The following is a 57,671-nucleotide window of genomic DNA, read 5'->3' as shown; positions in this document are numbered from 1 at the left end:
ATGGCACCCTGCTCAATGCCGCGCGCAGCCTGGTGGATCATGGTGTACCCCTGCTCGGCATCAACCTGGGACGCCTGGGCTTTCTGACCGACATCACCCCCGCCGCGCTCATCGACACCCTGGATCAGATCTTCGCCGGCAACTATCAGGAAGAAAAGCGCGACATGCTGCAGGCCCGGGTGATGCGTGGCGGTCAGCCGCTCAATGAAAGTGCCGCCTTTAATGACGTGGTGGTACACACCTGTAGCGTGGCGCGAATGATCGAATACGATGTCCACATCGGTGGCAAACACGTCAACACCGCGCGCTCGGACGGCATGATCGTCTCCACGCCAACCGGTTCCACGGCTTACGCCCTATCGGGGGGCGGCCCCATCCTGCACCCCTCGCTCAGCGCCCTGGTGCTGGTGCCGATCTGTCCGCACACCATGAGTTATCGCCCCATCGTGGTGGACGCCAGCAATACCATCGAGATTATCGTCAGCGAAAACAATCAGGCCCGTGCCCAGTGCACCTGTGATGGCCAGATCGATCTGGGGCTGGAAAATGGTGACCGGGTGGTGATCGAACGCAAGGCAAACCAGATCCGGCTGATCCATCCTGCGGATTACAACTATTACGGTATCCTGCGGGCCAAACTGCACTGGGGAAAACGGCTCTAGCACGGGCACTGCACAACAACACCTATCGATTTAATAACAGCCAGTTAGCGAACACAGTTAATCCATTATGTTGCACCACATTCATATTCGTCACTTCGCCATCGTCGATGAGCTGGCCCTCGAATTTGGCACCGGGATGACCGTTCTCACCGGCGAAACCGGCGCCGGAAAATCCATTCTGCTGGACGCCCTGGGACTGGCGCTGGGTGACCGCGCCGAGTCCGGCATCATTCGCGCCGGCGCCGACCGGGCGGAGGTCAGCGCCGAATTCGATATCGCCCCGTTGACGAACGTGCAGCACTGGCTGAGCGAACACGAGCTGGACGATGATGGCCAATGCCTGATCCGGCGCACGGTCAGTACCGAGGGTCGCTCCAAGGGCTATATCAACGGCCGGCCCGTGCCCATGCAGTCACTGCGCGAGCTTGGCGAGCAGCTGGTGGATATCCACGGCCAGCATGCCCATCAATCACTGCTGAAACGCGACGTGCAACGACAGGTACTGGATGATCTGGCCAGCAACGCCAACAAAGCCCATCAGACACTGCTAAGCGATACCGCCGAACATTTTCGCCACTGGCAACGGCTCACACAGACACTGGCACAACTGCATGCCAGCAAAACCCAGCGCGAAGACCGGCTGGAACTGCTGCGCTATCAGGTGGAGGAGTTACAGCTGCTGGCGCTGAGCGACGAGTCCCTGGCCGAGCTAGAGGCCGAACACAGCCGCCTCGCCAACCTCAACCAGCTGCGCGAGGGTGTGGAACAGATTCAGGCCAGCCTCGACGGCGACAGCCAGTATTCCATCAGCAGCGGGCTCGACCACGCCAGCAGCGAATTGGCCCGCCTAGGCCGGCTGGATGCCGATCTGGCCAATGCCTGCGAGGCACTGCAAGGCGCCGCCATCCAGGCCAGCGAGGCCAGCAACGAATTACGCAACTACCTCGACGGCCTGTCGATGGACCCCGAACGCCTGCAGGTGGTGGACGAACGCATCGGCCTCATCCACGACCTCGCGCGCAAACATCACTGCAGCCCCAAGGCCCTGCCCGCCCTGCAGGTCAGTCTGGAAGACGAGCTGCAGGCGCTGGAACAGGCCGATGTGCAACTGGGTACGGTGAGCGAGGCCGTGAGCGCCGCGCAGGCGCAGTATCACGCGGTCGCCAGGAAGCTCAGCGCCAGCCGCCAAAAGGCCGCCAAACAGCTGGCCGGCAAGGTGACCGCGAACCTGCATCAACTTGGCATGCCCCACGGCCAATTTGAAATCGCCCTGGAGGCCACCGAGACACCCGGCATCAATGGCCTGGAACGTGTCGAATTCCGGGTGAGCGCCAATCCCGGGCAACCCGTGCAGCCCATGGCCAAGGTGGCTTCCGGTGGTGAGCTGGCCCGCATCAGTCTCGCAGTGCAGGTGATTGCGGCCGGCACCGGGCGTATCCCGACCCTGATCTTCGACGAGGTGGATGTGGGGATCGGCGGTGGCATTGCGGAAGTGGTGGGCCGCCTGTTGCGCAACCTCAGCGCCGATCGCCAGGTGCTGTGTGTGACCCATCAACCGCAGGTCGCCTCGCTGGCCCATCACCATTTGCAGGTCAGCAAACAGGTCAGCAAACAGGCCAGCAAACAGAAAGGCAAAACGCACACGGTCACCGATGTGTCGGCCATCACCAAGCAGAACCGGGTGGCCGAGATCGCCCGCATGCTGGGCGGGCTGGAGATCACCGAACAGACCCTCTCCCACGCGCGGGAGATGATCGAACGAGGCCAGCAGGAATCAGGGCAAAGATAAAACCGACAAGGGCAAAAGGAATGTTATGCCGGCAATGTTTTATCTTTCCCCTTTTCTCTGCCTTTCCCTGACCTTCCCTGACAAGAGGCTAGAAGCAAGGATTTGTTACCCTTCCTCTTTACCCTTTTCCCTTTTCTCTGATGTTCCATGACACTCCGCGCAGAGGCCGTAGATATACAGACAGTGGCCGGTCATGGAAAAACCGGCCCTGGCCGCAATGGCACGCTGGCGCTCCTCGATGACATCGTCCACAAATTCATCCACCTTGCCGCACTTCACGCACAGAATGTGGTCATGGTGCTCGCCCTGATTGAGTTCATAAACCGAATGCCCGCCCTCAAAGTTGTGTTTTGAGACCAGCCCGGCGGCCTCAAACTGCGTCAACACGCGATACACCGTCGCCAGCCCCACATCCTCACCCACACTCAGTAAATGGCGGTAGATATCCTCCGCACTCATGTGTCGCGACTGCTGGGATTCCATCACCTCCAGAATCTTGCGACGAGGCAGTGTCGATTTGAGCCCTGCGGCCCGCAATTCATTGCTGGTGAATGTCATCTATTTACTACCTGCTGAACTATCTACTGAGTAACACAGGGTACCGACACGCGTCGCACTACCCTGGCGTTACTACTACCCCTGTGGAAATTCGGTTAAGATGCAGCGTATTGCCGGTCGATTGCCTTTCTTGACAAGCGATGGCTAACGGCGCACTCATAACCATAACTTTTCAGACAGACGGCCCACAAACACATGATGACCCACTTGCTCAACACCTGCCATTGTCCGGCACGCACACCCGTCCGCTTCGCCCTGGCGCTGTGCGCCGTGCTGCTGATATCCGCCTGCTCCGTGCACAAAATAGACGTGCAGCAGGGCAATGTTATCACTCAGGAGATGTTTGAAATACTTAAAATTGGTATGAGAAAACAACAGGTCGAACGTGTGTTGGGCACACCGCTGGTGGTGGATCCTTTTCACCGTGACCGCTGGGATTACCTTTATTATTTCAGGGCGGGCAATACGGATGAAACACAGTCCGCCCATCTGTCCCTGTATTTTGAGGGCGATCAGCTGAGCAGGATCGACGTGCATTCCCCGCTGCCGAAAGAGGCCGAGGTCAAAAAACCTGGCATGGCGCTGCGGCGTTAACCGCGAGCGGCCCTACTGATCGCCGCCGCCCTTGCGCATCTTCTTGCCCTCGGCAGCGCGCCGTTTACGCACCTCTTTGGGGTCAGCGATCAGCGGACGATAGATCTCGACACGATCCTTCTCCCGCAGGCCCGTGTCCAGTTTCGCCAGCTTACCGAATATCCCGACCTTGTGGACCGCGAGATCGATGCCGGGAAAGGTCTCCAACACCCCCGACTGCCGAATCGCCTGTTCAATGGTCGTCCCCCGCGGCACGCTCAGGGGAATGATCACCTGGGTCTCCGGCTCGGCATAGGCCACCTCGACGTGTATCCGCTCGTCGCCCCCATCCATCACTACATCGGCCTCAGCGGCCATAGATCACCTCTGCCCGCTGGCAAAATGAATCCACCAGAGTATTGGCGATCTGATTGAAAACCGGCCCCACCACCATGCCGATCAGGCGGTTGGAGAATTCATATTCCAGATCCAGCGACACCTTGCAGGCATTGTCCGCCAGGGACTCAAAGCGCCAGAACCCGTGCAGATGCTTGAACGGGCCATTGACCAGGCTCACCTCGATCATCTTGCCCCGTTGCAGCCGATTTTTGGTCGTGAAGGCCTTGTTCAGGCCACTGTGGGCAATCACCACGGTCGCATTGACCTCATCATCGCTGCGCGAGAGTTCCTCGGAACCGCCGCACCAGGGCAAAAAATCCGCATACGCGGACACATCATCCACCAGCGCAAACATTTCTGCCGCACTATGCTGAACCAGGGCACTCTTTGAGATCACGGCCACTGCTAGACAACTCCGATAGCGTTAAGAAAGACAATAGTCACTGCGATAGGGGTGACAAAACGCACCAGGATTCGCCACAGAATATAACCTAGGCTCTTCGCTGCGAGCGCCAGCTCGTCGGCAGTGGATTTCGATTTCATCACCCAGGCGGTGAAAACCGCAATAAACAGGCCGCCCAACGGCAACATAATGTTAGAGGTCAGGAAATCGAGCAGATCAAAGAAGGTCTTGCCCCACAGGGTCAACTCGGCCCACCGATTAAAGGATAGCACCGTACCCAGCCCCACCAGCCAGGTGGCCAGACCGGACACGACGCTGGCCTTCACTCGCGTCCAGCCCCTGTTTTCCACCAGCCAGGCGACCGCCGGTTCGATCAGGGAAATGGCCGAAGACCAGGCCGCAAATACCAGCAACACAAAAAACACCGTTCCAAAAAAGCCCCCGCCGGGCATGTGCCCAAAGGCGATGGGCAGGGTTTGAAAGATCAATCCGGGGCCTGCGCCGGGTTCCAGGCCATTGGCAAAGACGATAGGAAAGATCGCCATGCCGGCCAACAAGGCGACCACGGTATCCGCCAGCGCCACAATGATCGAGGTTTTGGCAATGGAGGCATTGTGCGGCATATACGATCCATAAATCATGATCGCGCCCATCCCCAGGCTAAGCGTGAAAAAGGCATGCCCCATGGCGATCAACACCCCCTCTGCCGTGAGCTTGCCGAAATTAGGGGTAAACAGGAAGTCCAGACCACGGGTAAATTCGCCGCTGCTGATGGCATAACCTACCATGATCAGCAACAGCACAAACAACGCGGGCATCAAAAACCGGATCGCGACCTCCAGCCCCTTTTTCACCCCCCGCGCGACCACCAGCATGGTCATTAGCATAAACAGGCTGTGCCAGAAAATCAGTTCGCCCGGGTTTGAGACCAGTTCGGAAAAGACCGCGGTAATCTCTTCGGCCGGGGCGCCCGTAAAAATGCCGGATGCCGAATTCAGCACATAGGCCAGCGCCCAGCCGGCAATCACGCTGTAATAAGAAAGAATCAGAAATCCGGCAAGCACGCCGCTCCAGCCCAGCAATGACCAGGCCGGCGAACGGCCCTCCTCCCTGGCGAGTTCACGCATCGTATTGATCGGGCTGCGCCGGCCGCGCCGGCCAAGCAATACCTCGCTCATCATGATCGGAATACCAATCGCCGCAATACACAGCAGATAGACCAGCACAAAGGCGCCACCGCCGTTTTCGCCGGCAATGTACGGGAATTTCCAGATATTACCCAGGCCAACCGCAGACCCCGTTGCCGCCAGGATGAATATCCAGCGGTTAGACCACTGGCCATGGATGGATTCTCGTTGTGTGGACATCAGTTACTCCCCAGTTATCCGCCATTTGAGTTAACCACCATTGTCAATGAAATCACTAAGTGTCTCAACCGCTTGCGCGCACTGATTGTGCCGATATCGCCGGTTTTACATTGCTGATACAGCCATCGCCTCCGTATAATGCACTGCATGTCCAAAAACAAGAAAACCGCCAGCGGCAACACCATTGCCCTCAACAAGAAAGCCCGCCACGACTTTTTCATTGAGGATCGCTACGAGGCAGGCATCGCATTACAGGGCTGGGAGGTCAAAAGCCTGCGTGCCGGGCGTGTGCAAATCGTCGACGCCCATGTGTTCCTAAAAAATGGCGAGGCCTTCATCAGCAACCTGCTGATTACCCCCTTGCTCACCGCCTCCACCCATATCCACCCCGAGGCCACCCGGGTACGAAAACTGCTGATGCACCGCTCCGAGATCAACAAACTCATCGGCGCGGTGGAACGCAAGGGCTATACGATGATTCCAATGGCCCTGTACTGGAAACACGGTCACGTCAAAGTGGAAGTCGGTCTCGCCAAAGGCAAACAGCAACACGACAAACGGGCCGCCGAAAAGGATCGGGACTGGCAGCGGGACAAGGCGCGGGGCCTGAAAACAGGCTAAGGCCCGCAAATGGGCGACAATAATATGCCTGGTCGTGAACTTTCGAATCAACTACACTGTCTATGGTTTCAACATCAATGGGGCTGACCTGGTTTCGACGTGGGTCACAAAACCTGAGGTGCATGCCGAGGTGCAGATCTCCTCGTAAATCCAACTGCAAAACTTATAGTTGCCAACGACGACAACTACGCACTAGCTGCTTAAACACCAGTCTTAGTGCCCTCGGCCTGACGTGTGCTTGTGCACTCAGATCACCGGGGTCGACTCTCACAAGATCGCGATGAGGTATGTTCAGGGCCAATTCGCTAAAACCTAACTGGGCTCGTTGTACGTCTTCCCTGCCAGTCGGGTAGCGTGCAATTAAACTCAAAGACTTGGCTAAGCATGTAGATCCAAAGGCGGAGGTCTTGCGGACGCGGGTTCGACTCCCGCCAGCTCCACCATCTTGTATATAGCCCTAATGAGCCCACCGGCCATTAGGGCTTTTTTTTATCCCGATGTTTTACCGCAGGCGGTTTATTCATGCCGTTTTTCCCGCAGGTGCTGAGCGAGGCAATGCCACCGATAGCACCAGAGAGCCTTTACGGCGCGTCTAACACACTAGAAAAAGAATATGCAGCAGTCACCCATGCATGGGAATTTCTCATGTTTGATGACGAGGTACAGCGAGGTACAGGAAGTGATACGGCCGACGCTATGTCGATAAGATGGGGAAATTGGTCGGGGCGAGAGGATTTGAACCTCCGACCACCTGCACCCCATGCAGGTGCGCTACCAGGCTGCGCTACGCCCCGAAATCTGACTAACCTTAATCGGACTAACTTAAGATTTAATGCTTTTGGAATGTGTGGTCAGGCCACAACAGAGCGGCGTATTCTACTCCAGGAACCGGGTGATAGGAAGAGCTTACGGGGTTCGCTTTTGCAGTGATTAGCGTTTGAGAATATCGAGAACTTCTTCCAGTTCACTGATCATCTGACGAATGATCTGGCGGCTATGGGTCACATCCTCTTTTGCCTCACCACCCGCGAGCTTTTGGCGCGCACCACCGATCGTGAAGCCATGTTCATACAGCAGGCTGCGGATCTGTCGAATCATGATGACATCATGACGTTGATAGTAGCGTCGGTTACCGCGCCGCTTTACCGGCTTCAGCTGCGGGAATTCCTGCTCCCAATAGCGCAGCACATGCGGTTTTACGCCACATAGATCGCTGACTTCGCCAATGGTGAAGTAACGCTTGCCGGGTATGGCCGGGAGTTCGTTATTGTTGGCTGCTTCCAGCATAGGCCTCGACTCGTGCTTTTAGTTTCTGGCCTGGGCGGAATGTCACCACGCGGCGCGCTGAAATTGGGATTTCTTCACCGGTTTTAGGATTTCGACCCGGGCGTTCATTTTTAGTCCGTAGGTCGAAGTTTCCGAAACCTGATAGTTTCACCTGCGTTCCTGCCTCAAGTGCATCACAAATTTCGGCAAAGAAAAGCTCAACGATTTCCTTTGCTTCACGCTTATTAAGTCCAAGCTCTTCATACAGCTTGTCTGCCATTTCAGCTTTGGTTAACGCCATACTTTTTTCTCACTATTCTCGTAGCGTTGCGCCTAGTTGTTCGGTCAATGCCTTCAGGATGGGGGCCATGGCCTCCTCCACATCAACCTCCTCAAGTGTGCGTGAGCGCTCCTGGAAGGTCAAGCCAAACGCGACACTTTTTCTACCGGAATCAATGCCTTTGCCCTGATATACGTCAAATAACTGTAAGTTATCCAGTAAGCCTGTAGCGGCATTTTTGACCACTTCTTTAAGTTGATTCAGGGTTATTTTTTCATCCATGACCACCGCAAGGTCGCGGCGGATGGATGGATATTTGGATAACGGCGCAAACTGTGGAACTTCTGCATTTTCGAAGCATTTTATTGCAAGTTCGAACACGAACACGCGTTGCGACAGACCCAGCTGATCCTCGATCTGGGGGTGCAAGGCCCCCAGACAACCTATCTTTTCACCCTGTTCATCATAGATCACAGCGGACTGACCGGGGTGCAAGGCCGGCAGCGGCTGTGCCGTGAAGGTGTATTGCGCCGTGTCGGCCAGGGTTGCGAGCAGTGCTTCAACATCGCCTTTCAGGTCAAAAAAATCGACAGGGCGTGATTTTTCGCCCCACTGTTCAGGAATATGGCGACCGGTTATCAGGCCAGATAAATATTTTTCCTGTTTATATTCATTATCTTGTTTTATAAACTTGAGTCCTGACTCGAAAAATCTGACCGTTTCCTGTTGGCGATTCAGGTTATGCACCGCCGCCTGCACCAGGCTCGGCCAGTGACTGGTACGCATCACCGACATGTCCGCCGAAATGGGGTTGGTGAGGGGAATGGCCACCGCCTCGGGATCGAACATTTTTTGCATGACAGGATCGATGAAACTGTAGGTGATGGCCTCCTGATAGCCGCGCGCAACCAGGATTTGTCGCAACAGGGATAGCGCGACCCGCCTCTCCGAACACGGCAGAATCTGTGCCCCGGCACGTGGCAAGGTGGCCGGCAAGTTGCTGTAGCCGTAGACGCGTGCGATCTCCTCGATCAAGTCCTCTTCGATGTCGATATCAAAGCGAAAACTGGGCGCCACAACCCGCCAATTCTCATCCTCCGCGGTGACGTCCATCCCCAGGCGTTGCAGGATATCCTCCACCTCGGCCGGTGGAACGGCATGCCCCAGAACCCGTTGGATGCGGGCGCTACGTAGCAGGATTGCCTGTCGTTGCGGCAGGCTGGCCTCGCTGGCAACCTCCACAACGGGGCCGGCCACGCCGCCAACTGCCTTGATGAGCAGATCGGTGGCACGATTAAGCGCACGTCGCTGCAATTGCGGGTCAACACCGCGTTCAAAACGGTGTGAAGAATCCGTGTGCAGACCATAGCGACGCGCACGGCCAGCGATGCTGAGCGGACTAAAAAAGGCGCTCTCGAGGACAATACTGCGCGTCGAGTCTGATACGGCCGATGCGGATCCGCCCATAATACCGGCCAGCGCCAGCGGTGCCGCCGCATCGGCGATCACCAGCGTGCCGGCATCCAGCGACAGCGTCTGTCCATCCAATAGGGTCAATGACTCACCCTGCCGAGCATGGCGCACACAGATGCCGCCACTCAAGCCTTCAAGATCGAAGGCATGCATAGGCTGCCCGAGTTCCAGCAGGACAAAATTGGTGATATCAACCACCGGACCCAGACTCCGCAAACCACTGCGGCGCAGCGCCTCCTGTATCCACATGGGGGTCTCTGCCTGGGCGTCCACATTCTCAATCACCTGGCACACATACCGAGGACAATCCTCCGCGGCATCGACCGTGACGGACACTTGTCGGTCCGAACCTGGCGCCACCACGCTGCCATCATTTTGTATCACCTCGGTCTTGCACAGCGCACCCACCTCGCGCGCAACACCGGCAATGCCAAGACAGTCGCCTCGATTGGGCGTTAGCCCCAGCTCAATGGATTGATCATCCAGCCAAAAATACTCCCGAAGATTCTTGCCGATAGGTGCATCCGCCGACAATGGCATCAGGCCATCCGCCTGCTCTGCCATGCCCAGCTCTTTGGCGGAACACAGCATCCCATGCGATGGCACACCCCGCAGCTTCGCCTTTTTGATTTTCATGCCGCCGGGCAAAACCGCACCCACCATGGCGACGGGCACTTTCATATCCACCGCGACATTTGCTGCGCCACACACAATCTGCAGCAGCTCACCACCTCCTGCATTTACCTGACAGACCTGTAGTTTTTCGGCATCAGGATGTGGCCCGATACTTATCACCTGTCCAACGACGACATGTGTAAACTCGCTCGCAACGGGCTCAATGGATTCGACTTCCAGACCCGCCATCGTCAGCACCTCGGCCAGGGCGTCGGTGGAGATATCAGGGTTTACCCATTCACGTAACCAGTGTTCACTAAACTTCATTTTTTGTTCACCATTCTTTTCTCAATGTTTACTTGTTTTTTACGGCTTAGGCTTAGCGAAACTGTCGCAAAAAACGTAAATCATTTTCAAAAAACAAACGCAAATCGTTGACGCCGTAACGCAGCATCGCCAGGCGCTCAATGCCCATACCAAATGCAAATCCGGTAAAGGCTTCGGGATCGATGTTAACGTGCTCCAGCACCTTGGGATGCACCATGCCGCAACCCAGCACTTCCAGCCAGCCGGTGTGACTACACACACGACAACCATCGCCGCCACACATCACGCATTGAATATCCACTTCGGCGGACGGCTCCGTAAAAGGAAAATAGGAGGGACGAAAACGTACCGGCAAATCCTTTTCAAAAAACTGTCGCAGAAATTCATCAATGATGCCTTTCAGGTCGGCAAAGGTGGCGCTGTCATCCACCAGCAGGCCTTCAATCTGATGAAACATTGGGGTGTGCGTTAAATCGGAGTCACAGCGATACACACGACCCGGGGCGATAATGCGTAGCGGCGGTTTGCGCGCTGCCATCACCCGCACTTGCACCGGCGAAGTGTGTGTGCGTAACACGGTATGCTCGTCTACATAAAAGGTATCGTGCATGGCGCGCGCGGGATGTGACTCGGGAATATTCAGCGCCTCGAAGTTGTGGTAATCATCCTCGATCTCAGGACCTTCTGCGATTTCAAAACCCAGCTGCGTAAACAGCTCCTCAATACGTTGTAGCGTACGCGTCACCGGGTGTAAGCCACCATTCTGCTGACCACGTCCCGGCAGGCTGACATCAATCGCCTCGGAGGATAGCTTGCTGTTCAGCAAGTCGACCTGCATGGTAGAACGACGCTGTTCAATCGTGGCCTGCACAGCCTGCTTTGCATCATTGATCACCTTGCCAGCATCACGCCGTTCCTCGGCCGGGAGCTTGCCGAGGTTTTGCATCTGTATTGTCAGCTCGCCTTTTTTACCCAGGTACTGAACCCGGACCTTATCCAGCTCTGTCAGGTCATTTGCGGCATCGACAGCGTGTTGCGCCTCTTTAACAAGCTTATCCAATTCCTGCTGCACGGTTTTCCCCAATCTATTGTCACCTTACCTTTCTGCGACAGCGTTTGCCGAACCACAAGAAGGCAGATTTAAAATTTGTTCGTAAATATTTCCGTAAAGACAAAAAAAGGGAAAGGTGTTGGCCTTTCCCTTTTATTTGCTCAGCTTATGCTCAGTGCTCAATAACCTGTCTGCCCCTGCATGGGGCAGACAGTAAAACCGTTATTAAGCCTCGAGATTTGCTTTGGCTTTTTCCGCCAATTCAGCAAAGGCCTTCATATCATACACCGCGATATCAGCCAGCATCTTGCGATCAACTTCAATCTCGGCGTTTTTCAGACCATTAATAAATCGGCTGTACGACAATCCACACTCGCGAGCTGCCGCATTGATACGGGCAATCCACAATGCGCGGAACTGACGCTTGCGCTGACGCCGGTCACGATAGGCATATTGACCGGCTTTGGTTACCGCTTGTACGGCAACACGATAGACATTTTTGCGGCGGCCACTATAACCCTTGGCCTTGGCAATAACTTTTTTGTGTTTGGCGCGTGCTTGTACGCCGCGTTTTACTCGTGCCATCTTTCTTCTCTCCTAATTACTTACAATTACACGAACGGCTTATACGTACGGCAACAAACGGTTCAACATGCGTACATCGGATGCATGAACCATTTCGCCAGAACGCAAATGACGTTTCCGTTTCGTGCTCTTCTTGGTGAGAATATGACGACGGTGTGACTGGGCGCGTTTTAAGCCCCCGGATGCTGTACGCTTAAAACGCTTGGCAGCACCACGATTGGTTTTCATCTTTGGCATAACTACAACTCCGCATTTGTGCTAACAAATATTAAAACTACTATTAATATTGTTAATTAAAAATAACAGCGCATTTTCGACTGGCGGTCTAGTTGCCACACTTAACCGACAGCAGCGCCTTCGTGCTAGCGCAATCACTCTTTTATAAAAAAAGGATTACCTAGCTTTTTTTCGGTGCGATAACCATGACCATCAAACGACCTTCCATTCTGGAACGCTGTTCAACAACGCCATGACCTTCTGACTCAACATCATGTGCCACTCGATCCAATAACTGTGCACCGAGTTCCTGATGAGCCATTTCGCGCCCACGGAAACGTAAAGTAATTTTTACTCTGTCTCCGTTGTGGAGGAACTTGATAAGGTTGCGTAGTTTTACCTTATAGTCCCCAATGTCCGTTCCTGGACGAAACTTCACTTCCTTGACTTGCGTCTGTTTCTGCTTCTTCTTTGCTGCGTGTTTCTTTTTATTTTCTTCAAAAATAAACTTTCCGTAGTCCATTACGCGACAGACAGGCGGTTCCGCATTCGGCGATATCTCTACCAGATCCATGTCGGCATCCAGTGCCGCCTGTTGTGCAGCATCAATCGGTACAACCCCAACCTGCTCACCCTCCGGCCCGATTAATCGTACTTCCGGGTTAGTGATGTCTTCGTTCAGGCGAACCTTTTTTTCTTGAGCGATGCTTCAATCCTCCAAAGTAGTGCGACCGCGACTCGCAACTTCCGCGGCAAGGCCCTGGGTAAACTGCGAAAGCGTCATGCTTCCAAGGTCATTGCCACTGCGCGTACGTACGGCCACAGTGTTGTTTTCGACTTCCTTATCACCCACGACGAGCAGGTAAGGAATCCGTTGTAATGTGTGCTCGCGGATTTTAAAGCCGATCTTCTCATTTCTCAAGTCCGATTTTGCCCGGAAGCCCTCGGCTCGTAAGGCATTTTCGACATTTTGCACATAATCGTTATGCCGGTCGGTGATCGGCATGACCATGACCTGGCTCGGTGCCAGCCAGGCCGGAAAGGCCCCGGCGAATTCCTCGATGAGAATTCCGATGAAACGCTCCAGCGAACCGAGGATGGCGCGATGCAGCATCACGGGTATCTGTTTGGAGCCGTCTTCGGCAATATAGTGGGCATCCAGGCGCCCCGGCATGGAGAAATCCACCTGGATCGTGCCGCATTGCCAGACCCGACCAATGCAGTCTTTCAGCGAAAATTCGATTTTGGGGCCATAAAAGGCGCCCTCACCCGGCTGCAAATCCCACGCCAAGCCTTTGTTATTCAATGCCTTTTCAAGCGCGTGCTCGGCCTTGTCCCAGTCGGCATCCGCACCCACCCGCTTCTCGGGACGGGTCGACAGCTTGATGATGACCTCGTTAAAGCCAAAATCCTGGTACACGCGGTACAACAGATCGATAAACTCAGACACCTCGCCCTGAATCTGGCCTTCGGTACAGAAAATATGCGCATCGTCCTGGGTAAAGGCGCGCACCCGCATCAGGCCGTGCAGGGTGCCGGAGGGCTCATTGCGGTGGCAGGAACCAAATTCCGCCATGCGCAGCGGCAGGTCACGGTAGCTTTTCAGGCCCTGATTAAATATCTGGACGTGACAGGGACAATTCATGGGTTTGATGGCATAGGTGCGTTTTTCGGACTCGGTGACAAACATATCGTCACGGAATTTTTCCCAATGGCCCGATTTTTCCCACAGCACCCGATCCACAACCTGCGGCGTTTTCACCTCGCCATAGCCATTTTCCGTCAATACGCCACGGATGTACTGCTCGACCTGCTGATATAGCGTCCAACCGTTCGGGTGCCAAAACACCATGCCTGGCGCCTCTTCCTGACTATGGAACAGGTCCAGCTGACGGGCCAGACGGCGATGGTCACGCTTTTCCGCCTCTTCCAGGCGGTGCAGATAGTCGTTGAGATCCTTCTTGTTGCTCCAGGCGGTGCCATAAATGCGCTGCAGCATCTCGTTGGCGGAATCACCCCGCCAATAGGCGCCCGCCACCTTCATCAGCTTGAAGGATTTCAGTTTGCCGGTAGAGGGAACATGGGGCCCCCGGCACAGATCGATAAAGTCACCCTGCTGGTAGAGGGAGAGCTCTTCGCCGAGGGGGATGGCCTCAATGAGCTCGGCCTTGTATTTTTCGCCTTTTTCAAGGAAAAAGGGAATCGCCTCTTCCCGCGACATCACGCTGCGCACGATCGGCAAATCCTGCTTGACGATCTCCTGCATGCGCTTTTCGATCGTCACCAGATCATCGGGGCTAAAGCCCGGCGCATAGGCAAAATCGTAATAAAAGCCATTTTCGATCACCGGGCCGATGGTGACCTGGGCCTCTGGAAAAAGCTGCTGCACGGCCTGCGCCAATAGATGCGCGCTGGTATGGCGGATGATCTCCAGGCCTTCTTCGTCACGTTCGGTAATGATGGCCAGCTCGCAGTCATCATCGATCATGAACGAGGCATCAACCAGGGCGCCATTGACCCGCCCGGCCAGGGTCGCCTTGGCCAGACCGGGGCCGATATCGGTGGCGACGTCCATAACTGAAACCGGATGATCGAAGTGGCGTTGGGAACCGTCAGGAAGTGTTACAGCAGGCATATTCTTTTCTCCAGTGGTGATCCATACGAGAGACCACGTGATGTTGTTATTATGGATTCACAAATAGTAAAAGCACCGTCGTTGTCGGTGCCTTTGCGGGATATTCCGCTACTCGGGTAGAGCTTAACGGTGATTCTTAATACCGCACAGAGTAACTACCCAACAGCGTATCGCAAAAACCGTATCGATTGACAGTGTAGCCCAATCCGGCCGGGTCCCCCTCAAAACAGCGAGCGCACTTTAACCGCCCTGCCCACGGCTGTCAAAAATGCCCGCCCCGCTCAGGCGACGCTATACGTCGATTCGGGCCGAACAATCGGCAGAGAATGGTGCGCCCAGCCGATCATGCCGGCGCGCAAATTGTAGACATTCTCATAACCCCGCTGCTGCAGGAACATGCAGGCCTGGGCGGAACGCGCCCCGCTACGGCAAATGATCACCAGTTTTTCGTCGGGGCCAAACTTATCCAGCTGCAGTGGCAGGGCTGCCAATGGCAAGGGCTCTGCGCCGGATATAGTGCCTTGCAGGATCTCGCGTATTTCCCGCACATCAATGATGCGCAGGGCCTGGGATCCCTCTTCCATCCAGCCAGCGAGCTCGGGGGCATCAATCTCTTTGATCTGACCAAACATGGGCATACTCCATTCGATTACCATTTCAGCGAGGCGGGCCAATATATTAGTTTTTACTAATATTGTCTACCGGCAACCCTGGGCGTTTTGCGATGAATTTTTGATTTGGTCTAAATTTGCGATGGCCTAAAGTAGAAAACCCCGCCCCGGTGCGGTTGCATCGAGGCGGGGTCTGAAGGCTTCAGGACCATTTACGGCAAGAAGAAGTGTCTACACTCATTCTTAAAAAGTGGTAGGCGCGATTGGATTTGAACCAACGACCCCCACCATGTCAAGGTGGTGCTCTAACCAACTGAGCTACGCGCCTGAAGGCCGCACACTTTACCCAAAGCAGGATCGGGTGACAAGTGGCATTTCTATAATTATTGCCAGAAAGTAATGCCATAAAGGCTAAACGGCCTTGGCTTCCTCCATGCCCAGCGCGCTGGCCTGCACCCTGGCAATCTCATCGCGCATGCTCGCCGCCTCTTCAAATTCCAGATTCTGCGCATGCTGGTACATTTTTTTTTCCAGCTCAGTGAGTGTCTTCGCCAGCTGAGCGGGGGACATCGCGGCGTACCGCATGGCCTCCTCCGCCACCCTGGCGTATTCACCGGGTTTGGTCTTGCCGTGCCCATATCCCGACTCCATCACATCGGCGATATTTTTCTTGATCGTGGTCGGGGTGATGCCATGGGCCGCGTTATAGACCTTCTGCTTCTCACGGCGGGCCTCGGTGACATCAATGGCGGCCTGCATGGAGCGGGTAATCCGGTCGCCATAGAGAATCGCGCGTCCGCTGGCATTGCGGGCGGCACGGCCGATGGTCTGAATCAGCGAGCGCTCGGAACGCAGGAAGCCCTCCTTGTCGGCATCCAGGATGGCCACCAGCGAGACCTCGGGCATATCCAGACCCTCACGCAGCAGGTTGATACCCACCAGCACGTCAAACACGCCGAGGCGCAGGTCGCGGATAATCTCCATGCGCTCGACGGTCTCGATATCCGAATGCATGTAGCGCACCTTTACACCGTGTTCCGCCAGATAGTCCGTGAGATCCTCGGACATGCGCTTGGTCAGCGTGGTTACCAGTACCCGTTCATTGATCGCCACGCGTTTGTGGATCTCGGACAGCAGATCATCCACCTGGCGGCTGGCCGGGCGCACCTCGATCACCGGATCGAGCAATCCGGTGGGCCGTACCACCTGCTCAACAATCGCGCCGGAGTGCTCGGCCTCGTAATGGGACGGCGTGGCGGAGACAAAAATCGCCTGGCGCATCATGCGTTCAAACTCATCGAACCGCAGCGGCCGGTTGTCCAGGGCCGAGGGCAGACGAAAGCCGTATTGCACCAGGTTCTCCTTACGGGAACGATCACCCTTGTACATGCCGCCGATCTGCGGAATGGTGACGTGGGATTCATCCAGGATCATCAGGGCATCGGCCGGCAAATAATCGATCAGCGTGGGTGGCGGCTCTCCGGCCTTACGGCCCGACAGATAACGCGAGTAGTTTTCGATACCCGAGCAATATCCCAGCTCCAGCATCATTTCGATGTCGTATTTGATCCGCTGTTCCAGGCGTTGCGCCTCGACCAGCTTGTCTTCCTTGTAGAAAAAGGCCAGCCGTTCGGGCAATTCCAGTTTGATCTGCTCCACGGCCTCGAGCACGGTGGAGCGCGGTGTGGCGTAATGGGTTTTGGGATGGATCGTCACCCGCGGCAGGCGTTGCAGCACTTCACCGGTGAGCGGGTCGAAATGGGACAGGCCGTCGATCTCGTCATCAAACAATTCAACCCGTACCGCCTCCCGGTCGGAATCGGCAGGAAAGATATCGATCACGTCGCCCCGCACCCGGTAGGTGCCGCGGTGCAGCTCCACGTCATTGCGCTTGTACTGCAGCTCGGCCAGGCGCCGCAGTATCTTGCGCTGATCAATCGTCTCACCACGCGACAGGTGCAGCAGCATCTTCATGTACGACTCGGGGTCGCCCAAACCGTAAATAGCCGACACCGTGGCGACGATAATGACGTCCTTGCGTTCGAGCAGGGCCTTGGTGGCCGACAGGCGCATCTGCTCGATATGCTCATTGACCGAGGCGTCCTTCTCAATGAAGGTGTCTGACGAGGGCACGTAGGCTTCCGGCTGGTAGTAGTCGTAATAGGACACGAAATACTCCACCGCGTTGTGCGGAAAGAATTCTTTCATCTCGCCATACAGCTGGGCCGCCAGGGTCTTGTTGGGCGCCATGATCAGCGCCGGGCGTTGAATTGCCTGTATCACCTTGGCGACGGTGAAGGTCTTACCGGAACCGGTCACCCCCAGCAGCGTCTGTGCGGCCTCACCATTTTTGATGCCTTCGATCAGGGCCTTGATTGCCGCAGGCTGGTCGCCGGCGGGCTCAAAGTCCGAATGCAGTTCAAATCTTTTGCTCATACTCTTTCTTGTCTGAAGTCCAATCGAGTATATTACCGCAATAACCCATAATATGTGCCCGACACTTGAGGACCCCCGTTTGCGCAAATCGTCATTGGAGCAATTGTCTCACCGCGTTCAGAAAATCAAGCCCTCTCCAACACTCGCCATTACCGCCCGCGCCAAGGCACTCAAGGCAGCCGGCGTGGACATTATTGGCCTTGGCGCCGGCGAACCGGACTTTGACACGCCCGAGCACATCAAGCAGGCCGCCATTGCCGCCATTATGGCCGGACAGACCAAATACACCGCCGTCGATGGCACCCCCGAACTCAAGGCCGCCGTGGCCCGCAAATTTGCCCGCGACAACCAGCTTGAATACCAGGCCGGCCAGATTCTGGTCTCCTGCGGAGGCAAGCACAGCTTCTTCAATCTGACGCAGGCCTTACTGAACCCGGGTGATGAGGTGATCATTCCCGCCCCGTACTGGGTGTCCTACACGGACATGGTCATTCTGGCGGAGGGCGTGCCGGTGATCGTGGCAGCCGACATTACCGCCGGCTTCAAGATCACCCCCGAGCAGCTGGAGGCCGCGATCACCCCGCAGACCCGGATGGTGGTCATCAACAGCCCCTCCAACCCCACCGGTGTCACCTACAGCCACGCGGAACTGCGGGCACTCGGCGCCGTGCTGGAGAAGCATGAGCGGGTGATCGTGGTCAGCGACGATATCTACGAACACATTACCTGGCATCACGAGCCCTTTGCCAACATCGTTACCCTGTGTCCCGCCTTATATGAAAGATCCGTGGTACTCAACGGTGTCTCCAAGGCCTATTCCATGACCGGTTGGCGCATCGGCTACGCGGGTGGCCCAGAGTGGTTGATCCGCGCCATGAAAAAGATCCAGTCGCAAAGCACCTCCAACCCGGCATCGATTTCTCAGGCCGCGGCACTGGAGGCGCTGGATGGTGACCAATCCTGCATCCAACCCATGATCACCGCGTTCAAGCAACGGCACGACTACGTCGTCGAACGACTGAACACCATCAAGGGCGTGCAATGCCTGTCATCACAGGGCGCGTTTTACAGCTTTCCCAATTGCCAGGGGGCGATTGAGGCCCTGGGCCTGGCCGATGACATCGCCTTCGCCGAGCATCTCATCACCAATTCCAACGTGGCCTTGATACCCGGCTCCGCCTTTGGCGCACCGGGTTATATGCGCCTGTCTTTCGCCACCAGTATGGAAAATCTGGTCAAGGCACTGGACAGAATCGAGCAGGCAATCAACCAAGCCGAGCGCTAATCACGCCTTGTCCCTTGACCCATCCCAGGCACGCGGTTAACATACGCCCGCTTAAAGAGTACCGTTCCCCAGTAGCTCAGTTGGTAGAGCAGCTGACTGTTAATCAGCCTGTCCCTGGTTCGAGTCCGGGCTGGGGAGCCATATTTACTGTTCCCCCCTATTTAGTACCACTACCCCCCTATTTCGCCAGTACCCCGTATTTTCGTACCCCCCTTTCCGTACCCCGTACCGGAATTTTCCCGCAGTGACTGCCAAAGCAGCGGCCGCCATTTTCGTCGCGTGATCGGCAGAGCGTTCAGCCACACCTCACAGTCAGCCACCGAAGTCAGGCCCAGCCCATTCAGCAATCTCCGCCTGGTGCATCATTAGATGCATTAATGCCCAATAGGATGGATTTGATGATTCAGCAGCCAGGGTGCCTGAGCCACATTTGTACCGGGCGTATAGTATGCTTAAGTCTCTACGCCAACCCAGGAGCGGCCCATGACCCCGAGCAAAATGCAGAGCAGATGGCCTGCGTGATTAAAGATAAGCAGCCTAACCGCCGATCAATACAACGTGTTATTTTCAGCGCCACATAAACTCCAACCTATCTCCCTGGCAATGCCTTTTTTTTCTCGACGCCCTCTGTTTTTCACCGCCTATCTGCTGTTAGGGCTGTTATTGGCCGTTTACCTGACGGGTAATGATAGTTATGCCGATGACACGCCGGAGCCGGTCGACAAGGTCATGCAAAAATTACTCGACGAAGAGTACATTCCCTACGCCGATAATAACTCCTGCGGTGATGAGGACATTGATGAAGACGACCTGCCAGACAATCACACCGAACAGGCCTATGACAATGCGCGTATGGCATTTCTATTCGGCCAGTTTGAGGTTGCCTTTGCAGCCTGGCAGCCGCTGGCAGATGAGGGTTATGCCAAGGCGCAGGCGGCACTGGCCTGGATGTATCACACCGGAAACGGTGTCCCCAAGAATGTCGGCATCGCATTTACGTGGTATTTAAAGGCGGCAAAACAGGGCCATGCCATTGCGCAAAATAATCTGGCGGCGATGTACGAAGATGGTCTGGGTACCGCGGTAAACTATAAGGCAGCGGCCCGCTGGTACCGGGAATCCGCAGACGCCGGCTATTCCTTCGCGCAATACAATCTCGGGCGACTGTATGCGGAAGGTCTGGGACTCAAGCAAGATCTGGATGAGGCCAGGTACTGGTGGCGTATTGCCGCGCGCCAGGGCGTAAAAAAGGCGACAGAGACACTCGCCCTGCTGGAGAACCAATCCATGCCAATGGCCGAAGAATCAAAACCACCCGCCGTCGCCCATGCGCCCTATCATGCAAACCCGGTCGCCAAGGGCCTGGCATGGATTAAGGAACAGCAAAACAGCCACTACACGATTCAGCTCGCCAAAAACAGCGACATGGACGGAATATTAAAGCTCGCCGCTTCTGCCCAGCTGGAGCAATCGATGGTGAAATTCACGGCCACGGACAGCGGCGGCAAAGAGTGGCATTACCTGATTTATGGCAGCTTCCCCAGCTTCCAGAAGGCCGAACAGGCCCGTAGAGTGCTGCCGTCCTCCTTCCGTAAAGGCTCACCCACTCTGCGTCGGTTTAGCGAAATAAAGCAGCTGCTGCAGAAATAGCCCGGTCTGGCGTTTCACCGAAAGCATCACGCACCACCAAACCCCATCAGGAGTTAACCCGGACCGTTCATGAATGTCTGTCTGGCACTGTTTGTGCTTTCTGTCGTTAGACGTGCGAAACACTACAAACTAAGGATAAGGAGAAAAACATGTCGCTCAAACTACAGGAAAGACGCCAAACGTCCGATCGTCGCACCGGAGAGGATCGCCGTAGCTGGGAATGCCAGCTGGATTTCCCCTATGTAGACAGCCACGGCTCACTGGTTATTGAAGATCGGCGCCAGATTGTAGAACGTCGGATCTGCTACCCCGAGCACATTCAGGGCGATCGGCGTAACAGGGTCGCCCCGAAAACGACAATTAATTGACGTCAGAATATCTGCCATGACGGGTTTTGATCGGTTAACGACGGCCTCAAGATAGAATAACACCCGCATATCGGGCCCGAATAGGGCGGGAAGAAAGGCGTTGTCTTTGGGCTTAGCCTTCGATGAATCGCGTTTCGGTCATCTCGCCTTCCGTGTCGACATGCACCTCTTTCACTGACGGCATACGGGTCACGATATAGCCGGCCATCAGTGAGGCCAGCGTGTCATTTTCGACCTCAATGGCATCGGCAATGCGGCTTGCCGCGATCTGACAGCGCTGCTGAACAGTCGGCGCCTCCACCCACTGTCGATCCATCTGCCAGCCCTTACTCATATCTTCATCCATTTTTGCGAAGAACGATGCACCATCCCGGGTGATGGCATCGGGAATGGTGATTGAGTAGGTATTGGTTTCAACAACGACTTTAAGATCCACAATCTAATCCTTGGCTTTGGCGAGAACAGGTATTTTACCGCGATAGAAAATCGATGAACAAGCCGGTATTTCAAGACCACCGATAAGTGGCTGTAACCACATTACCTTTATTTTCATAGGTAATGTCATCGCAAATAGAATGCAGCAGCTGAATACCCCGGCCGGAGTGCCCTAGATTGCTTTCCAGCGAAGGTGTGCCTTTTTCATAATCGAAACCACGACCGCTATCCTCGAAACGGATCGTCAGGACGCCGCCATCTTCATCAGGTTGGTGACTGATATCGACAATAATATTGCCCTCGGAAAGAGTCGCTAATTTTTCCGCGCGCTCCATGTAATATTTTGCAAAACCGTCGGCGGTTTGTTTGAGTTTGGAATCCAGGCCTAAAATCCCGTGATCCAAGGCATTGGAAAACAATTCCGAGAATACCGTATAAAGCTGCTGGCGCTGACCTCGCAAGCCCTGCATATCACAGACCGATTTAATCAATAAGGGTAAGGGATCAAAACTGCTCATCAGTCGCGCGCCCAACTGCATTGAAAGACTCCACGTTGCCGATGGCTGTGCAGGATCTGCTTCGCGTTCACCATTATCCTGGTGAATAGTCGCTTCAAGCTGAGGCTGATCATATTGAATTTCAATCAGCGTCATATCATCATGCTGGTCCGCACCGGCAGTAAAACTGGCCAAAGCTGCACGGACATCGTCAAATAAATCCTCAGACCGGTTACTGTCTACAAAGATCTTTTCCAGTCGCTGGCTGCCAAACATCTCGCCCGCAGGATTGGCGGTCTCCGTAATACCGTCCGAATGAATAAAAATTCGATCATGCTGGCGCATTTCGATCACATCTACCTGGCGATTAAAACTTTCATTACCTATGACGCCTAGTGGCAGGTGCTGCGACGGTACCGTGCGCACAATCTCCTGTTCTTCTTCGCCGTAAATAAATACCGCCGGTATGCCACCGTTCCAGACCGACATGGTATGGCTGCCTGGATTGATATCAACCACACATGCCGCAAGAAACATGTCCGTCGGTAAAATTGTAGTTAGTTTGATGTTGATTTCGGTCACGATCTCGGCAATGGAATATCCTTTTGCCGTCATGCCATAAAACACACTGGAGACCGGCAGCGCGCCTATAGCGGCAGCCAGACCGTGTCCCGTAAAATCCCCCAGCAAAACATGCAGGCCGCCCGATGGCTTTTCTGCCACCATCAGGATATCGCCCGAAAACAATGACATCGGTGACAACATGGATTTTATGTAGGGTAAATCCAGGGCGCCGGTTTCGAGGATATTGTTAAACAGCCGTTTGGCTAACTGCCGCTCGCGATCAAGACGTTTTTGATGTCTAGCCAGCTCATTACGTTGCTGTTGGGTTGTGTTATAGAGTTCGCGTATGCGTAACAGCGCATCAATACGTGCCTGCAATAACACACGGTTATACGGTTTGGTCAGGAAATCATCGCCGCCGGATGCCACACACTTCGCCAGGCCTTCACTGTCAGTGGTCGCGGTTAAAAAAATGACCGGCACAAAAGTGTCACCGCTGATCGACTTGATCTCCTGAGTCGCCTCATAACCATCCAGTTTGGGCATCTTGATATCCATCAGAACCAGATCAGGCTGTTCAGAACGAAAAATGTCGACGGCCTGCTGACCATCGTCGGCGAGCAATACCTGGTAACCCTGTTTTTCAAGAATGGCCTGGAGAATCAGGCGATTTGGTACGTCATCATCCGCAACAAGCACTTTAAGCGCATTGCTGTCTTTGGTGATGGTTTTTTGCTTGCCGGTTACAGCATGAGATGAATTCATAAAGCCACTGGAATGTCATGTAGCTCGCAGCTTACGGCAGACTTTTCAAACACTGGTGTTGTGCCCTGTCGTGTCACGTCAAGCACACAATACTTGCCTGAGTCATTTGGCTCACGCCATCTTAAACAGGCTTTGGAAATTGGCGACCGTTAAGATGTTTTTAATATCCGGCGAGCATTTGATAATGGTGATATCAGCCTCGTTACCGCCAAGGTATTCCCTCATCATCAGCAACATTCCAAGCGCTGAGCTATCCATATAGTTGGCATTACCCATATCGATGACAAAGGCCTTCTTATCTCCTGGGCCTTTATGGTAATAACACTCACGAAACTCATTTTGCACTGCAAAATCAAACCGCCCACTAATCTTGATATTGACTGTTTTAGCGTCGGCTAAAACATCAGATGTAACCGGCATTCGAGCTCTCCATTGATTCGTCGCAGGGCAACACCACCCCGCTATCTCGGTATAGGCTAACACGTATTCGCGCGAAACCTAATGCCCTATCGACCGTTTCTATCCTAACTTTAAGTGCCTCAATGGTGATCCTATATAGCCGAAAAGATGGCCGCTCTGCCTACTATGCTGAATCCAACAAGCTGCGCCACTATCGGCATCCGGAGCCGGCATCAGGAACAGCGAAACGCCCCGCGATCACTGCCGCGGGGCGTTAAACTGACTAATTTTTGACCGCTTCCATTTCAATCGACAGCATTACTTCGTCGCCCACCGCCGGTAGGCCGTATTCAATCCCGAAGTCCGAGCGTTTGAGCTGGGCCGTCGCATTAAAGCCGCAGACCTCTTTCTTGTTGAAGGGATGCACACCGCAATTAATGCTGTCCACATCCAGGGTGACGGGTTTCGTCACGCCTTTGATGGTGAGATCCCCCATCAGGGTTGCGCCTTTTCCTTTAAAGGTCACCTTCGTGGACTTGAAGGTGATTTCCGGGAATTCGACAACATTAAAAAAGTCCGGGGAACGCAGATGATCGTCACGCTTTTTAAAACCGGTATCGATCGAGGCGGCCTCGATCATGATACTTACCTCACCGGTGCCCTTGGCCTGATCCATGCTGAGAGTGCCCGTGGTATTACCAAAGCGGCCATGCAGGGTGGAAAACCCGAGATGGTTGACGGTGAAATTGGGATAGGTGTGGGTTGGATCAATGGTGTAGGACGCCGCCATTCCAGTGACCGGCAACAGCAACGCAACACTCAGTAACAATAGCTTTTTCATTTAGCTCTCCTTGGTTATTACATGGTTATTACATTAGTTTTTACATGGACTCTTTACATTGCTTATAAACAATAAGTAATGGTTATACATCATAAAGACAATGCATAAATAAAATTCGGGCTTCAGAAGCTCACTGGCCCGGCGGCACGCCAGGCCAACCATACGGCGGGTATCACCGGCAGCAGACTTATCAGGCCGGTGACGACCAGTCTCAACCAGGGCCGCTCGACATTGACCGGTGGCCACCAGGCAACCAGGGGTATGATCGCCAGGCATAACAGCACCCAGGCTGAGAGCTGCGCATAAACCGTCGCTGCCGCGCCAATCAATAGCAGGGGTGTCGCGGCGGCAAAAAGACCGAATGCACCCAAGTGACCAAGGCCCGACTTAGGCTCCCACAAGGCCTTTGTGAATAGGCCGATCACCAGCAGGGCGCCCACCGCCGCCGTCACCGAAAAGGCCAATTGGGCGTATAGCGCGGAGGCGGCGATCATGGTCGTCACGGCCGTTCCCACCCCCAGAGCCAGGATGCTTGCCGCCTGCGCGGTCGATCCCTGCACCCCTTTTCTACCGGCCATTGCCAAAAACGCCGCGCCCACCACGCCAACATACAGGCTAACCCGCGCCAACATCGGCCAGGCTTCAGCGATCTCCTGTCGCGCGAAGACCGGCCAGACCACCCAGTCGACAGCGGCCACCAGCAACAAGGCCGGCACCATTATCGTGAGGGTGGTAACGAGGGTGGCCTGTCCGCTGGAGCCCGGTAGCCGTCCGCGCACCCAGTCCAGCAGCAATGCCACAAAGGGCAGGCACAGGCTGCCCAGAATAATCTTTCGGGTCGAAGTCATCGGTTGAAAGGCCAGTCCCGTGGTCAGCATCACGGTGGTGATCAAACCTGCAATGATCGCCAGACCCGCGGCAATCACACCCAGCCGCCGCAACAACAGCCCGATGACCAGGGCCACGATAAAGGGCGCGACCGCCGCCTGCACCCCCGGATTTGCAAGGAAATCGTTCATGGCTAGCCCGTATGGCTTCCGTCGCACCAGGGTTTGTTTGCAGTCTTCCCACAACCACAGATGTAGACCGATTCATCCGTCGCCGCCTTGTACGCCAAAGGTTCCTTACCCGGATACTGGCTATGACTGCCATCGCAATACGGTGCTGTCTTGGTGTGCCCACATTGGCAGATATAGACTGCCTCGCCGGCTTTTAGGCTGGCAACGTAAGGTTTTCCATTGGTGTACATTAATATTTTTCCCCGTATGTCAGCATGATGAACGTATCAGTAGCGCGACACATTCGTAGAGAAACTGAGAATAATCAATCCATTAGCCGGATGAAAGTACAAAGTTTTGAGCAAATCATTCAAATTTGTTGATCAGCACCCAGAATGCAATTCAATTCGCGCGCGCAAGCGGCCGCTAAACCTAGCATTGATCCAGCATTAAACGGAAATCGGATGACCATCACCCACCAATCCCGGCCCTATCGACGCCTCGCCTTGAACCAAGCCTTCGCATTGTCTATCGCAGTGTGTGGTCTCATTCTCGCTGCGCTGCTGCCCGCTGCGGCGTTCGGCATGATAACGACCGGGGATTCGAACCGGAAGCTCACGGCCCCTTCCGACCCCATCCTCATTAAACGGATCGTTGATTTCAACAGCAACACCCTCTCCGAGCAACGCACACGTTTTCTTGAGGCTGAAAAGGCCTTAAGCCTGAATCAGACGGATAAATTCCACAAGCTGCTGCCAACGCTCACCGATTACCCGCTGTACCCCTATCTGCGGTATCTGGACATGAAAGAACGCCTGCAGCACCTCTCGGCCGATGAGATGGCTCACTTCCTCCGCGAGTATGAATCGTTACCGGTCAGTGATTTTCTGCGAAAAAAATGGTTGCGACTCAAAGCCCGACAGGGCGACTGGCAACAATTTCTGGCTTTTTACACCCCACAAAACAATATCCGACTGCAATGCCATTATCTGTACGCGCTCATCCAGACCGGTCAGGCCGAGCAGGCCTATCCCGAGATTGAGGCGCTCTGGCTGACGGGACGTTCCCAGCCGGGTAATTGTGACCGTGTCTTCGACCACTGGCAGGCCGCCGGAAAGCAAACCACAGAACGGATCTGGCAGCGACTGGAACTCGCCCTCCAGGCCGGCCATCGCACCCTGGCACGCTACCTGATTAACGCGCTTCCGGGTCAGGATCAAAAGCTGGCCCGGCTGTGGGTCAAACTTCACCACAAACCCCAGCTGCTCGATAAATATCGGCAACAGATCATCGCCAGCCAGCACGTCATGGTGCCCAACATCTTCACCAACATCATCCGACGCGTGGCGGGCCAATCTCCACAGGCCGCCGCCGATCTCTGGTTTGGCATCGCCACCCAAGTACCCGTCGATGCCGCCAGTCAATATGCCATGCTGCAATCGCTGGCCATCGCCCAGGCGCGCAAACAGCTACCGGGCGCCGAGGACTGGTTTTCACTCGTCCCCGACCAGCATCTCACCGAACTTGCGCGCGAATGGCGTGTCCGCTCCGCCCTGCGCCAATCACAGTGGTCGCTGGCACTCACGGCCCTCAACGCACTCACCCCGGAACAGCAGCGCGATGATCGTTGGCAATACTGGCGTGCACGCACCAACGAAGAACTCAACGATACCGAAACAGCCATGGTGCATTTCCGCGCCCTGGCCCAACAACGCAGTTATTATGGTTTTCTCGCCGCCGACCGGCTCGGTCTGCCCTATGCCCTTGACGGCCAGGTGCAGGAAACCCGTGCTGGCGTGTTATTTGAACTCAGCCAACGCCCCGGCATATTACGCGCCCGTGAATTTTTACAGCTAAAGCGTATGACCTATGCGCGCCGGGAATGGCGCGAGGCCACCCAGACATTGTCAAACCATGAACGCGTGAACGCCGCCAAACTGGCGCAGCACTGGGGCTGGTTTGACCAGTCAATCCTCACCATGGCCAGCACAGACCAGCGTGATGACATCGCCCTCCGCTTCCCCCTGCTGCACCAGGAAAAGGTGCTGAGTCACTCTGAGCAGGCCGACATCAACCCCGCGTGGACCTATGGCGTGATCCGTCGGGAAAGCGCCTTCATGCAGGACGCACGCTCCTCAAAAGGCGCACTGGGCCTGATGCAACTCATGCCTGCCACCGCGCGCGACATCTCCCGCTTCCTGCCGAAAAAATATCGCGGCAAACCACAGCTAACCCATGCGGATACCAATCTCGCCTTTGGCACACACTATTTGCAGAAAATGTTGAAACGCTTCGACGGGCAGACGGTGTTGGCCACTGCGGCCTACAATGCCGGCGCACGACGCATCACAGGATGGCTGCCCACAGAGTCAGCACTGGATGCCCAACGCTGGATAGAAACCATCCCCTTCAAGGAAACACGAGACTACGTCACCAGCGTGCTGGCCTTCACCATCATCTATGCCGATCGACTCGGGATTGAACAAACCCGGCTCTCGCAGAGCATGCCGGCCATCGCGCCGCAAAAGACACTGTAGCTGTCGATAGTCCGACAGCGATAGTCGGCCATCCAAAAAAATACCGCCACTGAATCGATGAACAGAGTGTTCGACGAATCAGCAGCGGCATGTTCAGGCAAATTAGGTATAGCGTCGTCCCGCGTCTTGAACCATGCGTTCAAGTGGAAGCCCAGGTGATGTATCAGGATTTCTGCACGCGGCAGAGATGCGCAACAACATCATTCAAAAGGCCCCAGATTTAGCGAGTTGGGTCAGAAGACGAATCCAGGACGACACTCACTATTAAGACTAGTCAGGATTCTCGAATAGACAAGACCAAAACCCGAACTAATTTCTAAGACCCCAATTCATAACAGAATTTAATTTTTTACAGTGCAACCGCGACTCCACACGCAACATTATTCATCCGCAAATACCCACGACCTGCACCGATCGTAATATTTATTTTCCCTAAGTTTATCCAACATCAAGATAAAATGACGCGCCTCAAGTTGATGCGCCTCAACTTGAGGCATCTCAACTGCAGATCGCAATTTGTTTTTCGATGCGCCTGGCGGAGATCGGCATCGAGGTCTTCAGGGGCTGCGCAAACAGTGATACCCGAAACTCCTCAAGCATCCATTTCAATCGGGATAATTCGGCCTGAAAGGAAACCGCATTGGCTTGACCGCAAAGCCGCAGATAGGCCTCGGCCAGCGGCCGGATCTGTGCCAGCTTCTCCGCATCGCCTGCCGGCGCGGCAGACAGTTTCTGCAGGCGCGCATCCAGGGCCTGTAGATAACGGGGCAGATGCTGCAGCCATTCAACAGGCACCGTGTGTAAAAAATCGGTGGGCATCAGGCCAGCCAACTGCTCGCGCACATCATCTCTGGAATGGACGGGAAATGTGCCGGCCTGTTGTTTGAAGCGTTGAATAACCGTCTGATAGGCGGCCAGAATATCCGCCACCATCTGGCAAAGCTGCTTTGTCTCCGACATCAATGGCTTGCCACGTTTCAGGCAATCGAGAAACTGTTGCTCGGTGCGTACCGAATGTTCCGGCATTTCGGAAAAAAAACTGCGCGTCAGAATCAGGTTGAGCAGCCCCTGTTTCAGATCCTCACATGAACCCAGTGTAGAATAGATCAGACACATCGAATCAATGGCTGGCAGGTTGCGCATGACATATTTCACCTCCTTCGCATGACACAGTGTCACCAAGCGGCGCAAACCTGCACGCTGCGCATCCTGCGCCCGTTGCAGGGAATCCATCAGCTCAACCCCGACCGAATCCTGCTTATCCACTACTGCAGGAAACAGCAAGTAGCGATGTCCACCGCGATCAACTTCGACGGACTCCGGGAGATCACCAAATTGCCAGTCAGTCACTCCCGACTCGGGCCATTTCACATCAACCGCCAGCTGTTTGATTTCACCGGCGGCCCGTGCAGAGAAACGCCGCTGCAAGTCCTTTAGCGAGCGCCCTGCTCCCAATTCTTTCCCGTTGTGATCGAGCACCGAAAAACGCATGCGTAAATGCTCCGGCAACAGCTCAGGACGCCAGTCACTGGCTTTCAGCGGGATCTGCTTTTCGGCCTTGATCAGCTGAGACAGCCTGCCAATAAGGTCGTCACGCTCGGCACAGTCAACACGCTTGAAATCATCCTGCAGCTTGTGGACGACACGTTCACTAAACTCGGGTATGGGCACGAGCTGCTTGCGAACACTTTTCGGCAGACCTTTCAACAGGGCCGTTACTTTCTCGGCGATAAATCCCGGCACCAGCCAGGCAAAGGCGTTTTCATCCAGCTGGTTCAGCGCGCCGAGCGGGATCACGACGGTCACCCCATCGTCCTCTTCACCGGGACTAAAGCAGTAGCGCAGTTTAAACGGCGCATTGTTGACCCGGATTTCCCCGGGATAATCCGCATTGGGCGAGGCACCCCCAGCGGAGAACACATCCTCGCGGGATAGCCTGAGAATATCCGGGCTTTTGCGCTCGATCTTTTTCCGCCACTTCTCAAAAGACGCATGGCTAAATACCGTAGCGGGAATGTGTCGGTCAAAAAATCGAAACAGGGTTTCATCATCGACCAACACATCGGGGCGCCGTGTTTTTGATTCCAACTGGCGCGCCTCATTAAACAGCGCCTGATTATGTGCAAAAAAGGCGGCCTGGGTACGATAGTTTCCCTGCACCAGGGCCTCGCGAATAAACAGCTCCCTCGACACCGGTGGATTTATCGGCCCGTAATGCACGCTACGCCGTGCCTGTAATATCAGCCCATAAAGGCTAACGGTTTCATAGGCCTTCACCGAACCCTGCTTTTCACTCCAGTGCGGCTCACTGTAGTTGCGTTTCACCAGATGCTGGGCAGTGGACTCTATCCATTCCGGTTCGATACGGGCATTGTGCCGTGCAAACAGTCGGCTGGTCTCAACCAGCTCCGCGGACATCACCCAGGTCGGCGACTTTTTTGCCAGACCTGAGCCCGGAAATAGCAGGAATTCCGTATTTCTGGCCCCGAGATAACGGGCAATGTTTTTGCGTTTTTCCGAGGGCTGGCTGTCATCCGGTTCACGCTTCACACCGATATTACCCAGCAGTCCCGACAGCAGCGACTGATGTATCGCCGGATAGGCCGCTGGCGTGGTATTGATCTTCAGCCCCATGCCCTTTACCAGGCTACGCAATTGCAGATAGGTTTCCGACCAGTCACGCAGACGTGTATAAGACAGAAAGTGCTGTTTACAGTATTGCCTCAACTTATTTTGCGTCAGATGTTTGTTGCGATCCGCGTAGTTTTCCCACAGATTCAATAGCGCAACAAAATCCGAGCTCTCATCGAGAAACTGTTTGTGTTGTTCATCGGCCTTTTGCTGCTTGTCAACGGGGCGCTCTCGCGGATCCTGCACACTCAAGGCGCTAACCACCAGTAATACCTCGTTGAGACAATTCAGCTCTTCCGCCGCCAGCACCATGCGCCCCAGTCGCGGGTCAATGGGCAAGCGGGCCAGCTGATTTCCGATCTGCGTCAGTTTGCGTTTTTCATCAATGGCGCCGAGTTCCAGCAACAGCCTGAATCCGTCATTAATGAATCGGGAGTCCGGTGGATCGATAAAGGGATATTGATCCGGATCACCCAGCCGCAACTGACGCATCTGCAATATGACGGCGGCCAGATTGGTGCGTTGAATCTCGGGCTGTGTAAATTCCGGGCGTGTCTTGAAATCCGTCTCGGAATAGAGGCGGATGCAAATGCCATCGCTCAGGCGGCCGCAGCGCCCGGCCCGCTGATTCGCACTGGACTGTGCAATGGGCTCCACCGGCAAGCGCTGTACCTTGCTTCGATAGCTGTAGCGACTGATGCGCGCGGTTCCCGGGTCAACGACATAGCGAATGCCGGGCACGGTTAATGAGGTCTCGGCGACATTGGTCGCCAGGATAATGCGTCGTCGGCCGGTCTGTTTAAACACCCGATTCTGTTCATTGGCGCTCTGCCGGGAGTACAGGGGCAGGATATCCGTGTGCGCAGGATGATGTTTTCTCAGTGCCTCGGCGAGTTCCCGGATCTCTCTTTCGCCGCTGAGAAACACCAGAACATCACCCCTGAGTTGCTGGCTATTGTCGTGCTGCACCAGCTCATCAATGGCGGCGGTTATCCGCTGGTTTAAATCGGCCTCGTCATCCTCGGCGGGCTGATAACGAATCTCCACCGGGTAACTGCGACCGGAAACCGTGATCACCGGCGCATTATCAAAGTGTTTTGAAAACCGTTCGGTATCAATGGTGGCCGATGTGATGATCACCTTTAAGTCGGGGCGCTTTGGCAGCAGCTGTTTCAGATAACCCAGCAGGAAATCGATGTTCAGGCTGCGCTCATGGGCTTCATCAACAATCAGGGTGTCGTACTGGGCGAGATAGCGATCCGTTTGCAGTTCCGCCAGCAACATGCCATCCGTCATCAGCTTGATGAGTGACGAGGCCTGCGTATGATCGGAAAACCGCACCTTAAAACCGACCGCCTCACCGAGCGGGGTATTGAGCTCCTCGGCAATGCGCGCCGCCACACTGCGCGCGGCAATCCGCCGTGGCTGTGTATGACCGATAAACCCCTTGGTGCCACGGCCCAGCTGCAGGCAGATCTTCGGCAGCTGCGTGGTTTTTCCGGAGCCGGTCTCTCCGGCCACAATCACTACCTGATGATGTTCGATGGCCTCGGCAATTTCCTCGCGCCGCTGGGAGACCGGCAATGTGTCGGGAAAATTGAGCGGTGGGATACTGTTCCTGCGCTGCTGGCTGCGGGACTGGGAGGCCTCAATGCTGCTGGTCAACAGTGCCAGCTGCTTCTCGACAGCCTCTGCCGTATTCGACGCCGACGGTTTATCGGCCTGTAACTTCGCGGCCTGCAGCACACGCCGCAACGACTGATGAAACGAGTGCTGATCGCAGCTCATGCAGGCATTGATGGCCGCGGGTAGCTGTTGCAGAATTTTATGCATAAAACCGACGTCTACTTTACGAAATGATTAAATACGGAACTGAATGCTTCGGTGTTTCACCGGCTCTCAGGCCGGTTCCTCGGCTTTGACACGACACCACAAGGCCTCCCAGGCATTGAGATCCTGCCCGGCAATACTGATACCCTGTTGTTGCGCTATTTGTTGCGCTATGGCCTCCATCTGCGCAAAGCGGCATTCGGATTTTCGATTGGCCTGGCGCAGGGCCGTTCCGAGTGGCGCAGGGCGGCCATGATATCGCGTAATGTCTCGATATGACTCAAGCTATAAATCCTTACTTATTGATTCATTGTGTGATTCTTTAGAGGGGGCGTTTTTATATCATTGATGGTGTCCCGATCACCACAAAATTGTATAAAAAATAGCCTTCAGCGGCATCCACAGCGGACGATAGTAACCGGAGAGAGAGGATTTTCTGACCATGCAAGACACGCCGTTCAAACCCTGCCACCCTATCGCCCTGCTCCTGCTGACACTGGCCCTATGGCTGCCATTACAGGCCGTAGCGGAGGAACTGGACGCCCTGCAGGAGGGCCAGCAGGCCTTCAACCGGGGGGATTACATCGCGTCATTTTCACTCTGGTCGACCCTCGCAACCCAGGGACACGCCGATGCCCAGGTATTTGTTGGGCTTTCGTACGAGAATGGCTGGGGCACACCCAAAAGTGTCAGCCTGGCCGAGGTCTGGTATCAGAAGGCGGCCCGCAACAATAATGTCACCGGCCAGTATTTACTGGGTCTGCGCCTGCTCAGCGGCACGGGCCTGGATCGGGCCAGGGGCCTGATGTGGTTGCAACAGGCGGCGGCCAATGGTGATGGTTCGGCGCGGCAATTCCTCGACAAGGGCGAATCACGCGGCTGGTTCACCGGACTCATACCTGACGACACACCCGCCAACGAAGCGGCCATGCTGGCGTCCCCGCCCACCTTACCACCTGTCTCGATGGCAAAACCGGCCGACTCCCAGAGCATTGCATTGATCGATTAAGGTGTTTTCACAGGCCCTTTTCACAAGCCCTGAGACAACCCTTTCGGCAGCGCACTTTCCGACAGTCCCCTTCCCGACCCCTGCCAGTCTCACCGTAATCCACGCGGGTCAACGGCGCATAATCCCGATAGACTATCTCGGTAGACTATCCGGTAGAATAGATGTCGGATTCAGCGTCACGACTGACCGTTGATGCCGCGCGTATCGCCTGTAAACAGCCTCCTAGCCCATAACAAATATACAAAACATCATGATGACTCTCGTACTCGCGTCCACCTCACCCTACCGTAAAACCCTGCTCGAGCGCCTCGGCCTGGACTTTGAAACGGCGGCGCCGCAGACCGATGAAACCGCCCTGGCCGGGGAAACCCCCGAGGCACTGGTGACACGCCTGGCCGAGGCCAAGGCGCGGGCGGTGGCTCCACAGTACCCCGACGCCCTCATTATCGGTTCGGATCAGGTCGCCGTGCTGGATGGCAAGATCCTTGGAAAACCGGGCAACCACGAGGCCGCCACGCAGCAATTGCGCCATGCCAGCGGGCGCAAGGTAAGCTTCCTGACCGGTTTATGTCTACTCAATACCCGCACCCAACAGGCGCAGGTTAGACTGGTGCCCTTTTCCGTCGTGTTCCGCGCATTAAGCGAGTCGCAGATTCAGTATTATCTGCACCAGGAAAAACCCTATGACTGCGCCGGCAGCTTCAAGTCCGAGGGTCTGGGTATCAGTTTATTTGAGCGGCTGCAGGGTGACGATCCCAATGCATTGGTTGGGCTGCCACTCATTGAGTTGATCCGCTGCTTGGCCGCCGAAGATGTGGACGTGCTCTCCTCCCGTGCGGATATCGCAGGTTAGCGCGACTGATTGAAGACCAATTCCTGTATCAGTGGCGTACAAATCACATCCAGGGCCTGTTTCATCTGGCTACCTGAAATCACCATGCTGTTCGGGCGCGACATATAGGCGCCATCAATCCGTTTGAGCAATTCAGGAAAATCGTAACGGCGCGGATCCCGAAAACGGATCACCACCAGACATTCGTGTGCTTCCGGAATTTCCGTGGCGATAAATGGATTCGACGTATCAACAATCGGCACACGCTGAAAATTGATATCCGTCACCGAAAACTGGGGCACGATAAAGTGGATGTAGTCCTGCATCCTTTCGATAATGTGTCTCGAGGTTGCCTCGCTTGAATAGCCTCTGGTGTGTTTGTCATGGATTATTTTCTGCATCCATTCAAGATTCACCACCGGCACGACACCCAGCAACAAATCCACATACTGGGCAACATCAACCCCTTTGTTATATTCCACATTACGGCGTTCATTGATGACCTGCGGATTATGTGAGGCGCTCATGCTACGCCGACTCCATTTATCGGCAACCACACCACCATGCAGCCCTTCATAGAACAACAGGTCTGTGTCTTTTGGCAGTTCCTCCATCTCAGAGAAACATCCCTCCGGCACACCTGAGCCGGCACTGGCCTCACAACTGACATAGCGACGATATTGCCCCGAGCCGGTGCTTGCGTATGACTCAAACAGGGACTCCAGTAAATCAAACCGATTTACCTCTGGCCCATACGGACTTAGCACCTCACCCGCGGCCTGTTTCTGTTCCAGCACAGACTGCATCTCTTCCCGGTCATAGCGACGAAAACATTCGCCGGCGACAAAGGCCACCGTTAATTTTTCACGCAGAAAGATATATTCAAATGCACGCTTAACAACCGTCGTACCCGCCCCAGAGGCCCCCGTGACTGCAATAATAGGATGTTTTTTCGACATGGCCCCTCAACACTTTTTTCGTATTTCGTATAAGGAATAATGCTGGCGCTAACGCATTGGGCTGGTATTATTCTGCAGGCCAATGTTGTTGGATATGACATTCGCCATGGTAACGCCAATGCGATCAGCAAACCGATCCAGATAGTTCGGCCTTGCCGTGAAGTCGACGATGTTTTCTTCGCCGATAATTTCACGCGCCACATAACTGGCGCTACCGAGACCATCCACCAGGCCGAGTTTGACGCTCTCTTCTCCGTTCCAGAACAGACCGGTAAAGATTTGTGGTGAATCAGAAAGACGCTCGCCGCGCCCCGCCTTCACCGACTCAATGAACTGACGATGCACCGTATCCAACAGGCTCTGCACATGTGCCACCTCATCCTTTTTCAACGGTGAGAATGGGTCCAGCACGCCCTTGTGTTTACCGGCGGTCATCAGGCGACGTTCCACCCCGAGCTTTTTGATCGCCTCTTCAAAACCAAAGCCATCCATCAATACACCAATGGAGCCCACGATACTGGCCTTATCCGCATAAATCTCATCCGCCGCCGCCGCAATATAGTAACCGCCCGAGGCGCATATATCCGTTACCACGGCGTAGAGTTTGGTGTCGGGGTACTGTTCCCGTAGCCGGATGATTTCGTCATAGACGTAGCCCGATTGCACCGGGCTACCACCAGGGCTGTTGATACGTAACAATACCGCCGCGGTTTTTTTGTCCTTAAACGCGGCGCGCAGGGCACCGACCAGATTATCGGCACTGGCCTGTGTGTTTGCCGCAATCACGCCTTCCAGATCCACCAGGGCGGTATGTTTTGCCGATTTGAGCGTGCCCTTATTCCAGTCGCTGGGGATGTAAAAAAAGATCACGAACAGATAGATGAAAAACAGGGACTTGAAAAAGATGCTCCAGCGTCGTGCACGGCGCTGCTCGTTAATGGCGGCAAAGGCCAGCCGGTTCAAGGTGTCCTTCTCCCAGCTCCCACTCCGGGCATCGGCTGGCGAGTGCGGATTTTCTGCGTTTTGCGACGGGCTGGATTCCACCTTTTTCCCGGAGGTCCACACATCCTTGTCGCTGCTTCCCGGCGCCACGTTTTCAGCCGCAGCCTGTCTGCCGGTATCCGCTGATTTATCGTTATCTGACATGTTGTACCCTTTTTGCCCGTAGTTAGGCCTTGGTTTAGCGTTGGTTATCCCGTGTTATCCGGCTTTCTGTTTTACGTTATCGCTTTTGTTTTACGTTGTCGCTTTATTGAGGCGTGTTCGAAATGCGTCTTAATAATTTAAGCACAGAGTGTATCCGCCAGTGTGAAGGACTCCGCCTGATTCAGCCATATTTTTCGGTGGTATTTTTGAGCGGCAGAGACTGCGCCGCCAACCATGCCGGTAATTCCGTGATCGCCGACAGACAGGCCAAGGGGCCACAGGCCAACAGTCGATCCCTGGAATGCACGCCGTAATCGACGCCCAGACTGGCCGTGCGAGCCGCATTGGCCATCTCCAGATCATATTCGGTATCACCAATCATTAAGGTCTGGTCGATGTCCACGCCGGTGACCTCCATGATCTCCTGCAACATCTGCGGGTTGGGTTTAGAACAGGTCTCATCGGCACAGCGTGTGGTAATGAAATATTCACCAAATCCGGTACTTTGTAAGACCCGGTCCAGGCCTCGGCGCCCCTTGCCCGTGGCGACCGCCATCAGATAGCCCTGCTCATGCAGCTGTTGCAATACACAGGCAGCGCCTGCAAAAGGTTCGCAGGGGTCATCCGCAAAAAAGTGGTAACGATATCGATCGACTAGGGCCAGGTGTAGCTGCTCCGGCTCATCGGGCAGCAGGCGGTGAATCGCCTCCCGCAGCCCCAGGCCGATGATGTCGCGAATCTTTTCACGCGCCATTTCCGGTAGCCGGGCATCCGCCATGGCGCGCTGCATACTGGTCACGATGTGGGCCTCGGAATCCATCAGGGTGCCGTCCCAGTCAAACACCAACAATTCAAAACGTTTCTGCATTATGGGTTCACAATTCCTCTTTCTGTTCCTGTTCCTAATAACTGCATCAATACCTGCCATACCTGCCATTTGGTCAACATCATGTGCCCAGCACCTCCAGATGTTCCAGTACAGACTCCAGCTCCGCATCTAATGGCACAGAAAAAAGATAGGCCGGTTCGTGGTCCTCGAGGCGAAACCCGAGCGAATGCGCGTGCAAAAACAGGCGCCGCAAGCCTATGGCCTTCATCTGGCGATTAAAGGCCTCATCGCCGTATTTTTCATCACCCGCAATGGGATGGCCAATGGCGGCCGCATGCACACGGATCTGGTGGGTACGCCCCGTCAGCAAACTGACCTCCACCAGCGTAGCATCGGCATAACGGGTCACCGGGCGAAACAGACTCACGGCCTCCTTGCCCTCGGGATCCACCGTCACCACCCGCTCGCCCGAGCGCAGGGTGTTTTTCAACAGCGGTTTATTAACCTTGCGTTCGCCGCCCTGCCAGCGCCCTTTCAGCAGGGCCAGATAACGTTTATCCATGCCCACCGCCTGTGATTTCCCCTGCGATTTTTCGCGCAATAGACGGTGCAGCTCACGCAAGACGCTGCGCCGCGTGGCAATCAGCAGGCAGCCCGAGGTTTCACGGTCCAGGCGATGGACCAGCTCAAGATACGGCGCATCGGGCCGCAACGCACGCAGGGCCTCGATGATCCCGTAATTCAGCCCACTACCCCCGTGGACGGCGATACCGGACGGCTTGTTCAACACCAGAAAACCCTTTTCTTCGGCCAGGATACTGGCCTCGATACGTTCCAGCACGCGCGTCCCCGGGGCGACCGGGGCCTCGGCCTCGGCCTGGCGAATCGGCGGAATACGCACCGTATCACCCTCCTGCAGGCGGTAACTGGCCTTGATGCGTCCCTTGTTCACCCGCACCTCCCCCTTGCGCAGGATGCGATAGATGCGGCTTTTCGGCACGCCCTTGAGGCTGGCCAGCAGAAAATTGTCTATTCTTTGACCGGCACGGTCTTCATCGATGTCAATAAAACAGGCCTTCAGGCCGGATTCAGGGGTTTCGCCCTCGACAAGCGCGATTTTGGGGTCAATTTGGGTCATCGCGCTATGATACCAAATCACGCCGAGATTGATGCTATGGGCGAAGGCTGTTATATTCGACTAGCTTTTTGCGGGATAGTATTGATTCTACGTCCATTTTCCGACATTTTTACCCTTCGTCGGAGTGACAGAGAACGTAACTAAATTTTCGACATCCGTGTCATGACGGGTGTTTTTTACCAAATAGAGTGCGCTCCCATGTTCCCATTGTGTTCATGATGAGCTGACAGATAGCTGTACAACCAAGCTCGCGACGCCGCCACTACTTTCAACCCGGCACGTCAGCGAACGGCTGAATAGTTATCACTAATGTTACCTTGTGCCCGCAGCCACAGGGGAGCAATGGTCGAGCGCATGGACAAATAAAATGAAGAGAATGTTGTTTAATGCAACTCAGCCAGAAGAGTTGCGAGTCGCCATGGTCGATGGACAGCGACTGTATGATCTGGATATCGAAACTGCCGGCCGCGAACAAAAAAAGGCCAACATCTATAAGGCACGCATCACCCGCCTGGAGCCCAGCCTCGAAGCCGCCTTTGTCGATTACGGTTCTGACCGCCACGGCTTCCTTCCCTTAAAAGAGATCTCCCGATCCTATTTCGACCCCAAGGCGGATGCCAGTGGTGGCCGCGCCAATATCAAACAGCTTTTGAAAGAAGGCCAGGAGATCATCGTCCAGATTGAGAAAGAGGAGCGTGGCAACAAAGGTGCCGCGCTGACGACCTTCATCAGTCTGGCCGGCCGTTACCTCGTCTTGATGCCGAATAACCCGCGTGCCGGTGGTGTTTCCCGCCGTATCGTCGGTGATGAGCGCAATGAGATTCGCGACGCCCTGGCCGCACTGACCGTGCCCGAAGATATGGGCCTGATCGTGCGCACGGCCGGCATGGGCAAGAATCCTGAAGAACTACAGTGGGATCTTGATTACCTGCTGCAGCTGTGGGACGCCATCGATAAGGCCTCGCAGGATGGCAAGGCCCCCTTTCTGGTTTATCAGGAAAGCGACGTCATCATTCGCGCCATTCGCGACAACCTGCGTAAAGACATCAGTGAAATCCTCATCGATGACAAGGCCACGTATGATAAGGCCCTCGAATTTATGCAGCTGGTGATGCCGCATAATCTGGGCAAGATCAAATACTATGATGATAGTGTGCCATTGTTCACGCGTTACCAGATTGAATCCCAGATCGAAACCGCCTTCAAGCGTGAGGTCCGCCTGCCATCGGGTGGCGCCATTGTTATCGATCACACCGAAGCGCTGATTTCCATCGACATCAACTCCTCCCGCTCCACCAAGGGTACTGATATCGAAGACACGGCGCTCAATACCAATAAAGAGGCTGCGGAAGAGGTTGCACGACAGCTGCGATTGCGCGATCTCGGTGGCCTGGTGGTGATCGATTTCATCGATATGTCGGCCGCACGCAACCAGCGCGATGTCGAAAATACGCTGCGCGAAGCGCTGAAAATGGATCGCGCCCGTGTACAGGTGGGCCGCATTTCACGCTTTGGTCTGCTGGAGATGTCACGCCAACGGCTGCGCCCCTCGCTGGGTGAGTCGGTACAGATCATTTGTCCTCGCTGTGAAGGTCACGGCACGATCCGCGGCACAGAGTCCCTGGCGCTGTCCATTCTTCGTATCATCGAGGAAGATGCCATGAAGGAACAGACGGCACGCATCGTGGCGCAAGTGCCCGTGAATGTGGCCACCTTCCTGCTCAATGAAAAACGCCAGGCGATTAGCGATATCGAGAACCGCCAGGCCGTCAAGGTTGTATTGATTCCAAATCCAAGCTTTGACACGCCGCACTACGAGATTGTCCGTGAGCGCGCCTCTGATCTGCCACCTGATGCCGATGCACAGATCAGCTACACCATGGCCGTGGAACGCGAAGAAGTGTCGGAGTCGCTGGACGACAGACCCAAAGTGACGACCGAAGTACCGGCCGTCAAAGGTGTGATTCCCGTCGCACCGGTGCCACAGGCAACGCCAGGCAAAACAACCGCCGTACAAAGCGGACTGATCAAACGCATCTGGAGCAGCCTAATCGGTGGCGAAAAAGCCGCCGAAGCGCCTGCGCCTAAAACCGGCACGAAAAAAGAGACCAGTGAACGTCCTGCGCAAAACCGTACACGGACCAGCACCACGGCTGGCGGCCGTACGGCCACCAGCCGTCGTGGTGGCCGTAGCGATACCCGTGGTGAAGGTCGCGGCGAAGCTCGTGGTGAAGGCCGCGGCAAGCAAGAAGGTGGTCAGGCAAAACGCGAAGCGCCAAAGGCTGCCAGCACCCGACCCGAGACCAAGGAGGCCGTCGACAGAACGCCCAGAGAGCCGAGGGAACCAAGAGAACCTAAAGAGCCCAGAGAACCTCGGGCGAGCGAACAGGCCACTGAAGGTCAGGATAAAGAGCGTGGCGAAGGTCAGAAAAGCAGCTCGCGCCGTGGTCGTCGCGGCGGACGACGTCGTCGTCGTGATGAAGGCCGTGGTCAAAATGCAGAGGGCGGCGCCACGACCACTGAGTCACAGGGCGAAACCGATACTTCAACCCGTACCGAAACCAGTGCTGTAACCAGTGTTGCAACCAGTGCCGCAATCACTAGTTCGGACGATACCCGACCATCCGGCAACAGCGCACCGGTAAGCGACAACACGACGGACGAGAAACCGAAGAAGGACCGTGCCGCCGTTGCACCACATACGCCCAAAGCCGTTGTAAAAAAGGCGCCGCCGGCGGATCAGGCCACGGCACAAGTTGACAACGCGCCCGCACAACCGGCACACACCCCGGTGGAAGCAGGTGCCGAGGCAACTGCTGCAAAAGCCACAGCACCAGCACCAGCACCAGAAAAGGTAGCGAAAAAACCACCGACGGAGCCTGCCCCCACAAAGGCGGTTGCAGCAAGCATCCCCGAGGCAGCCAAACCGGCACCGGCGGCCGTGGAATCGAAACCGATGGAAACAAAGCCGATGGAAACGAGGCCGACACCCAGCGTGGCCGAGACGGCCCCGGCACAGGAAAAACCGGCGGCCCCCACTCCGCCAGCAAAGCCTGTCGCTGAGGTCATTGCGGCACCGGTACAAAGTCGCCCACAGACTCCAGCCAGTGCGCCATCGGCAGTCGAGCGGGAACATCGCACCCCGCCGCCGGCGTCATCGGAGACTTCGCAACTACCGCTGCTCGATACGCCGATAGCACCACGTCCGATGGAAAAAACTGATAAGCCATCGGACGAGAGTTAGCAACCAAGAACCACGAGCACAAAAAAGCCCCAGCCAGGGATCTCTGGCTGGGGCTTTTTTTATTGGCTCACTAACCCGGGCTATCCAGATGCCGCAATTGAATCTCCTGCAAGAGCCCCTCGGCCGCGTGCTCGATCATATCCAGCACGCGCTCAAAGCCCATCGGTCCGCCATAATACGGGTCCGGTACCTCTTCATGCTCAAGGTTGGGGGCAAAACTCATAAACAGATGCAGCTTGTACCTGGAAGCCGGCGGACAAATCGCCTCCAGCCTTTGATAGTTATCCCGGTCCATCGCCAACACATAATCAAAATAGTCAAAGTCCGCTGCGACAGCACGTCGGGCCCGCAATTCAGACAAGTCGATGCCCCGTTTTAACGCCGCACTTCTGGAACGCTCATCCGGTCCCTGACCAATGTGATAGGCATGCGTGCCTGCCGAATCTACCTCAATGAGATGCTCCAGATTTTTACCTTTGACCTGTGCGGCAAAAACGCCCTCTGCTGTGGGTGAACGGCATATATTGCCCATGCAAACAAACAAGACCTTAATTTTTTTCATAGTACAAATCGTTTAACAAGTGAAATTACAGTGAACGTCAGGTAGTGACGTGTCGTCAGAAACCCATCGGTGATGGCTACTACTTTGCGGAGCTGCCCCGCCTTGCGAACACAGACTATCGCCCACTAGATCATGCGATTCAAGTGAAAATACAGCGTTAAAAATACGCCGGATAGGTAGGCATACCGGAACCCTGCCTGCACACCACCTGCAGAATGCAGTCAGGCATCCGGACCCGGTTTTCGCCATTTGTACAGCCTGACTGGGGGAACATTCAGCAATTCCACTTTCACTTCCGGACTTCCGAACAGCTCACGCCCCAGATCAGCCACTCGGCCCCGAAACTGATAGGCAACAAAATGTCCGCCCGGTGTCAGGCATGACCAGATACTCTGGAGGATACGGTGCGCCTGACGGCTCGGCATCGTGGAAAAAGGGATGCCGGAGACCACCACATCCGGGCGCGGAATATCGTACAGCGCCAGGATGTGTTCAATGTTCTCTGCACTACCGTGGTGGACAATGAGACGCCGATCAGGATTGGCGTCTAACAGTGATACAAATGCTGAATTCAGTTCCAGGGCAAGGAATTTGGCATCATCCTGTAACGCATCGAGAATGGCCTGCGTGGTGCCACCGGTACCCGGACCAAGTTCAACCACGGTCTTCGCACTGGCGATTGATGCAACATCAACAATTCGTTGTTCCAGAAATCGGGAACTGGGTATTACGGAACCCACCTGTTCCGGGTGTTGAAGGAAGCCTCGCAGGAAGGCGAGTTTACTGTTCCATGGAAGTTTTTCTTCTCGAATATTCGTCATATCAGACATCAGTACGCTCTCCCTTACATTTGCAGACAACCTGGATTTATCAACCTGGATTTATCAACCTTGATTTATCAACCTTGATTTATCAACCTTGATTTATCAATCTGTATTTATCAATCTGTAAAGAATACAAGACTCTCTTCCTGTGAGTTTTTGGCGGGCGTATAGGCCAATGAAAGACACACAACCACCCCAATCCACCACACCGAGGGTTATTCACCGTCAACGATTAACGTTCCCAGGACACACGTAACATAATGTCTTCCGGGGTGTACTGATAATCGATATCCCCTTCATAGGCGTGATGAATCGCCTCACCAATACCGCGTGCCAGATGGGCATCCGTAAAGGTGATCTCTGTTTCATTCTCCTTCTGTTCCACATTCATGATTCGTTTCAGCGGATGCTCCGCCTTTTCCCGTTGCTCATAGTTATGCACAAGATTCATGATTTCATCCCGATGGGCATCGAGAAAATCCCCCCGCAAGGTCAGATATGCCGCCGGTACTCTGTCATGAATGCGCTGACAGGCCGGACACAGGTGTTGGTGTTCATGGGGACCGGGCTCGGCCTCGCCCCAGGACCATCGACCCTTGGTGTATATGGCGCTACAGTCCGGACAAACGGCCGGCTCCTTAATCTTTCTTTTGGAATGATAGGGATCATGATCCAGTTCACGAATAAGTCGGTCATGCCTACCTTGTCTGGTAAAATCTGTTGTCCTGTTTGATCCCGTCATGGCTTCCTCTCCACTGGTGTTAACATAATCCTGAATCCGTGGCTTAACCGCGGCGCCTGGCACAAGCTCTTGATTCCACAGCGGATCAAAAAATGCCCGCTTAACCTATGGGTGAAGCTAAGATTTTTTGAACCCCCTGTGAAACCTTTATGAAACCAAAAGCTTGCACCCTGCAGCCACGTTTAAACCACGGATTCAGGATATTATCAGTATGGCACATGACTACCGACCTGAAGCTGTCGAAAATCGCTCCGGGTGTCGATGCCAGCAGTTTATGCCCCGGTCTAGACCGGCTTATTAGATAGCTGGTCGATATGTGCCGTAGGATTGACGGCAATCCGGTCGGCCGTTATATGGCAGTGTGTCTGGCCGTTGGAAACATTGAAGGTATTCTGGTAATGGAAAGGGCGCAGATGTTCTGCCCCCGTCTCACCCGGTAAGATACTGTGGATCTGCCAGCCAAATTCGGAATTTTCGTGACCATAATGCCCACGCCGAATCCAGGCACCGCATTGATCCTGCCGCCATTCATTCGAATCCTGGTCTGACACCGCCCTGCCATGCTCCCAGACCTGCTGAATGATCTTCTCTCCATACTCCATGACATCACCCATTATTTCCCTGTCCTTATTACGATTAATTCTAGTTGAAAAATATCCGTTCGTTATACGGCCTTACATGCACTGAAACAGTATTGTAAATAGCTTATTTGGGTCCTGCTTTCATCGCCCGCTTTCAACCCATTGTCGCTTTCAGCAACTTCCGTAACCTGGGCAGTGAACGCGTATTGAGGACATCGCCTTTTTCCAACCAACCCCGTCGTGCCTGGTTAATCCCGCCCGCTAAATGGTCAAAATTGCCGGGGTTATGACCATCGCTATTGATGCTGATCAACACACCCTCCTGTTTGGCTAACCGACAATAGCGATCGATCAGGTCCAAACGCCGGGGCTGGCTATTCAGTTCAATAAAACAGCCCCGCTGCTGCGCCGCCTTGATAATCCTTGGCATATCCACATCCATTGCCTCACGCTCCTCAAGCAGTCTGGCACTGGGGTGCGCCAGGATGGTGAAATATTTTGATTCCATGGCGCGCAGAATCCGCGAGGTCTGCTGATTGCGGGACAGGTGAAAGTGACTGTGCACCGCGCCGATGACCAGATCCAGCCGTGAAAGAATCTCGTCTGAAAAATCCAGCCGGCCATCTTCCAGGATATCCACCTCACTGCCTTTCAGAATGGTTATGCCGTCAATACGTTTATTGAGGCTATCAATGGTTTCAATCTGCCTGGCAAGACGCTTTTCATCCAGGCCATGGGCGACCGTTAACGATGCGGAGTGATCGGTAATCGCGATATATTTCAGGCCGCGCTGCTTCGCCGCCAACGCCATCTCTTCGATGCTGGCATTACCATCAGAGTCCTTGCTGTGCACGTGCAGATCACCCTGCAAATCATCCACGCCAATCAGCCGGGGCAAAAGCCCTGCCTGCGCGGCCTCTATTTCACCCTGGCCCTGACGCAGTTCAGGGGGAATAAAGGGCAATCCCACCGCCTTGAATACGGAGGCCTCGGTATCGCCATTGATACGGTCTCCCTGTTTGAGGTTAAACACACCGTACTCGTTGAGCTTGATACCGCGTTGCTGACCCATGCGACGGATCTGGATGTTGTGGGCCTTGCTGCCGGTAAAGTAATGCAAGGCGGCACCGAAGCTTTTTTCGTCAACCACCCGCAGATCGACCTGCAGGCCGCAGCGCAAAAAGACACTGGCGCGAGTGGTGCCCTTTGCCGCGATCTCCTGTACCTCATCGTATTCGGCAAACCGGCTCATCACCGGACTGTCGCTTTCGGCCGTCACCAGGATATCCAGATCCCCCACCGTTTCCTTGGCACGACGATAACTGCCTGCCAGCACAACTTGCTTAACACCGGGAACAACTTTTAGATAGGCCAGCAAAGGTTCGGCATACTGCTGCGCGACATGATAAAGAAAGCGTTTCTCGGTGCTGCGATGCGCGGCGATGGCATCCAGAATCTGCTGCTCTATTTTGGCGCCAAAACCAGGTAGCTTTTGCAGACGTCCGTGGCGCGCGGCGTCTGCCAGTTGCTGGGGGTTACTGATGTGCAGGTTCTGATACAGCGCCTTGACGCGTTTGGGTCCCAGCCCCGGGATAGCGAGCAGACCCTCGAGGCTCGCCGGCACCTCACGATGTAGAGTGTCCAGGGCACGGGCATGGCCGGTACTCAGAATCTCGTCAATCTTGCCGGCCAGATCCCTGCCGATGCCCGGCAAGCGGGTCAGATCTTCTCCACTGTCCAGCATCTCACGCAGTTCCTGCCCCAGCCCGCGCACCGTACGAGCGGCATTACGATAGGCACGCACCCGAAACGGGTTGGCATCCTCTATCTCCAGCAAATCCGCCATTTCCTCAAATATCTTCGCAATGTCTTCGTTGTGCACCGGCATCCAGCAGAGTCCTTTGATGTGATAGTCCGACACTGTTTCCGTTCGATTCCACTGTCGGCGGCTACGGTTGCATAACGATGCATCGAGACCGCGTGCAGACGACACGCTTGACGATTATTCCAGGGCGGTTTTACGTTTACAGGCCGAGAGTTTCTTGTTCCAGTATGCAAACAGTTGTTGTCGGACATGCGGGTCATCAAAGCCTTCCAGCACCTTGTCTTTTGGCAGGGTTAATGACACCAATGCCCAGCCGCCATCCGTTGCACAGGCGCATTCAACCAATAGCGCGTAATGTGCATTTTGCGGTTCAATCTCAAAAAGATAGGCATCGAGTTCCAGCTCTTCCAGAATGGCCCTGGCCACTTCACGCGCGGTGACCAGTTCTTCGGTCGATAAGCTCATCACAGTACTCCACAACAACTATCGCTATTCTTTCAAAACACTCACTGCAAACGGTGTTGTTATTTTAATGGCTCTTCACCTGATCGTGTGGATGTCGCCGCTAACGCATTCACTGACTACTTCTGGCGCTTTGAAAAATATCAGGCCTGTTGCCTGGCTCTCAGCGACCGATTGGCCGCCTGATGCAAAAACCATTTGTCGAGCAATATGTGGCGCGCAAAATAGTGATTTTTTAATAGCAGTTGCGCCGCAATACCGCGTATCGCTTTGGGAAAGGTAAGGCTGGGCAGCACAGATTTATCATCAAAAAACTGATCCAGGCGGAAGGTGTAATTGTTCAGCCTCGCGAGGCGATAGTCGTTATTGGCCTCTACGGCGGTGGCGGCCGCCAACAGACCTGACTTGATCGCGGTATAAATCCCCTCCCCGCTTTGCGGATACGCCAGCCCCGCCGCATCGCCAATCAGCATCACGCCGTCACCCACCAGGCGCCGTTGCCCACGCTGGGAGGACAAACGATAGGCGTGGCCACGAAAACGCCCCGGCAGCGCGGCGGGCACTTTGTTCTGTTGGATGAGAAAGGCATAAAACTCTGCGACGTGTTTGGCGAGGTGCCGATTTTCGGTTCGGCCAAGGCCGATATTGAGGGAGTCACCCTTGCGCACACACCAGCCATAACCGTCCAGCATCGGCAGAAAATAGAGTTCGGGCGTATCGGCCCGAACCCGACATTGGGCCTGCTGGGCAGAATCCATTGCGATCTCCATTTCTTGGGCGGTGACGATCTGCTGATCATCGTCGGCCTTCGGATTGAGTCGCCGCGCCACAGGACAGAAGTGCCCGCCGGCGCCGATCAGGAGTGGGGTCTGTAGTTGTTCATTGATCCGCCAGTTGCCGTGCCGAAAATCCACACTGGTCATGGCCTCCCCAGGCCGGGTATTGGCCGCGCTGCGGCGCAACAGGTAATCGTCAAACTCGCGGCGCAGAATGCCATAGCTCACGGTGTGCCCATAATCGGTATTGATCAGGGCTGAGCCCAGCAGGCCTGTGCGAAAGGAGCTAAACGCTTGCAGTGTATGCCGCCGTCGGTAGTCCTCCAGATCCAGTTCCAGCAACTGCACCACCTCGGGCGTAATCCAGCCGGCGCAGACCTTGTCGCGAGGAAACGGGCTCTTGTCCATGACCAGCACATCCCACCCGGCACGTCGCAGCGCCCAGGCACAACTCGATCCGGCAGGGCCACCGCCGACAATGATGGCATCATAGTTTTTCATCTTGCCCCTTCACGGCGAAACCCGAGATGAATATTTCAGTGATACAGATCGTCACGGGTCATCGGCAGCGTGTTGTTCTGCGCCCGGGTAAACAGCAGCTGATAGAGTTGCAGATAGCCAGCGGAAAAGTTGGTCAACGATCCGCTGAGATAAAGACGCCAGGCCCGGATAAAACTGTCACCATACATCGCCCGTACCTCATCCTGGCGCGCATCAAAACGTTGCAGCCAGTGCGCCAGTGTCTGCGCATAATGCGGGCGCAGGTTTTCCACATCCAGCACCGAGAAATCGAAGGGCTCGAGGATGTTCATCATCTGCCGCAGGGTCGGCGTATAGCCGCCGGGAAAGATACGCTGTTGCACCCAGGCGTTGATCGGTATCGGTTGATTCTGGCCGATGCTGTGAATCAGGCCACGACCATTCGGCGCCAGGGTACGATCAATGATCGACCCAAGCTCACTATAATCTTTCACTCCCACATGTTCGAGCATGCCGACCGAGACAAAGGCATCACAGCTGCCGCGAATATTTCGATAGTCATCTTCGATGTATTCCACCTGGCCATCCAGCCCGTCCGCCCGGGCACGCTCCTTTGCATAGACAATCTGTTCGTGTGAGATATTAAAGGCGCGCACCTTCACGCCATAGTGCCTGGCCATATAACGCGCCAGCGAACCCCAGCCACAACCGGCCTCGATGACGGTCTCGCCCGGTCTGAGGCGCAGCTTTCGACACACATGTTCCATCTTCGCCAATTGCGCGGCCTCTAGCGTGGTGACGCCGGGCGCGAAGTAAGCGCAGGTGTAGGCCATTTCCTCATCCAGCCACAGACGATAAAACTCATTGCCGATATCGTAGTGATGATGAATATTGTGTTTCGCGCGATCGATGGGATTGCCGCGCAGCAGCCGGTAGCGGTTCGCCAGCATGAGAATATGTCCGAATTTTTTTTGCCGCCGGTCCAACGCCGCGTAGATCTGCTCCAGAAAGGCCACAAGACCGCCCTCCACCTCAATGCGTCCACTCGCATAGTCATCACCAAAATGCAGCGCGGGATTGACCAGCATCCGCCACAGTGCCGCGCGTTCTTTCAGCACCATACCCGGCAGCACCCGACCTGGCCGCTGCTGGCCAGGCTGCACTGATTCGCCGTCCCACAAGGTGACGTTAATGGCGGGATCGCCCAGCAGCCTGAGAATAAGGCGCATCACCCTTTTTTCCAGCTGCGTTGATGGTGCCTGTGCCTTTAGCGTTTCAGGTCGCTGAAAAGGCAGCGACACACCCTGTGAAAAATCCTTCTTCATCGTGCATTCCCTCTGCAGGTAATCTTCTATAGTTAACTAAATAGACGAGGATGGACGCATCTTCAAAGTGGAAATTTGCCAGCAGGGTGCTAACGGTAAAGTCTCACCGCCTGTGCCGCTGATCCCCCTGCGACTGCGCCGGGACATGATCCGCAGGACGCCAATAAAGGGCGATTGGTTCGTACCAGAATGATAGCGCACAGGCCCTGGCCCGCCACGGGGTTTCGGCATTTGCAATATTCGTTTATAATCAAGCAGTTGATTGCGCTCAGAAAGATAAACTGTGATCCCGTTCGATTTGAATACCAAGCATATTTCTCATCACCGCGCCATTACCGAGCGCGCCTGCCCCGCCGCGTCCATCGCTGCCAGCTACGCTGTAACCGATGCCGATGAACGCACCAATACGACCGGGCAAACCATGAAACGCGAGTTATGAAACACGGTTTATGAAACAAGGCTTATGAAAGAAGGGACATGAGACAAAAAAAGCAAGGCCTCTATATTGTATTGATCAGTCCCCACGGCCTTATCCGCGGACACGACCTGGAACTGGGCCGGGATGCCGATACCGGTGGCCAGACAAAATATGTGGTTGAATTGGCAACCGCCCTGGGCGAATGTCCCGAAGTCGACCGGGTCGACCTCCTGACCCGGCGCATTGTTGACGAGCAGGTCAGTCCCGATTATTCCCTGCCCGTCGAACCGCTCTCCAACAAGGTGGACATTGTCCGCATCGATTGTGCCGAGGCGGTCTACCTGCCGAAGGAGGCATTGTGGGATCATCTGGATAGCTTTGCGGACAATGCCCTGAATTATCTGCAGCAACAGGCACTCACCCCGGACATCATCCACAGCCACTATGCCGATGCGGGCTATGTCGCCACTCGTCTCGTGCATCAACTGGGTATCCCGCTGGTACACACCGGTCATTCGCTGGGAAGAAGCAAGCGCCGACGACTGCTGGCGAGCGGGCTCAGGCAGGATGACATCGAACAGCGGTATAACATGTCCCGCCGAATCGAGGCGGAGGAAACCACCCTCGGCGCGGCGCAGCTCGTTATCACCAGCACCCATCAGGAGATCGAGGAACAGTACGGCTTGTATGATTACTATCGGCCGGAGCAGATGCGCGTGGTCGCACCCGGTACGGATCTGCAGCAATTTCACCCGCCCAGCGGTGACGAACGCGACAGCGCGATCGCCGGGGCGCTGGCCACATTTCTGAAAGAACCGGAAAAACCGATGATTCTGGCGCTGTCGCGCCCGGACCGGAGAAAAAACATTGTCGGCCTGATCGAGGCCTATGGCGAATCGGCCCAACTGCAAAAGGCGGCCAACCTGGTCATCATTGCCGGTAACCGCAACGATATTCGAGAACTGGACATCGGCGCACAGGAGGTGCTGAACGATATCCTGCTCACCATCGACCGCTATGACCTATACGGCAAGGTGGCCTATCCAAAACACCATCAGGCCGATGAGGTGTCTATACTGTATCGACTCGCGGCGCTCAGTCAGGGCGTTTTCGTCAATCCCGCGCTTACCGAACCCTTTGGACTCACCCTGATCGAAGCTGCGGCAAGTCAATTGCCCATTGTGGCAACTGAGGATGGCGGGCCGAGAGATATTATCGGCAACTGCAAAAACGGTTATCTGATCAACCCACTGGATAAGCCGGCGATGGCGAAAACCATCGGCAAGCTGCTCAAGGCCAAACAGACCTGGCAACGGCTGGCGAAAAACGGCCTTGAGGGCGTACGCCAGTATTATTCCTGGCCGGCACATGCAAAAACCTATCTGCAACTTGTCAAACCCCTGGTCGAAGGCACTGAGCCGGTGCCACACATGAACCTTAGCCGCCGTCCCCTGCTCTACCACGACCGCGCCATTTTCAGCGACCTGGATCAAAACCTGCTGGGTGATTCCGCCTCACTCAACGCCTTCATCCAGGAGATGCGTGACCGCCGTAAATACACCAGCTTTGGCATTGCCACCGGCCGGCGCCTCGATGCCGCGCTACAGATACTCCGCCAGAACAACATTCCGCAGCCCGATGCCCTGATCACCAGCCTGGGCACAGAAATTCACTATGCGCCCAATCTTACCCGTGACTGGGCCTGGCATGACCATATCGACCATCTCTGGAAACCAACGTCCATACAACTGCTGTTGAGCGAAATTCCGGGGCTCGCGCTGCAGCCGAAAACGGAACAGAGCCGTTACAAGGTCAGTTATTTTGTGGATCCGGCCAAGGCCCCCAGGCTGGGAGACATCACCCACCTGCTGTTACAGAACGACCTGACGGCGAATGTCTTTTATTCCTTTGACCAGTTTCTGGATATCGTGCCGGTGCGCGCATCCAAGGGACTGGCCTTGCGCTGGTTTGCGAATCAGTGGGGGATTCCGCTGGAACACATCCTCGCCGCCGGCGGCTCCGGTGCGGATGAAGATATGATGCGGGGCAATACGCTGGCGGTGGTGGTGTCCAACCGACACCATGAAGAGCTGTCCGAACTGGCCGGCATCGAACGGATCTATTTTGCGCAAAAACCCTTTGCCGCCGGCATCCTGGAGGCCATCGAACATTATGATTTTTACGAAACCTGCCAGGCACCGGCGTCCACATGAAACAGCGACTGCTCATCTGCACCGACCTGGACAGGACCCTTATCCCCAATGGCACGCATCCCGAATCGCTGCAGGCACGCGCCCTGTTCGCCCGACTGGTGGCGCGTGACGATGTCAACCTGGTCTATGTCAGTGGACGTGATCAGCGCCTGACGCAGCAAGCGATCAATGAATATCAGCTGCCGACTCCCGATTACGTCATTGCCGATGTGGGCAGCAGCATCTATGCCATCGTCAACCAGCAATGGCATCCATGGCCCGCCTGGCAGGACGAGATCGCAACGGACTGGCAGGGCAATACGCACGACAATATCGCTAAACTGTTTACCGACATGGATGGGTTGCAGCTGCAGGAGGCGGAAAAACAGAACGTCTTCAAGCTCAGTTACTATGTCCCCGCCAACATCGACAGCGAGGCGCTTCGATCCGCCATGCAGGCCCGCCTGCAACAACAGGCGATACGCGCCAGCCTGATATGGAGCATTGATGACATCACCCACAGCGGCCTGCTGGATGTTTTGCCCCGGCGGGCGACCAAACTGCATGCCATTGAATTTCTGATGGCACAGAAGGCCTACGCCATTGAACGCACCATTTTTGCCGGCGACAGCGGCAACGACATTCCCGTGCTGACCAGTCGCATCCAGTCGGTACTCGTCGCCAATGCCCGCCAGGATGTGCGTGAACAGGCCGCGCAAGAGGCAAGGAAAAACGGCCTGTCCGATGCGCTGTATTTCGCCAAAGGCGATTTTATGGGAATGAACGGAAACTATGCCGCTGGCATTCTGGAAGGCATTGCGCACTTCATACCCGAAACCACGGCATGGTTATCTGAATAACCATCCTGCGATAAAACCCCATCAAAAAAACGCGTCATGAAAAGTGTATGATTACACATCAATTATCATCATCAGGAGATTCAGTGAAACGTATTACATTAAAAGTCGGCAGCGGTGTATTAACGGAAAACAACGCCATCGCCAAACAGAGGATGCTTAACCTGGTGACCTTCATCGTCACCCTGCGAAAGCGCTATGAGGTGATCCTGGTGACATCCGGCGCCGTCGCCTCGGGTTACACCGCCCTGCGCCTGGATCGGAAAGAACACATCGGCAAAAAGGTATTGGCGGCTGTCGGCCAGCCAATCCTCATGAGCATCTATAAGCAATTGTTTGATATTTACGATATCGACATTAGCCAGATATTAACGACGGAAGAGGATTTCGACTCCATTGCACATGTCGATATCTTCAAGCAGATAATTGATACCCAGCTGGAAAACGACATTCTTCCCATAGTGAATGAAAATGATATCACCACCATGTCCGAACAGGTCTTCGGTGACAACGACCAGCTTGCCGCCCACGTCACTCACCATACCAATTCTGATCTGCTGGTGATCCTTAGCGACATCAACGGCTATTACGACAAAAATCCCGACGTGCATGACAACGCCGTAATCATCAGGCGCATCACCGAGATTCCGCAGGAGGCACTGGAGGCGGCGCACACACCCAGCAATGAATTTGCCACCGGCGGGATTGTCACCAAGCTTAAAGCGGCGGCTTATCTGATGGAAAAGGGAAGAAAGATGTTTCTCTGCAGTGGTTACGACCTGTCGGCCGCGGAAGTATTTTTACTCAATGGCGAACAGCAGGACGGCAGCCTGTTTATGGCCCCTGATGAAACCCTGTAAGCACGCGGCAGAGTCCATCCGGTATCGGTGACGTCTGAAGAAAACGCCTGCAACCCGCTACAACAGGAAAATAGTGGCCAGTCCCAGAAATGACAGGAAGCCGATCACATCGGTCGCCGCAATCAGTACCACGCCACCTGCAAGGGCCGGATCAATACCCACCCGCAACAGGGCCAGCGGCGCCAGCGTACCGACGACCGCCCCGGTAATCAGGTTGATGATCAGGGCGGCACCGAACACGATCCCCAGCTGCACACTGCCAAACCAGAGCACCGCAACCACGGCCACCACTACCGACCAGAAGGCGCCATTCAGCAAACTCAGGGACAGCTCCCTCAGCAGCAGGCGGCGCGCATTGCTGCGCCCAACCTGCTCAAGCGCAATCCCGCGCGTCACCAGGGTCAGGGTCTGATTGCCCGCCACACCGCCCATGCTGGCGACCACCGGCATGAGTATGGCAAGGGCGACCACCTGTTCAATCGAGCCCTCGAACAGGCCGATGACCCAGGCGGCAATAAAGGCATTGATGAGGTTAACGCCGAGCCACACCGCACGTCGTGTGGCGCTCGACATAATGGGCGCGAACATATCGGTGGCTGAGGTCAGGCCCGCACGGCTCATCACCTCACGCTCCGCATCACCGCGCATCACGTCGACCACGTCGTCGATAGTGATGCGTCCCAAAAGTTGGTTGGCCTCATTGACCACGGGAGCGGAAAGCAGATCCTGATCCTGGAACAGGCGGGCCACCTTGCTCGCGGATGCCAACACCGGAATCGCCGGTACCCGCGCCGTCATCACCTCACTGACAATGGTCCCGGAATTCAGCGAGACAACATCACTTAACTGCAGCATGCCGAGATAGGTATTGTTGCGATCGACCACCACCAGGCTATCAAGATGTTCAGGCAGCTTACCCTCGCGGCTGCGCAACTGTCGCAGATAACGCTGCACCGCCTTCAGGCTCACGTCACCCCGCACCGCTGCGGCGTCGACATCCATCAGCCCACCGGCCGTGTTGTCGGGATAGGAGCGCACCGCCTCATAACGCCTGCGCCGCTGTACGTCCATGGTCTGCACCATGGCATCGACCACCGACATGGGCAGTTCGGCGTCAAGGTCGGCCAGCTCATCCATCTCCAGGGTGGCCAGCGCGGTGAGCAATTCGTCCTCATCGGTGGCCTCAATGAGCTGCCGCCGCACCTCCGCATGGGTCTCCAGCAACACCTCACCCTTGAAGAGAATATCCACCTGCGCCCACAGCGCCGGTCTCAGCTCGCGGGGCAAGGCCTCTAGTGCATCGGCAATTTCCGCCGGGTGCAGGCCCTTGAGCAGGTCAACTACGGTTTGCAGAGATTGCTCTTCCAGCGCCTTGTGCAGCAGTTCCCGGAAATCGTATTGCGATTTATCGTTATGGTCAGGCATCGTGGCCTCGGGCTGGCAAGCGTAGATAAAACGGCGTGATGGATTTATCGGATAAATGACCTAACTCAAAGTATGGCGATAAACGCGGACATGAATGCAACGGCATTACATCTTCTCTCGTAACCAGTAAAAATGGTATCCGGGTATGACCAGGGCGTCTTTAAAAATATCCGGCGACTGTCCGGAATACAGATCCACCATCCGGCCCAGCTGCTGGTTGGTCCAGCCCGCCACATCATTGATGTTCAGCGACTGGGGACGGTCATCAAAATTCGCCACAACCAGTACCTGGTCAGTCTGTTTGGTGACGTTGGTGCGCCCGAACACAAACAGATGCGGATTTTGTACATCAATAAGTTCCCGATTATTAAAATCGGCAAACGCATCTATCTCCTTGCGCACCGCGATCATTTTCTTGAGGGCGCGGAAAATCCGGTATTCCACCGTACCGGGGACATTGCGATTCTCTGCCTTTTTCCAGTCCATGGTCGGACGGTGCAGCCAGCGCGAATCGACCGACCTGCCTGCATCATCCTGATACGAATAGTCATTCAGGGCGCCCATCTCGTCGCCATAATAAAGCAGCGCGATACCGCCAAACGACATAATCAGGCTATGCAACAGCAGGATGTTTTTTATCGCCTCGTCGATGGCAACCGGGTCATTCTGCTCCAGTCCGTACTCCAGCCCTGCCAGCGAGGCGAGCGAACCGGAAATACGCGCATCGCCTGTTTTCACGTTACTGCCGAACGGCAGTCCACGGGCGTGGGAGTCATCGAACCTTCCCGTATAGTAATCAATCAGGAATTTCCGATGGCTGTGGGCGTCATAACCCGCCAGCCGAATATCACCGTCATCAAATCCCAGCCCGATGTCATCGTGGCAACGCACATAGTTCAGCCAGGTCGCACGTTCCAGTTTCACCGGCAGGCTCTTGATGCCCTGGTTCAGCAATTTGCTATTTTTGGTGGCGACCGCGTCCCACAACAGGGCCATAAAGGTGGCGTTATAGGCAATCTCACACTCCTTGGCGATAATCGCATCTTCACCAAAGTACTTGGTGATTTCCACGGGCGCGACAATCGCTTCGGCAATAAACAGCACGCCGGGCGCCGATACCTGGCAACAGTCTTTGAGCAATTGCAGGATCAAATGCGCCTCGCGTTCGTTCTGGCAGGTGCTGCCAATCTTCTTCCACAAAAAGGCCACCGCATCCAGGCGCAGAATATCCGCGCCCTTGTTCGCCCAGAACAACAGGATATCCAGCATCTCGATGAACACCGCCGGATTGCTGTAGTTGAGGTCCCACTGGAAATCGTTGAACACCGTCATCACCCAGCGCTGCATCTCTTCATCCCAGGTGAAATTGCCGGGCGATGTCTCGGGAAAGATCTCCGGCATGCTCTGTTCAAACATGTCGGGGACGTTGCGCGTTGCGAAGGTGTAATAATAGTCCTGATACTGCGGATCCCCGCCACGGGCGCGCACCGCCCAGTCATGTTCATTCGATGTATGGTTTACCACCACGTCCAGCACCAGCAGGATATCCCGCTCGCGCATCGCCTTGGCCAGTTCCGTCAGCTCCTCCACGCTGCCCGCGCGCGGATCGACTTCACGGTAGTTACTCACGGCATAGCCGCCATCACTGTGTCCTTCGGGACACTGCAAGATGGGCATGATGTGCACCAGGTTGACACCCAGATCCTGGAAATAACCCAGATGCTCATGCACCCCCTTGAGGTCTCCCGCAAAGCCCTGGCTATAGAGCGCCATGCCCACCCACTTCTGGCTAAGAAACCAGTTGTGATCTTTTTCGCGCTCGATATCCAGCTGCTTCAGCGCATCGGGACGCTGGATATACTGCCGCGCCATGGTCTCGACCAGCCGCAGGGACTGCTGTCTGAAATCGTCCCGGTGCCCATAGAGCCGTTCAAACAGTGAATGGATGGCATAGAAATTCGCGCCCAGGCGGGTATAGAAATGCCGCAGATCCTTTTTGCTGATCTCTGCCTTTAGATCATTAAGGATGTCATTGAGTAATGAGTGGGATACCTGTTCGTACATAGAATGCCTTGTGTCATCGTTACACCTGAATCCGGCGATTCAGACTGAAGTCCTGCTTATGGTTAGTGGCCCGGCGTTGCGTTATTCACCGCCGAGATCTTCCGGCCCCAACACCTCCTCGACGGCCCTGGCCGTGGCCCGCATCGAGCCACTGGAGAGCACCGGTGCAGCGTCGATATCCTCCGCATCCATCATCGCGGCAATCCGTTGCAGCGAGGCCAGCAGTTGCGTCTGCTCCCATTCGTGCAGATTAGTGAAGCGCTCCACAAAGCGCTCCTGCAACAGTGGTGGCGACTGCCTGAGCAGGGTCATGCCGGCGGCCGTGGCCTCCACCAGCACCCGGCGTTTGTCCGTGGTATCCCGTATGCGCTTGAGCAGGCCGCGCTGTTCAAGCCGAATGAGGATATCGGTCACCGTACCCTGACTGAGGCTGACCCGGGTCGCCAGCTCACCG

Annotated in this window: 50 protein-coding genes, 3 tRNA genes and 1 other RNA gene (2 of these 54 running past the window's edge); 17 read left to right on the top strand and 37 right to left on the bottom strand. The window is 55.2% G+C overall.

Annotation, left to right across the window (positions count from 1 at the left end; translation table 11 throughout):
- Positions 1-662 carry the 3' portion of an NAD(+) kinase gene (locus RRB22_02130; GenBank protein ID MDT8383188.1) on the top strand. 223 nt of this gene lie to the left of the window's left edge, so the window shows 662 of its 885 coding nt (coding positions 224-885); its start codon lies beyond the left edge, outside the window; the stop codon is at positions 660-662.
- Positions 663-729: 67 nt separating this feature from the next.
- On the top strand, positions 730-2,451 hold the full coding sequence (gene recN, locus RRB22_02125; protein ID MDT8383187.1) for a DNA repair protein RecN: 1,722 nt from the start codon (positions 730-732) through the stop codon (positions 2,449-2,451).
- Positions 2,452-2,556: 105 nt separating this feature from the next.
- Here recN and fur read toward each other — a convergent pair whose 3' ends face one another.
- Positions 2,557-3,009, bottom strand: a complete 453-nt coding sequence (gene fur, locus RRB22_02120; GenBank protein MDT8383186.1) for a ferric iron uptake transcriptional regulator — start codon at positions 3,007-3,009, stop codon at positions 2,557-2,559.
- A 195-nt stretch (positions 3,010-3,204) separates the two neighbouring features.
- On the opposite strand from fur, the gene RRB22_02115 reads away from it, so the two are divergent.
- Complete coding sequence (locus tag RRB22_02115; GenBank protein ID MDT8383185.1) at positions 3,205-3,603, top strand: outer membrane protein assembly factor BamE; 399 nt, start codon at positions 3,205-3,207, stop codon at positions 3,601-3,603.
- A gap of 12 nt (positions 3,604-3,615) precedes the next feature.
- Here the strand turns inward: RRB22_02115 and RRB22_02110 are convergent, their stop codons facing one another.
- Genes RRB22_02110 through RRB22_02100 form a run of 3 tightly spaced genes read right to left on the bottom strand, consistent with a single transcriptional unit; the run spans position 3,616 to position 5,751 of the window.
- Positions 3,616-3,960, bottom strand: a complete 345-nt coding sequence (locus RRB22_02110; GenBank protein ID MDT8383184.1) for an RnfH family protein — start codon at positions 3,958-3,960, stop codon at positions 3,616-3,618.
- The gene (locus RRB22_02105; GenBank protein ID MDT8383183.1) at positions 3,950-4,384 is read right to left on the bottom strand and encodes a type II toxin-antitoxin system RatA family toxin; all 435 of its coding nucleotides are present in this window, start codon (positions 4,382-4,384) and stop codon (positions 3,950-3,952) included. Before RRB22_02105 ends, RRB22_02110 begins: the two co-directional genes overlap by 11 nt.
- 2 nt (positions 4,385-4,386) lie before the next feature.
- Positions 4,387-5,751, bottom strand: coding sequence for a sodium-dependent transporter (locus RRB22_02100; protein ID MDT8383182.1), 1,365 nt, complete (start codon positions 5,749-5,751; stop codon positions 4,387-4,389).
- 147 nt (positions 5,752-5,898) lie between these two features.
- Between RRB22_02100 and smpB the strand changes: the two genes are divergently transcribed.
- Both smpB and ssrA read left to right on the top strand, forming a co-directional pair.
- Positions 5,899-6,372: an SsrA-binding protein SmpB gene (gene smpB, locus RRB22_02095; GenBank protein ID MDT8383181.1), complete on the top strand. Its 474-nt coding sequence runs from the start codon at positions 5,899-5,901 to the stop codon at positions 6,370-6,372.
- 79 nt (positions 6,373-6,451) lie between these two features.
- Positions 6,452-6,815: a transfer-messenger RNA gene (ssrA, locus tag RRB22_02090) on the top strand.
- A 274-nt stretch (positions 6,816-7,089) separates the two neighbouring features.
- On the opposite strand, the gene RRB22_02085 is transcribed toward ssrA, so the two are convergent.
- From RRB22_02085 to uvrB, 12 genes are all read right to left on the bottom strand, one after another.
- A tRNA-Pro gene (locus RRB22_02085) sits at positions 7,090-7,166 on the bottom strand.
- 136 nt (positions 7,167-7,302) lie between these two features.
- Positions 7,303-7,659 (bottom strand): MerR family transcriptional regulator, encoded by a 357-nt coding sequence (locus RRB22_02080; GenBank protein ID MDT8383180.1) that lies wholly within the window; start codon positions 7,657-7,659, stop codon positions 7,303-7,305.
- Positions 7,637-7,939, bottom strand: a complete 303-nt coding sequence (ihfA, locus tag RRB22_02075; GenBank protein MDT8383179.1) for an integration host factor subunit alpha — start codon at positions 7,937-7,939, stop codon at positions 7,637-7,639. The genes RRB22_02080 and ihfA overlap by 23 nt, the downstream gene beginning before the upstream one ends.
- 12 nt (positions 7,940-7,951) lie before the next feature.
- The gene (gene pheT, locus RRB22_02070) at positions 7,952-10,333 is read right to left on the bottom strand and encodes a phenylalanine--tRNA ligase subunit beta (protein MDT8383178.1); all 2,382 of its coding nucleotides are present in this window, start codon (positions 10,331-10,333) and stop codon (positions 7,952-7,954) included.
- 52 nt (positions 10,334-10,385) lie between these two features.
- The gene (gene pheS, locus RRB22_02065; GenBank protein ID MDT8383177.1) at positions 10,386-11,405 is read right to left on the bottom strand and encodes a phenylalanine--tRNA ligase subunit alpha; all 1,020 of its coding nucleotides are present in this window, start codon (positions 11,403-11,405) and stop codon (positions 10,386-10,388) included.
- A 204-nt stretch (positions 11,406-11,609) separates the two neighbouring features.
- Complete coding sequence (gene rplT / locus RRB22_02060; protein MDT8383176.1) at positions 11,610-11,969, bottom strand: 50S ribosomal protein L20; 360 nt, start codon at positions 11,967-11,969, stop codon at positions 11,610-11,612.
- Positions 11,970-12,008: 39 nt separating this feature from the next.
- Positions 12,009-12,206 carry a 50S ribosomal protein L35 gene (gene rpmI, locus RRB22_02055; protein ID MDT8383175.1) on the bottom strand — a complete coding sequence of 66 codons (198 nt, stop codon included), beginning with the start codon at positions 12,204-12,206 and terminating at the stop codon, positions 12,009-12,011.
- A 160-nt stretch (positions 12,207-12,366) separates the two neighbouring features.
- Complete coding sequence (infC, locus tag RRB22_02050; GenBank protein ID MDT8383174.1) at positions 12,367-12,891, bottom strand: translation initiation factor IF-3; 525 nt, start codon at positions 12,889-12,891, stop codon at positions 12,367-12,369.
- A 3-nt stretch (positions 12,892-12,894) separates the two neighbouring features.
- A complete protein-coding gene (thrS, locus tag RRB22_02045) occupies positions 12,895-14,820 on the bottom strand; it encodes a threonine--tRNA ligase (GenBank protein MDT8383173.1) in 1,926 nt (641 codons plus the stop codon).
- A gap of 281 nt (positions 14,821-15,101) precedes the next feature.
- Positions 15,102-15,452, bottom strand: a complete 351-nt coding sequence (locus RRB22_02040; protein MDT8383172.1) for a rhodanese-like domain-containing protein — start codon at positions 15,450-15,452, stop codon at positions 15,102-15,104.
- Positions 15,453-15,682: 230 nt separating this feature from the next.
- A tRNA-Val gene (locus tag RRB22_02035) sits at positions 15,683-15,759 on the bottom strand.
- An 83-nt stretch (positions 15,760-15,842) separates the two neighbouring features.
- Positions 15,843-17,867, bottom strand: coding sequence for an excinuclease ABC subunit UvrB (uvrB, locus tag RRB22_02030; GenBank protein ID MDT8383171.1), 2,025 nt, complete (start codon positions 17,865-17,867; stop codon positions 15,843-15,845).
- A gap of 94 nt (positions 17,868-17,961) precedes the next feature.
- Here uvrB and RRB22_02025 point away from each other — a divergent pair, with 94 nt between their 5' ends.
- The 4 genes from RRB22_02025 (at position 17,962) to RRB22_02010 (ending at position 21,170) form a co-directional block, all read left to right on the top strand.
- On the top strand, positions 17,962-19,152 hold the full coding sequence (locus RRB22_02025; protein MDT8383170.1) for a pyridoxal phosphate-dependent aminotransferase: 1,191 nt from the start codon (positions 17,962-17,964) through the stop codon (positions 19,150-19,152).
- Positions 19,153-19,217: 65 nt separating this feature from the next.
- A tRNA-Asn gene (locus tag RRB22_02020) sits at positions 19,218-19,293 on the top strand.
- A 462-nt stretch (positions 19,294-19,755) separates the two neighbouring features.
- The gene (locus RRB22_02015; protein ID MDT8383169.1) at positions 19,756-20,802 is read left to right on the top strand and encodes an SPOR domain-containing protein; all 1,047 of its coding nucleotides are present in this window, start codon (positions 19,756-19,758) and stop codon (positions 20,800-20,802) included.
- Positions 20,803-20,951: 149 nt separating this feature from the next.
- A complete protein-coding gene (locus tag RRB22_02010) occupies positions 20,952-21,170 on the top strand; it encodes a hypothetical protein (protein MDT8383168.1) in 219 nt (72 codons plus the stop codon).
- A gap of 112 nt (positions 21,171-21,282) precedes the next feature.
- Here RRB22_02010 and RRB22_02005 read toward each other — a convergent pair whose 3' ends face one another.
- The 5 genes from RRB22_02005 to RRB22_01985 form a co-directional block, all read right to left on the bottom strand.
- Positions 21,283-21,606, bottom strand: a complete 324-nt coding sequence (locus RRB22_02005; GenBank protein ID MDT8383167.1) for a hypothetical protein — start codon at positions 21,604-21,606, stop codon at positions 21,283-21,285.
- A gap of 70 nt (positions 21,607-21,676) precedes the next feature.
- On the bottom strand, positions 21,677-23,431 hold the full coding sequence (locus RRB22_02000; protein ID MDT8383166.1) for a fused response regulator/phosphatase: 1,755 nt from the start codon (positions 23,429-23,431) through the stop codon (positions 21,677-21,679).
- Between the two features lie 111 nt (positions 23,432-23,542).
- The gene (locus RRB22_01995; protein ID MDT8383165.1) at positions 23,543-23,851 is read right to left on the bottom strand and encodes an STAS domain-containing protein; all 309 of its coding nucleotides are present in this window, start codon (positions 23,849-23,851) and stop codon (positions 23,543-23,545) included.
- 262 nt (positions 23,852-24,113) lie between these two features.
- Positions 24,114-24,671, bottom strand: a complete 558-nt coding sequence (locus tag RRB22_01990) for a YceI family protein (protein MDT8383164.1) — start codon at positions 24,669-24,671, stop codon at positions 24,114-24,116.
- A gap of 122 nt (positions 24,672-24,793) precedes the next feature.
- Positions 24,794-25,690 carry a hypothetical protein gene (locus tag RRB22_01985; GenBank protein MDT8383163.1) on the bottom strand — a complete coding sequence of 299 codons (897 nt, stop codon included), beginning with the start codon at positions 25,688-25,690 and terminating at the stop codon, positions 24,794-24,796.
- Positions 25,691-26,133: 443 nt separating this feature from the next.
- On the opposite strand from RRB22_01985, the gene RRB22_01980 reads away from it, so the two are divergent.
- Positions 26,134-28,206, top strand: coding sequence for a transglycosylase SLT domain-containing protein (locus RRB22_01980; protein ID MDT8383162.1), 2,073 nt, complete (start codon positions 26,134-26,136; stop codon positions 28,204-28,206).
- Between the two features lie 498 nt (positions 28,207-28,704).
- Here RRB22_01980 and hrpA read toward each other — a convergent pair whose 3' ends face one another.
- Positions 28,705-32,670 carry an ATP-dependent RNA helicase HrpA gene (gene hrpA / locus RRB22_01975; GenBank protein ID MDT8383161.1) on the bottom strand — a complete coding sequence of 1,322 codons (3,966 nt, stop codon included), beginning with the start codon at positions 32,668-32,670 and terminating at the stop codon, positions 28,705-28,707.
- A gap of 439 nt (positions 32,671-33,109) precedes the next feature.
- Between hrpA and RRB22_01970 the strand changes: the two genes are divergently transcribed.
- Both RRB22_01970 and RRB22_01965 read left to right on the top strand, forming a co-directional pair.
- A complete protein-coding gene (locus tag RRB22_01970) occupies positions 33,110-33,676 on the top strand; it encodes a tetratricopeptide repeat protein (GenBank protein ID MDT8383160.1) in 567 nt (188 codons plus the stop codon).
- Positions 33,677-33,926: 250 nt separating this feature from the next.
- Entirely contained in the window at positions 33,927-34,529 is a 603-nt protein-coding gene (locus tag RRB22_01965; protein ID MDT8383159.1) for a nucleoside triphosphate pyrophosphatase, read from the top strand.
- Here the strand turns inward: RRB22_01965 and RRB22_01960 are convergent.
- From RRB22_01960 to rluC, 4 genes are all read right to left on the bottom strand, one after another.
- Positions 34,526-35,467, bottom strand: a complete 942-nt coding sequence (locus RRB22_01960; GenBank protein MDT8383158.1) for a phosphoribulokinase — start codon at positions 35,465-35,467, stop codon at positions 34,526-34,528. The genes RRB22_01965 and RRB22_01960 overlap by 4 nt on opposite strands.
- 48 nt (positions 35,468-35,515) lie before the next feature.
- Complete coding sequence (locus RRB22_01955) at positions 35,516-36,613, bottom strand: S49 family peptidase (GenBank protein ID MDT8383157.1); 1,098 nt, start codon at positions 36,611-36,613, stop codon at positions 35,516-35,518.
- Between the two features lie 181 nt (positions 36,614-36,794).
- Entirely contained in the window at positions 36,795-37,481 is a 687-nt protein-coding gene (locus RRB22_01950) for an HAD-IA family hydrolase (protein ID MDT8383156.1), read from the bottom strand.
- 79 nt (positions 37,482-37,560) lie between these two features.
- Positions 37,561-38,580, bottom strand: coding sequence for a 23S rRNA pseudouridine(955/2504/2580) synthase RluC (gene rluC, locus RRB22_01945; protein ID MDT8383155.1), 1,020 nt, complete (start codon positions 38,578-38,580; stop codon positions 37,561-37,563).
- Between the two features lie 367 nt (positions 38,581-38,947).
- Between rluC and RRB22_01940 the strand changes: the two genes are divergently transcribed.
- Positions 38,948-41,824: an Rne/Rng family ribonuclease gene (locus tag RRB22_01940; GenBank protein MDT8383154.1), complete on the top strand. Its 2,877-nt coding sequence runs from the start codon at positions 38,948-38,950 to the stop codon at positions 41,822-41,824.
- A gap of 70 nt (positions 41,825-41,894) precedes the next feature.
- Here RRB22_01940 and RRB22_01935 read toward each other — a convergent pair whose 3' ends face one another.
- The 8 genes from RRB22_01935 to RRB22_01900 form a co-directional block, all read right to left on the bottom strand.
- Positions 41,895-42,386 (bottom strand): low molecular weight protein-tyrosine-phosphatase, encoded by a 492-nt coding sequence (locus RRB22_01935; GenBank protein MDT8383153.1) that lies wholly within the window; start codon positions 42,384-42,386, stop codon positions 41,895-41,897.
- Between the two features lie 221 nt (positions 42,387-42,607).
- A complete protein-coding gene (locus RRB22_01930) occupies positions 42,608-43,216 on the bottom strand; it encodes a methyltransferase domain-containing protein (GenBank protein ID MDT8383152.1) in 609 nt (202 codons plus the stop codon).
- A gap of 226 nt (positions 43,217-43,442) precedes the next feature.
- Positions 43,443-43,952 (bottom strand): BCAM0308 family protein, encoded by a 510-nt coding sequence (locus RRB22_01925; GenBank protein ID MDT8383151.1) that lies wholly within the window; start codon positions 43,950-43,952, stop codon positions 43,443-43,445.
- 284 nt (positions 43,953-44,236) lie between these two features.
- A complete protein-coding gene (locus tag RRB22_01920) occupies positions 44,237-44,566 on the bottom strand; it encodes a hypothetical protein (GenBank protein ID MDT8383150.1) in 330 nt (109 codons plus the stop codon).
- Positions 44,567-44,687: 121 nt separating this feature from the next.
- Complete coding sequence (gene polX, locus RRB22_01915; GenBank protein ID MDT8383149.1) at positions 44,688-46,421, bottom strand: DNA polymerase/3'-5' exonuclease PolX; 1,734 nt, start codon at positions 46,419-46,421, stop codon at positions 44,688-44,690.
- Between the two features lie 114 nt (positions 46,422-46,535).
- A complete protein-coding gene (locus RRB22_01910; protein ID MDT8383148.1) occupies positions 46,536-46,823 on the bottom strand; it encodes a hypothetical protein in 288 nt (95 codons plus the stop codon).
- A gap of 140 nt (positions 46,824-46,963) precedes the next feature.
- The gene (locus RRB22_01905) at positions 46,964-48,097 is read right to left on the bottom strand and encodes an NAD(P)/FAD-dependent oxidoreductase (GenBank protein ID MDT8383147.1); all 1,134 of its coding nucleotides are present in this window, start codon (positions 48,095-48,097) and stop codon (positions 46,964-46,966) included.
- Between the two features lie 35 nt (positions 48,098-48,132).
- Positions 48,133-49,401 (bottom strand): cyclopropane-fatty-acyl-phospholipid synthase family protein, encoded by a 1,269-nt coding sequence (locus tag RRB22_01900; protein MDT8383146.1) that lies wholly within the window; start codon positions 49,399-49,401, stop codon positions 48,133-48,135.
- Positions 49,402-49,684: 283 nt separating this feature from the next.
- Here RRB22_01900 and RRB22_01895 point away from each other — a divergent pair, with 283 nt between their 5' ends.
- The 4 genes from RRB22_01895 to proB all read left to right on the top strand — a co-directional run bounded on the left by RRB22_01895 (position 49,685) and on the right by proB (position 53,728).
- The gene (locus RRB22_01895) at positions 49,685-49,840 is read left to right on the top strand and encodes a hypothetical protein (GenBank protein ID MDT8383145.1); all 156 of its coding nucleotides are present in this window, start codon (positions 49,685-49,687) and stop codon (positions 49,838-49,840) included.
- Positions 49,841-49,878: 38 nt separating this feature from the next.
- The gene (locus RRB22_01890) at positions 49,879-52,032 is read left to right on the top strand and encodes an HAD family hydrolase (GenBank protein ID MDT8383144.1); all 2,154 of its coding nucleotides are present in this window, start codon (positions 49,879-49,881) and stop codon (positions 52,030-52,032) included.
- Positions 52,029-52,871, top strand: a complete 843-nt coding sequence (locus RRB22_01885) for an HAD-IIB family hydrolase (protein MDT8383143.1) — start codon at positions 52,029-52,031, stop codon at positions 52,869-52,871. Before RRB22_01890 ends, RRB22_01885 begins: the two co-directional genes overlap by 4 nt.
- An 83-nt stretch (positions 52,872-52,954) precedes the next feature.
- A complete protein-coding gene (gene proB / locus RRB22_01880) occupies positions 52,955-53,728 on the top strand; it encodes a glutamate 5-kinase (GenBank protein ID MDT8383142.1) in 774 nt (257 codons plus the stop codon).
- Between the two features lie 57 nt (positions 53,729-53,785).
- Here the strand turns inward: proB and mgtE are convergent, their stop codons facing one another.
- The 3 genes from mgtE to RRB22_01865 all read right to left on the bottom strand — a co-directional run.
- Entirely contained in the window at positions 53,786-55,153 is a 1,368-nt protein-coding gene (gene mgtE, locus RRB22_01875; protein ID MDT8383141.1) for a magnesium transporter, read from the bottom strand.
- Between the two features lie 105 nt (positions 55,154-55,258).
- Positions 55,259-57,217, bottom strand: a complete 1,959-nt coding sequence (locus tag RRB22_01870) for an alpha-amylase family glycosyl hydrolase (GenBank protein ID MDT8383140.1) — start codon at positions 57,215-57,217, stop codon at positions 55,259-55,261.
- Positions 57,218-57,298: 81 nt separating this feature from the next.
- On the bottom strand, positions 57,299-57,671 hold the 3' portion of the coding sequence (locus RRB22_01865; protein ID MDT8383139.1) for a MarR family transcriptional regulator. Its footprint extends 158 nt past the window's final position; only the last 373 of its 531 coding nucleotides appear in the window; its start codon lies off the right edge, out of view; it ends in the stop codon at positions 57,299-57,301.

The sequence above is a fragment of the Gammaproteobacteria bacterium genome, from assembly GCA_032250735.1.
GTDB lineage: Bacteria > Pseudomonadota > Gammaproteobacteria > SZUA-152 > SZUA-152 > SZUA-152.
This window is presented reverse-complemented; position numbering and strand designations above follow the sequence as displayed.

What these genes read in the sequence shown, in the direction of transcription:
- recN (MDT8383187.1), top strand. Translation starts at nt 730, where the DNA reads ATGTTGCACCACATTCATATTCGTCACTTCGCCATCGTCGATGAGCTG.
- fur (MDT8383186.1), bottom strand. Translation starts at nt 3,009, where the DNA reads ATGACATTCACCAGCAATGAATTGCGGGCCGCAGGGCTCAAATCGACA.
- RRB22_02115 (MDT8383185.1), top strand. Translation starts at nt 3,205, where the DNA reads ATGATGACCCACTTGCTCAACACCTGCCATTGTCCGGCACGCACACCC.
- RRB22_02110 (MDT8383184.1), bottom strand. Translation starts at nt 3,960, where the DNA reads ATGGCCGCTGAGGCCGATGTAGTGATGGATGGGGGCGACGAGCGGATA.
- RRB22_02100 (MDT8383182.1), bottom strand. Translation starts at nt 5,751, where the DNA reads ATGTCCACACAACGAGAATCCATCCATGGCCAGTGGTCTAACCGCTGG.
- smpB (MDT8383181.1), top strand. Translation starts at nt 5,899, where the DNA reads ATGTCCAAAAACAAGAAAACCGCCAGCGGCAACACCATTGCCCTCAAC.
- RRB22_02080 (MDT8383180.1), bottom strand. Translation starts at nt 7,659, where the DNA reads ATGCTGGAAGCAGCCAACAATAACGAACTCCCGGCCATACCCGGCAAG.
- ihfA (MDT8383179.1), bottom strand. Translation starts at nt 7,939, where the DNA reads ATGGCGTTAACCAAAGCTGAAATGGCAGACAAGCTGTATGAAGAGCTT.
- pheT (MDT8383178.1), bottom strand. Translation starts at nt 10,333, where the DNA reads ATGAAGTTTAGTGAACACTGGTTACGTGAATGGGTAAACCCTGATATC.
- rplT (MDT8383176.1), bottom strand. Translation starts at nt 11,969, where the DNA reads ATGGCACGAGTAAAACGCGGCGTACAAGCACGCGCCAAACACAAAAAA.
- rpmI (MDT8383175.1), bottom strand. Translation starts at nt 12,206, where the DNA reads ATGCCAAAGATGAAAACCAATCGTGGTGCTGCCAAGCGTTTTAAGCGT.
- thrS (MDT8383173.1), bottom strand. Translation starts at nt 14,820, where the DNA reads ATGCCTGCTGTAACACTTCCTGACGGTTCCCAACGCCACTTCGATCAT.
- RRB22_02040 (MDT8383172.1), bottom strand. Translation starts at nt 15,452, where the DNA reads ATGTTTGGTCAGATCAAAGAGATTGATGCCCCCGAGCTCGCTGGCTGG.
- uvrB (MDT8383171.1), bottom strand. Translation starts at nt 17,867, where the DNA reads ATGAGCAAAAGATTTGAACTGCATTCGGACTTTGAGCCCGCCGGCGAC.
- RRB22_02015 (MDT8383169.1), top strand. Translation starts at nt 19,756, where the DNA reads ATGCCTTTTTTTTCTCGACGCCCTCTGTTTTTCACCGCCTATCTGCTG.
- RRB22_02010 (MDT8383168.1), top strand. Translation starts at nt 20,952, where the DNA reads ATGTCGCTCAAACTACAGGAAAGACGCCAAACGTCCGATCGTCGCACC.
- RRB22_02000 (MDT8383166.1), bottom strand. Translation starts at nt 23,431, where the DNA reads ATGAATTCATCTCATGCTGTAACCGGCAAGCAAAAAACCATCACCAAA.
- RRB22_01995 (MDT8383165.1), bottom strand. Translation starts at nt 23,851, where the DNA reads ATGCCGGTTACATCTGATGTTTTAGCCGACGCTAAAACAGTCAATATC.
- RRB22_01990 (MDT8383164.1), bottom strand. Translation starts at nt 24,671, where the DNA reads ATGAAAAAGCTATTGTTACTGAGTGTTGCGTTGCTGTTGCCGGTCACT.
- RRB22_01985 (MDT8383163.1), bottom strand. Translation starts at nt 25,690, where the DNA reads ATGAACGATTTCCTTGCAAATCCGGGGGTGCAGGCGGCGGTCGCGCCC.
- RRB22_01980 (MDT8383162.1), top strand. Translation starts at nt 26,134, where the DNA reads ATGACCATCACCCACCAATCCCGGCCCTATCGACGCCTCGCCTTGAAC.
- hrpA (MDT8383161.1), bottom strand. Translation starts at nt 32,670, where the DNA reads ATGCATAAAATTCTGCAACAGCTACCCGCGGCCATCAATGCCTGCATG.
- RRB22_01970 (MDT8383160.1), top strand. Translation starts at nt 33,110, where the DNA reads ATGCAAGACACGCCGTTCAAACCCTGCCACCCTATCGCCCTGCTCCTG.
- RRB22_01965 (MDT8383159.1), top strand. Translation starts at nt 33,927, where the DNA reads ATGATGACTCTCGTACTCGCGTCCACCTCACCCTACCGTAAAACCCTG.
- RRB22_01960 (MDT8383158.1), bottom strand. Translation starts at nt 35,467, where the DNA reads ATGTCGAAAAAACATCCTATTATTGCAGTCACGGGGGCCTCTGGGGCG.
- RRB22_01955 (MDT8383157.1), bottom strand. Translation starts at nt 36,613, where the DNA reads ATGTCAGATAACGATAAATCAGCGGATACCGGCAGACAGGCTGCGGCT.
- RRB22_01950 (MDT8383156.1), bottom strand. Translation starts at nt 37,481, where the DNA reads ATGCAGAAACGTTTTGAATTGTTGGTGTTTGACTGGGACGGCACCCTG.
- rluC (MDT8383155.1), bottom strand. Translation starts at nt 38,580, where the DNA reads ATGACCCAAATTGACCCCAAAATCGCGCTTGTCGAGGGCGAAACCCCT.
- RRB22_01940 (MDT8383154.1), top strand. Translation starts at nt 38,948, where the DNA reads ATGAAGAGAATGTTGTTTAATGCAACTCAGCCAGAAGAGTTGCGAGTC.
- RRB22_01935 (MDT8383153.1), bottom strand. Translation starts at nt 42,386, where the DNA reads ATGAAAAAAATTAAGGTCTTGTTTGTTTGCATGGGCAATATATGCCGT.
- RRB22_01930 (MDT8383152.1), bottom strand. Translation starts at nt 43,216, where the DNA reads ATGTCTGATATGACGAATATTCGAGAAGAAAAACTTCCATGGAACAGT.
- RRB22_01925 (MDT8383151.1), bottom strand. Translation starts at nt 43,952, where the DNA reads ATGACGGGATCAAACAGGACAACAGATTTTACCAGACAAGGTAGGCAT.
- RRB22_01920 (MDT8383150.1), bottom strand. Translation starts at nt 44,566, where the DNA reads ATGGGTGATGTCATGGAGTATGGAGAGAAGATCATTCAGCAGGTCTGG.
- polX (MDT8383149.1), bottom strand. Translation starts at nt 46,421, where the DNA reads ATGCCGGTGCACAACGAAGACATTGCGAAGATATTTGAGGAAATGGCG.
- RRB22_01910 (MDT8383148.1), bottom strand. Translation starts at nt 46,823, where the DNA reads ATGAGCTTATCGACCGAAGAACTGGTCACCGCGCGTGAAGTGGCCAGG.
- RRB22_01905 (MDT8383147.1), bottom strand. Translation starts at nt 48,097, where the DNA reads ATGAAAAACTATGATGCCATCATTGTCGGCGGTGGCCCTGCCGGATCG.
- RRB22_01900 (MDT8383146.1), bottom strand. Translation starts at nt 49,401, where the DNA reads ATGAAGAAGGATTTTTCACAGGGTGTGTCGCTGCCTTTTCAGCGACCT.
- RRB22_01890 (MDT8383144.1), top strand. Translation starts at nt 49,879, where the DNA reads ATGAGACAAAAAAAGCAAGGCCTCTATATTGTATTGATCAGTCCCCAC.
- RRB22_01885 (MDT8383143.1), top strand. Translation starts at nt 52,029, where the DNA reads ATGAAACAGCGACTGCTCATCTGCACCGACCTGGACAGGACCCTTATC.
- mgtE (MDT8383141.1), bottom strand. Translation starts at nt 55,153, where the DNA reads ATGCCTGACCATAACGATAAATCGCAATACGATTTCCGGGAACTGCTG.
- RRB22_01870 (MDT8383140.1), bottom strand. Translation starts at nt 57,217, where the DNA reads ATGTACGAACAGGTATCCCACTCATTACTCAATGACATCCTTAATGAT.